This window comes from Kribbella sp. CWNU-51 (genome assembly GCF_054073265.1).
This window is the reverse complement of sequence record NZ_JBSXMZ010000004.1, coordinates 445,317-499,376: the sequence shown is the minus strand read 5'-3', so window position 1 is coordinate 499,376 and position 54,060 is coordinate 445,317. Positions and strand designations below refer to the sequence as shown.

Genomic DNA, 54,060 nt, shown 5'->3' with positions numbered 1-54,060 from the left:
CTGACCGGCGCCGGGCGCGTCCCGGTCCTCAGTTCGGTGGCAGCCGGATCCCGCGGGACACGTCCACGTCGTCGTACCGGCCTTCGAGTACATCGACGAACTTGACGGGGCGTTGCAGGGTCGACGCGATGTAGACCGCCCGGACCGTGGCCAGGGCGTCGATCGCGTCCTGGACGGTGATCGCCGGCTGCTGACCGTCGGCGATCGCTGACAGGATCTCGTCGTACTGCGCCTTGTGGCCGCCGGGCGGACCGACGTCGATCGGGGCGTCGTTCTTCGCACCGTCGACGTTCAGGCGGCTGAGCAGATCGTCCTCCACCTCGGCGCCGCCCTCGGTGCCGTGCACCGACACCCGCGTCCGGCCACCCGGGAAGGCCGCGGTCGTCGCGTGCAGGGTGCCGACGGCACCGGACTCGAAGGTGATCGTCGCGACCACGGTGTCCTCGACCTCGATCGCGTGATGCGCCGCCCGCAGTGCCTGGGCCTGGATGTTCACCGGTCGGCCCATGAACCACAGCATCAGGTCGACGGTGTGCACACCCTGGTTCATCAGCGCGCCGCCGCCGTCCAGTTCCCAGGTGCCGCGCCAGCCGGCGGAGGCGTAGTACTCGTCGCTGCGCCACCAGGCAACCGTCGCGACCGAGGACGTGAGCTTGCCGAACCGGCCGGCGTCGATCGCCTGCTTGATCGCCGCGCTGCCCGCGTCGAACCGGTGCTGGCTGATCACGGAGGAGAGAACACCCTGGTTCCCCGCCCGGGTGGCCGCCGCGCCGAGGCGACGGGCCCGGGTCAGATCGACGTCGATCGGCTTCTCGATGACGACGTGCTTCTTCTCGTTCAGCGCCTGCTCGGCCAGCTCGGCGTGCGTGCCGCTCGGGGTGCAGATCGCGACCAGCGTGACGTCCGATCCACTCAGCGCCGCGGTCAGGTCGTCGTACAGCTTCGGTTCCGGCCGGCCCGCCTCCTTCAGCCGGGCCGCCAGCGCCTCCCGGGCGCCGGCGTCGACGTCGACGAGCGCGGTCACGGTCACGTCCGGCCGGGCGGCCAGGGTGTCCGCGTGGGTGCGGCCGATGATGCCGCAGCCCACGATCGCGACCTGCTGCTGGTGTGTGTCAGCCATCTCGCTCCTACTTCGCCTGGAAGTTCGCGGTCAGAACCTGGTCGGTGCTGACGGTAAAGGTGTACGACGGCTGGGTCGAGACCACCGTCCCGTTGACGGTCCAGTTCTGGAAAACGCTATCCGATGGTGGCGTCGCCGTCACGGTGACCTGCGCGCCGACTTCGTAGGTTCCGGGTTCGGATTCGTTGCCGCTGATCTTCGCGGTGCCAGCTCCAGTGGTCTGGACCGTGATGCCGCGCTGGACGACATTGATCACCATCACGTTGTGGAGCGTGGCTGGGCCGCTGAGGGTGGCGCCGTTGTACCGGGCGAGGTTGGTCGCCTCGACGTCGCCGTTGACCACCTTCACCGTATGACCGTCGGTGCCGAGGTTGTCCGTGCCCAGGTTGAACGCGTCCACCTGACCGGAGTTCACCACGAGCCCGTCGTGGAAGCCGTACGCGAAGACGTTGAGCAAGGTGAGTCCGCGAGCGCCGTCGACGGTGACGATCTTGGCGGTCTTGCGCATGTACTTGTCGATGACGAGCTCGAAGATGCTGCCCTCGTTCATCCAGTACGGCTGCTGATAGCCGACCCGGGTGACCGCGTTGCCGTTCGACAGCACGCCCTCGATCCGGCCGTTCTTGCCCGGGCCGATCGCGATCGCGTGGTCGAAGAACGCGCCGGCGATCTTGCGGACCACGACGTCGTCACCGCTGAGGTCGATCCCGTTCCACGCGTTCGGGAAGCCGGCGTTGATGACGTAATTCCCGCCGGCGTGCCCGCGGACGGCGTACGGGTACGGTACGACGCCGTCCGCCGAGCCGGGGTTGTTCTCGGGGTAGAACACCCGCAGCCCACGGACGCCCGCACGGTTCTGCAGGGTGATCAGCGCTGTCTCGGTGTTCTTCTCGAAAGCCTGCAGAACGGTCCCACCACTTGCGCCGCCCTGATCCCGGTTCGGCACCGCGGACGCGCCGCGCAGCTCGACCTTCGCGGGGACGGTGAGATGCGTGCCGATCCGGTACCACCCGGCGGGCAGGTAGACGATGCCACCGCCGCTGCGCCCCGCCTTGTCCAGCACCTTCTGTACGGCGCTGGTCGCGTCGGCGGCCGGGAGATACCCGACCCCGTGCGCGGCGTCGACGACGTACAGCGACTGCTTCGGCTTCGGCAGCGGCTTCGTCTGGTACGTCGGTGCCGTGCCGGACATCCGGTGCACGATCCCGTCGACGGCGCCGGTCAGTGAGGTGCCGGTGACCTTGACGTAGCCGCGCGAGTTGTTCTGGATCGCGTGGTCGCTGCCCTCGATCCGGCCGGCTGCGAGCGTCATACCCCACCGGTCGTCCATCACGTCGACGAGTAGGCCGGTCCCGGTCCGCCGGATGTCGGGCTCCAGGAAGCTGCCGGTGAACTGCGCCCGCTGGCCGGCGACGACATGGATCCCGACCGCGTAGTCGGCCAGTGAGATGCGGTGGAACTGGTCCCACTCGAGGTCGCCGAGCACCAGGCCGGTGCCGTGCGCGCGGGTCCACGCGTCCAGCGCCGTACGGGCCGGTGGGTGGTAGGTGGCCGGGGCGGACGCCCAGTAGGAGTTGCTGAAGGCAACGTTCTCCCAGGTGCCGACGTCGGCGCCGTTGTAGGCACGGGCACCCTCGAACAGCGCCGTACCGCTGATGTTGCGGATCGTGGTCGACTCGTGCACCTGGCCGGAGCTGGGGGCGTTGCCTTGGTCGTTCGGCATCGTGCTGACGCCGATGCCGCGGTACGAGTTGAGCATGGTGACGTCGGAGACGGTCGCCATCATGTAGTTCTCGTTGCCGATCCAGGCGCCGCCGGGGATCTCGAACGTGTAGTTGTACGGGACCGGGTCGGTCGCGTTCTGGTTCGGGTAGTACGTCGTGACGCCGAGGACGCCGGCGCTGCCGCCGATCCGGAACAGGCTCGGTCCGTCGTCACCTGACGGCAGGTCGGCGATGACCACGGTGCCGTATTCGGGCGCCTGGCCGTGATCACCGCGGAGGGTGCAGAACGCGTGCACCTCGATCGTGTCGGTCACCTTGTACTTGCCGGCCGGCAGCCAGATCGTGCCGCCGCCCGCCTCCTGGCAGGCGTAGATCGCCTGCTGGATCGCCTTCGTGGAATCACGCCGGCCGGTGCGGTCGGCGCCGTACTGCGTGGCGTCGAAGTCGGCGACGACACCGTCCTCGGTCGGGTTGCTCGTGTCGACCAGGCGCGGCGTCGGTGTCACGACCGGGGACTGGCGGAGCTCGAGTTCCTTGACGACGAAGGAGTCGGCGCCGGTCATCGTGACCCGGACGTACCGTGCGGAGGTGGTCGCGAATCGCGTCTTGCTGACCTGATTGCCGCCCGGTGAGCCGATCCGGCCGACGCTGGTGAACTTGGTGCCGTCGTTCGAGACCTGGACGGTGTAGTCGGGGGAGTAGGCCTCGGCCCATTGGACGCGAACGTCGTTGACCGGTCGCGGCTTGCCGAGGTCGAGCTGTAGCCACGAGTCGCCCGGGCCGCTGGTCCAGGCGGTGTTGTGGTTGCCGTCGTTGACGTTGGTGACCCCGGTGCCGCTGCTGGCGGTCGCCGTACCGGATCCGGCGAAGTTGGTGTCGACCGCCGACGCGGTGAACGCGTCCAGCTTCGCCTGCAAGGTCTGCAGCGCCGCCTTGACCTGTACGTCGGTCACGCCTGGCGTGGCCGCGACAGCGCGGGCGTCGTCGATCGCGGCGCGGAAGGTGGCGCGGGAGCCGGCCGGGTACTGGCCGTCGCGGGTCCCTTCGCGGGCGGCCTTCTCGGTACGCGCGGCCTGGTCGATCAGGTCGAGCAGGCCCTCGGTGACGTTGAGCGTGGTCGCGACCTTGGCGACACGGACGGCGGCGACCTTGAGGTCGACCGAGCCGTCGCCGTTGTGGATGCGGAAGTCGCCGCCGTTGGAGCGGTTCGTCATCACCGCGTCGGGCAACGCGAAGGTGTACGTCTTCCACGTCTTGGTGTCGCCGTAGCGAACGACTTCGGAGTTCTTGAACTTCTCCGGGATCGTCTCGCCCGGGGAGTCGTAGTGCAGGCCGAACTGGCCGTTGCCCTCATCGAAGTAGTCGATGCTGATCAGCACCAGGCTGCGGTTGTCGTAGAGGTAGGTGTCGGCGACGTTCATGTAGAAGAAGTTCGTGCCCGGTGCCGGAGCGGTGTGATCGGTCTGCCAGTACGGGCGGCCGTCCTGCACTCCGGTGACGAGATGTGCCGCGTCGTCCCCGGCGCGCGGACTGATGCCGCTCTGGATCGGTGACGCACCGAGCTGCACCGAGGCGCCCGCCGTACTGATCCGGAGGCCGGCGATGGTGATGTCGGCGGTCCCGAAGAGCCTCAGATCGGCGTCGCCCAACCGGTTGGTGAACCCGATGTCGGTGAGCTCGAAGACGCCGGTCTTCCACTGGCCGCTGTTGGCCAGCTGGACGTCCGTCGTGTCCGCCTGCGGATTCGTCTTGGCGTCGTACTGCAGCTCGAGCGTGCCGGTGCCGACGTCGAGATAGGTCACCGTCACCAGGACGTCGTCGGTGCCGATCTCGTCGACGTAGTTACGGTCGACGTCGAACTCGAGGTAGCCGGTGTTCGCGGCCTGGTTGGTCTGCCAGTAGGTCCGGCCTTGTTCGGTGCCGGTCCGGAGCCCGGCGGGATCGTCGCCGGCCGCGGGCTTCACCCCGAGCGTGGTCGGCGTCGGTGCGAGGTCGGTGCCGACCCCGCTCGGGTACATCGTGGCGGCGTGGGCCGTTGGTACGGCGATCACGCTCGAAAGAAGGAGAGCGGGGAGAACCCGCGCGAGCAGGCGTCTGGACATGCTGAAAACCTCCAGGTGGCGGGCCGGAGTACATGCGACAGCAGGTGCGCGGATAAGTTAAACCAAGCGTGTTACTTATTCAAGAGCCCGGCCTCCCGGGTAGCAGAACGGCCGGAACGGCCGCGATCACGGTGAACGCGATCGCCCAGGCGAAGCTGTGCGCGTAGGCGGTCCGCGCGGTGTGGCCGGTCAGCTGGTTCTGCAGGACCACGGCAGGGTGGCTGCGCCGAACGCACCGCCGAGCTGCTGCATGATCCGGGTCGTGCTGCTGGCGTCCGGGATCTGCCGCGGCTCGAGCTCCCGGAAGGCGCCGACCATCACGGCCAGGTTGACCGCGCTCAGTCCCGCACCACGCACGACGAGAGCGATCGCGAGCAGGACGTACGTCGTACCCGCGAAGGCGAACGGGATGGTGCCGATCGTGGTGAGTGCGATGCCCACGAGGATCACTGGGCGCGCGCCGAGCCGATCGGTGATGCCGCCGGCGACGCGGGCGAGCAGGCTGCCGATGCCTTGCGGGACGAGGAGAAGACCGGCGGCGGTCACGGTCTCGCCACGGGCCTGCTGGTAGAAGAGCGGGAGCAGCAACATCGCGCCGTACAGACCGAAGCCGGTGAGGAAGAGCAGGACGGTCGATGCGGCGAACGATCTCGTGTGGAAGAGCGTGAGGTCGATCAAGGGTTCGGCGGTCCTTCTGAGAACGAAGGCGAGCAGGAGGATCAGGCCGACGCCGATCGGGAGCAGGACGGCGACGTGGCCGAAGGCGCCGTACGCGCCGACCTGGGTGAGCCGTAGATGATGCCGGCCAGAGCGGGTGAGATCAGGAGCAGGCCGGGGACGTCCAGGGCCGCGCGCGTCGGCTCCGGATCGGGCTTGAGCGTGCGGATGGCGAGGACGATCGCCAGGATGCAGATCGGGGCGTTGACGTAGAAGATCCACCGCCAGCTGAGGTGGCCCACCAGCAGGCCGCCGATCACCGGGCCGAGAATCGGGCCGATCAGCGCGGGCAGCGTGACGACGGCCATCAGCCGGCCGATGCGATCGCGACCGGCCGCGCGCAGCAGCAGGGTCTGCAGGATCGGCAGCATGAGTCCGCCCCCGAGACCCTGAATCACCCGGAAGGCGATCAGCGAGCCGATGTTCCAGGCGACTCCGCACAGCATCGATCCAAAAAGAAAACACAGTATCGCGATGATCCACATCCGCTTGGCGCCGAACCGGTTCGCCGACCAGCCGGTGATCGGGATCGCGATCGCCAGGGCGAGCAAGTACGCCGTACTCACAGTGGACCGTGGACACCGGCGCGGCCAGGTCGGCGCCGAGGGTGTGGATCGCGACGGTGACGATCGTGCTGTCGAGCAGCGGAGCCAGCGCGCCGAGGACCAGCACGGCGGCAAGCTTGAGAACGTCCCGATCCAGGCGGTCAGGGGTGGTTGTGGTCATCCGAGCGGCTCCTTAGAGACGTTGCGTCTCTTACGCACTGCAGCGTAGGCTCGGATCGTTAAGAGACGCAAGGTCTCTTCGTGGAGGAGTCGATCGATGGAGCAGACGCAGCGCCGGCGGGGTGCCGAGCTGGAGGCCGTGCTGCTCGACGCCGCCTGGGACGAGTTGCTGGAGTCCGGGTACGCACGGCTGACGATGGAGGCGGTCGCCGCACGGGCCCATACGGGCAAGCAGGTGCTGTATCGGCGGTGGAGAAACCGGGCGGAGCTGGTCGTCGCGGCGATGCGGCACCGGACCGGCTCGATCGTCGAGGACATCCCGGACACGGGGAGCCTGCGCGATGACGTCCTCGCCGTACTGCAGCGGATGGCCGACCGGTTCGCGTCGGTCGGGCCCGACATCGTCCACGGTCTGCTGGCCGAGGCGCCGGATCTGGATCCGGAGATCTACAGCCGGATGTCGGGCGTGATGGCGACCATCGTCCAGCGGGCGGCGGCCCGCGGTGAGATCCCGACGGGGGATGTTCCCGCCCGGGTCGTCACCGCACCCACCAACTTGTTGCGCCACGAGATGCTGTTCACCCGCGAGCCCGTCGCCGCCTCGACGCTCACCTCACTCGTCGACGACGTCTTCCTGCCGTTGGTCCGGACTACTTGAACGCGGGGAGATTGCGGGTGACCCAATCCGTGAAAGTCCGCGCGGGTCGGCCGAGCACCTTCTCCACGTCGGGGCTCACTCCTTGCTCGGCCGCGGTCGGCGTACCGAGTGCGCCGAGGGTGGCCTCGACGACCGGCTCGGGCATGTAGGCCAGCATGCGACTGCGTGCCTCGTCGCGGCTGAGCTCGACAAACTGCACCGGCTCACCGACGGCCTGGCCGATCGCCTCGGCCTGCTGTCGCGGCGAGATCGCCACCGGTCCAGTCAGTGTGTAGATGTTGCCGGCGTGACTCTGGTCGCGGAGCGCAGCGGCAGCGACCTCGGCGATGTCGTCAGGATCGACGGCCGGCAGGGCGACGTCGGCGAACGGGGCCGCCATCAGCCGCTGGGTGCGGATGGACTCGGCCCACTGGAAGGCGTTGCTGGCGAAGTTGCCAGGGCGCAGCATCGTCCAGCCGAGGCCGGACTGCGTGACCGCGTCCTCGAGGTCCGACGGGTGCCGCTTGGTGCCGACGCCTTGCGAAGACAGCAGGACGACGCGCTCGACGCCGGAGGCTTCGACGACCTTCATGACGTCGTTCATGTTGCCGTTGGCCAGGAACTCGGCGGCCGTCAGCAGGAAGACCGCCTTCGCTCCGTCGAGTGCCGGCACGAGAGTCTCCGGCTGCGAAAGGTCGGCCTGCAGGCGCCGTACGCCGTTCGGCATGGCGTTCGGTACGCCGTTCGGTATGTCGTTCGGTACGTCGGAGATCCGGCGGGACACTGCGGTGACCTGCTCGCCTGCGGCGGCCAGGGACTGGATGAGCGGGCGGCCGACGTTTCCGGTTGCTCCGGTGACCACGATCATGTTCTCTCCTCGTTCGGTTGATCTGACGAGGACGCTACTTGCCGTGGGATAGTAGGTACCTAGAGGAAAGTATTGGCCAGGAGGCGGGCTTGTGAGCGAGAGCACAGCGGTGGATCCGGTGCAGGCCTGTCCGATCGCGCCGGTGGTGGATCTGGTGTTCAGCCGGTGGACGACGCCGATCCTGTGGACATTGAACGAGTACGGCCGGCAGCGGTTCGTGGAGCTGCAGCGCCGGATCGGCGTGATCACGCCGAAGGTCCTGACGCAGCGGCTCCGGCAACTGGAGCGAGACGGACTGATCCTCCGCACGTACCACGCGGAGGTCCCGCCGCGCGTCGAGTACGAACTCAGCGACCTCGGCCGCAGCCTGGCCCCGCTGTTCCATTCACTCGCCGACTGGTCCCCCAACCTGACCAAGGTCGAGCAGGCCCGCAACCACTTCGACACCCACGAACCAGCCCACCGCCGCCCCTGACCGCCGCCCGGTCTCGGCCGCCCAGAAGATTCGAGGGGATATCCGGCGGTCGGTTCCGTGGGTGTTGCAGGTGCCCGTCGACCGGATCGCCAGGCCATCACAACGAGCGAGGACGAAGGTCTCCCACGGACAATCGCAGCGTCTCGGCGATTGCGATGGCCTGGAAGTCCGCCATACCCCGCCCCGCCGCGCCGCGGTGGCGGGCTTGGCGATTGCGATGGCTTGGGAGTCCGCCGCACCCGCCGCACCCGCCGCGCCGCGGTGGCGGGTTTGGCGATGTCGGGCCGTTGACCGGACCAGCCCCACTCACCAAGCAGCGCGATGCGGGAGACGCCCCGCTCGGCCGCGAGCACTCGGCACCTGACCGACCGGGTTAGTGAGTGCCCCACGTCCACGCAGGTCCAGACCCACGGGCCGGCCGGCTCAGGGTGGGGAGGATCTGCCCACCCGATCCGGGACGACATCCTCCCCACTCCCGGCGGCAGCCGACAGAACACGGCCGACTGCCCGGACGCGAAGGAGGCGAACGAACCACCCACGGAAACGACAGAAGAGCCGGATATCCAGCTCTCTCGTCGGCCCGACGTCCTGATGTCGTCCCCTGTCGTCCTGTCGTGTCGCCGGACCCGCCCGTCTTTGAGCACCGATCAACCACCGACCCACCGTTGGAATGGTCGACCGGTGCACAAAGTCGGGCGAAACGACAACCGGCTCTCCAGCCGGCGGCGGACGGCGCTGTGCGGATCTCGTGCACAAAGTGACTGACCAAGCCAGCCGGGTGGCGAGGAGGCGACGACCAGCTGACGGGGCTGGCGCAATGGTGTCGGCTGGGATGGGTTGCACCCCGGAGGGCCCACGGAAACGACAGGACAGCCGGCTACCCCTGGGACGCTCGCAGGATGGTCGGCGTGTCCGCGGGTCCGGGGTCCGTGGAGCGGCCGGGTCCGTGGAGTGGCCGGTCTGTGGAATGGCGCGGTCCGTGGAGTGGCCGAGTCCGTGGAGTGGTCGGGTCCGTGGACGTCTCGGTCGCCGGGGATGGGGCGGTTCAGGCTTCCGCATTCCGTTTGCGGTCACGCGACTCCGACCAGGTGGCGGGTGGGGGAGGGGAGTTGGTCGAGGAGGGTGAAGAAGTGGGTGGCGGCGTCGGGGAGGCGGAGCAGGCCGGCTTCGTGGTGCTGCCAGCCGAAGAGGAGTTCGCCGTCGATGGTGCGTTCGTCGAGGGGTACGGCGTACCGGCTCAAGGCGACGCGGGTGGGGCCGGTCTGGGGATGGTGGTCACCGCAGCCGCACTCGGCCGCGATGGTGATGGCGGTCAGCGCGTCGGGGGAGTAGCGGCGCAGGCGGAGCGTGGTGCCGCGGGCGGTGAACCGGGCAATTGTTGCGTCGGGCAACTGAATGAGCAGCTCGACCGGGACGGCATGCGAGCCGGAGAGCAGTCGGAGACCACGAGACGCGAGCAGATCGGCGAAGGCCGGGAGATTCATGCGAAGTTCCTGTGAGTGCTGTGTCGGCGGGCGGGCCACGGAAAGGGGCAGGGCCTCGTGCGCCGGAGACGGCGCGCGTCAGCGACAACAGCAACAACACAGCAGGATCTGCATGCCGAAGATCATGACAGACCTCCGCACGCGTGCCAAACACCGTCCGCCATCTGGGACAACTGTCCGTGATGTGTCAGCAAGCGGGTGGTGGGAGAGTCAGTCGGCTTTCTTGCCGAACATGATTTCGTCCCAGCTCGGGACGCTGGCGCGCTTGGAACCTCGGCGGGCCGGCTTCTTCTTGGGCTCGGTGGGAGCTTCTTCCTGGGTGCCCGGGTCGGCGGATGCGGCCGGCGCCTCGGCAGCGGACGGCTCTGCGGCTGGGTCCAGGGTCGGCTGCGCCGGCTCGGCCGGCGAGGTCGACCGACGGTCGGCGGGGGCAGAACGTCCGGCCGAAGCCGGGCGGTCGGTTGAAGCCACGCCCCGGTGGTCGATCGGAGCCGCATCCTCGAGGTCGGCCGGAGCCGATGGCTCGGTGGTGCGCGCGCGAGGGTCCGAGGTGCGGGACTCCGGTGCTTGGCGGTCGGCGGGGCCGCGGGACTCGGGGGCCTGCCGGACCGGCGCCGGGCCGCGGTCGGGGGTGGCTCGGCGTTCGGTGAAAGGGTTGTCGGGCGCGGCGCGCTCCTCCGGAGGTGCGAACGACGCGGTCTCGGCCGGGGGTTGCGTCGAACGCTCGACGGCGCGCACCGACGGCCGCAGCGCCGGCGGCTGATCGATCGGTACGTCGATCAGGGTCGGCTCGTCGTCCGGGTCCGGGACCGAGTGGACCCGGCGCGGACCACGCTCCTGCTCGCGCGTCTGCTCGCGGGGAACCGGGTGGTTCCGGCGGGGGAGGCTGACGGTGTCCTCGAAGCCGGCCTCGTAGCTGTCGGCACCGTGATCGGGAGCAACGGACAGGTCGATGTCGGCGACCGCGGTCAGCCGGCGCTCGCCCGGCTGATGGGTGGGCTGGACCGGCGGTGCCAGCACCTGGGCCTGCTCGCCGACCAGCCAGCGGGCCTCGTCGTCGTCGGGGACCGCGTACCGACCGGGAGCGTCGTACGCGAACATGGCGATCTTCTCGTCCTTCTGCTCCGCCTCGTCGTCGGCCTCGACGAAGTAGGAGACCCGGACCGCCCAGCGGCCGTCCTCGCGGCGCCACGCGTCCCACTCGGCCGACGCCGGGTCGACCTGGCGGGTGCGCAACCGCTCGGTCACCCAGGCGCCGAGGTTGCGGGTCGGGGTTTCGGCGCCGGCACGACGGCGGACGGAGGCACGCTGCGCGAGGCTGGCGATGTGGTCCCGCTCGGCCAGCACCGGGCCGGCGAACGCCATCACGCGTTCCATCGGCATCTGGGCGACGGCTGCAACCGCCTCGGGACTTTCGCCGGCGCGGATACGAGCCTGGATGTCTCGTGGGCGCAGCGCGCTCTCCATTTGAATCTCCAGCTGGCCGAGTCGGGCACGGTCGCCGCGGAGGGCCGCACGCAACCGGTCGTCGACCGGGATGGCGAACTCCTCACCCGTCTCTGCCATCGCCAGGATGACTTGCTTGCCATCCTGGCTCAGACCGACGAGCCTCGCCTCGCGCATTGCCTTTGTTCTCCTGTGCGGTTCTTGACAGTCTCTCCCGGGACGCACGGCCTGACCAAGACCGGCGCGCCGTGCCGCCCGGTCATTGTGGAGGTTACGTCACGAAATCACATCTTGCCTGGTCATCAGGGTCCTCCTGATCACACCAGTCACAGTAGTCACAACACGGTGTGACCGCGACTCACATGTCAGCTGCCGAACGCCGAACGCACCGCAAGAGCACGCTTCAGGTCGTCGACACTGTCGCCGATCGACCGCCGGATTCCGGCCGCGACCGATTCGTCGGCGACCAGGTCGGCGGCCCGGTCGACGACCCGCTGCTCGACGGCGTACCGGGGGAACGCGAGCTTCGCGCTCTGCGCCACCACCCAGCCGGACCGCAGCTTCTCGGTGCCCGCGATCTCGGCGAAGTACCGGTCCACGTACGGCGCGGTGAGCTCGACCTGCGTGGGATGCCAGAACCCTTCACACGCGGCGTAAAGCTCGTAGTTCGCGATGTCGGCGTCGGTCATGATCTGCGTCCACGCCCGCTCCTTGGCCTCCACCGTCGGCAGCGAGGCCCGGCAGCGGACCGCGTGGACGACGCCCTCCGACGAGGTGTCCCGCTCCAGCTCGGCGTCGATCTCCGCGTCCCCGATCGCACCGAGCCGCGCCAGCCGCCCGGTCACCAGCCAGCGCAGGTCCGCATCCATCGCGAGCCCTTCGGGTACGCCGTCATCCGCAAGCCAGCCCTTGAGCAGCTCGACGTCGTCGCTGAAGCGCGCCACCCCACGGGCCGCCGCGAGCTGCAGGCTCGAACCGGCCGGCGCGGTCTCGAGGCGGGCGGCGATCGCATCGGCCAGCCGGCCGCGATACGGCTCGTACGGCAGGTAGACACCGAGCAGGTGCGTGTTGGCCCAGTTGAGCATCGTGCCGACCGCGATGTCGCTGGTCTCGGTCGGCAGCAACCCGAGCACGACCTCGAACCCGAGCCTCGGATCGAGCTCGGCGTCGGCGACGGAGTCCCGCAGGCTGTTCAGGACGACGGCCCGCGTCACGCCGTCCTCGATCTTCGGCAGCACCGACGGCAGGTTCGCCAGGCTCTCGGCGTCGAGCCGGATCTTGGCCCAGGTGTCGTCACCGGCGTCCGGGATCACGACCGCGAGCGACGGATCGAGGGCGACCTCAACCTCGTCCGCGTCCAGCAGTACGTCGACCGTCGTGCCGCGACCGTCCGCGTCGTACCCGCCGACTGTCAGCTTGTGCGGCCGGGACGCCGGGTAGGCCGTGGGCACGGTGCGGTGCAGCTTGATGCCGGTCGCCGTCCGGGAGGCGCTGATGGTGTCCACGCCCGGGGTGCGCAGCCAGTTCTGTGCCCAGGTCTCGAGGTCGACGGCGCCGGCTTCGGTCCACTTGGTGACCAGGTCGGCGAAGGTCGCGTTGCCGAACTCGTTGGCGCGGATGTGGGCGTTGACGCCGGCCAGGAAGACGTCGTCACCGAGGTAGGCGGCGAGCTGCTTGAGGACAGCCGCGCCCTTGGCGTAAGAGATGCCGTCGAAGTCGTCGAGGGAGGACGCTGCGTCCTTGACCGCGTCGGCGGCGACCGGGTGAGTGGAGGACCGCTGGTCGGCCTGCAGGCCCCACCACTTGCGGATGAACGCGAAGTCGATCCAGTTGTCCTGGTAGTTCGTCGCGGCCGTCGAGACCCGGTGGGCCATGTACTCCGCGAAGGACTCGTTCAGCCAGAGGTCGTTCCACCACCTCATCGTCACCGTGTCGCCGAACCACTGGTGCGCCATCTCGTGGACGATCGTGCGGGCCCGGTTGCCGCGCTCGGCGTCGGTCGCCGCGGACCGGAACACCATCGAGTCGCGGAAGGTCACGCAGCCCGGGTTCTCCATCGCGCCGGCGTTGAACTCGGGCACGAACGCCTGGTGGTACTCACCGAACGGGTACCGGTAACCGAACATCCGGTGGTACTCGTCGAAGGACTGCTTGGTGACCGTGAACATGTCCTCGGCCTCACGGTCGAGCGCGTCCTTCAGCGACTGCCGTGACACCACGCTGAGCGGGATGCCGTCGTGGGAGTCGGTGAGCTGGTAGTACGGCCCGGCCACCACGGTGACGAAGTACGTCGACAGCGGCAGCGTCTCGGCGAGCTCCCAGCGGCCGGGGGAGACCTGGGTGGCGGCGCCGTTGCCGAGCACCAGCCACTCCGGCGGCGCGGTGACCTTCATCCGGTACGGCGCCTTGAGGTCGGGCTGGTCGAAGCACGCGAAGATCCGCGGCGCGGCGTCGAGGAACGCCATCGCGTAGGTGTAGACGAGACCGTCGGCGGCGTCGACCGCGCGGTGCAGTCCCTCGCCGTCGTGCGAGTAAAGCATCGACGCGACCACGACCAGCTCGTTCTCCGGCTGCAGGTCGGTCAGCTCGAGTCGTCCGTCGTTCAGGCCGGCCACGTCGACCGCCGTACCGTTCAGCGTGACCGAGGTCAGCTCGTCCGGTTTGACGTCGAGCCAGGTCGTCGGACTCGAGGCCTTGAACCTGATCGTGGTGGTGGATCCGAACGTTCGCTCGCCCCGGGTGAGGTCGAGGTCGACGTCGTACGACTGGACGGAAAGCGCGGCTGCCCGGGTACGGGCGCCGTCGACTGTGAGACTCGGCATGCTGGCAACTCTATGCGGTGATTAGGGTGAGTCATGAACGAGCGAAGCGAGTTCATCATTCAGCACAGCAGTGAAGGCGCTCAGCCGCGCCTGGAGCGAAGCGGAGGGCGTGGATGAGTGAGATGGAGTACCGGCAGCTGGGCGACTCGGGCCTCACCGTGAGTACGGTCGGGCTGGGGTGCAACAACTTCGGGCGGCGGCTGGACGCGGCCCAGACCGACGCGGTGGTGAACGCCGCGGTCGATGCGGGGATCACGCTGTTCGACACCGCGGACGTCTATCACGGCGAGCACGGGTTCAGCGAGGAACTGCTCGGCAAGGCGCTCGGCGACCGCCGCGACGAGGTCGTGATCGCGACCAAGTTCGGCGGCGACATGCACGGGGCGAACGGGCCGGACTGGGGTGTTCGCGGCTCCCGCCGGTACATCCGCAAGGCGGTCGAGTCGAGCCTGCAGCGGCTCGGCACCGACTGGATCGACCTCTACCAGCTGCACGTCCCGGACCCGGTCACGCCAATCGAGGAGACCCTCGCCGCGCTGACCGAGCTAGTTGCCGAGGGCAAGGTCCGGTACATCGGCAGCTCGCAATTCGCGGCCTGGCAGGTGGTCGACGCGGACTGGGCTGCGCGGACCGCGGGGCTGGAGCACTTCGTCAGCGCGCAGAACCGGTACTCCCTGCTCGACCGCGAGGCCGAGGACGAGCTGGCGCCCGCGTGTGAGCACCTCGGGCTCGGCATCCTGCCGTTCTTCCCGCTGTCCTCGGGCCTGCTCACCGGAAAGTACAAGCGCGGCGAGACGCCTCCGGACGGCACCCGCCTGGCGACCCAGCCGGACCGGCTGGCCAACGCCGACTTCGACAAGATCGAGGCTCTCGAGACGTTCGCGGCCGAGCGGGACCTGAGCATGATCGACGTCGCGATCGGCGGCCTGGCCGCGCAGCCGGCGGTCGCCTCGGTGATCGCCGGCGCCACCACGCCCGAGCAGATCGCACAGAACGTCGCAGCCGGCTTGTGGGACCCGACCGCATCCGACCTGGCGGCGCTGGACGACCTGACGTGACTGTGTTGAATTCCGCGCCTCCGGCGCGGGTGTCATGGGGCTTTGACTCCCGGTCTTCCCTCGTCGCTCCGGTCGCTGCGCTCCCTCCGCTCCTCAGTCCAGACCGGGAGGCCCCATGACACTGGTCCTCTTGCCGCCGTCGGAGGGCAAGACCGGGCGATCCCGCGGCCGCGCCGTCGACTTCTCGGTGTTGTCCTTCCCACAACTCAATCCCGTCCGCGAGCAGGTCCTCGAGACGCTGGCGAAGATCTCCGCTTCCTCCGACGCGTACGACGTCCTCGGCGTCGGCGCATCACTGCAGCACGAGGTGGACCGAAACACGCGCTGGCGCACCGAGCCGGCCGTACCAGTGTCCGAGCTGTACTCCGGCGTCCTGTACGACGCGCTCGGCTACGCGACCTTGTCAGCAGGAAGCAAACGGCGTGCAGGGAACCGCCTGCTCGTGGTGTCCGCCGCGTGGGGGGCGTTGCGGATGGCCGACCGCGTGCCGCCGTACCGGCTCTCCATGGGTACGACGCTGCCCGGCCACGGACCGCTCGCATCGGTGTGGCGCGACCCGCTCAACGCTGCCCTGGCCGAGGCCGACGGTGTGATCGTTGACTGCCGGTCGTCGACGTACGTCGCTGCCTGGCGACCCACTGGCGAGCAGGCAGCCAAGTGGGTCTCGGTGAATGTGGTGCGCGAGCGCGACGGCGTCCGCACGGTCGTGTCGCACAACGCGAAGCACACCCGCGGCCTGGTCGCCCGGCACCTGCTCGAGTCCGGCAAGGACCCCGGTACGCCGAAGGCCCTGCACAAGCTCGTGGCCGAGCGGTGGAACGCCGAGCTCGATCGCGCCGCCGGTGGCTGGACGCTGACCGTGGTCGAGCACGACTGACCGTTCACATGGCTTTCACCGGTCGGTGGTTTCTCACCGCGCGTGACTGGGGAAGGCTTGAGGGCAGCACGTCAGGGGGGATCCGCCCTACCCTCGGAGGCCTGACCGATGCGACGTTCGATCATTGCTGCCATCACCACAGTCGCCGCGACCGCGGCGTGGACCCTCAGCGCGAGTCCGGCGCTGGCCTACCCACCGACCCCGCCGTCGGCCACGACAGCGGCCACCGAACTGGCGAGCCTCACCGTGAAGACGGAGGGCTCGACGAGCGGCTACAGCCGGGATCTCTTCCCACACTGGATCACCCAGTCCGGCACCTGTGACACGCGCGAACAGGTGCTGAAGCGCGACGGCACCGGTGTCACCGTCAACAGCAGCTGCCAGCCGACCGCAGGGAGCTGGTACAGCGTGTACGACGCCACCTGGGTGGAATCCTCCTCGTCCGTCGACATCGACCACATCGTGCCGCTCGCCGAGGCCTGGAAGTCCGGTGCGAACGCCTGGACCACCGCGCGCCGTCAGCAGTTCGCCAACGACCTGAGCATCGCTCAGCTGATCGCCGTGTCGGCGTCGAGCAACCGGTCCAAGGGCGACTCCGACCCGGCCTCCTGGAAGCCGACGAACACGTCGGTGCACTGCATCTACGCCCGCGAGTGGATCTGGGTGAAGTACACGTACGGCCTGTCGCTGCAGTCGGCGGAGAAGGCCGCTCTGCAGCAGATGCTCGGCACCTGCTGAGTCAACCGGCCTGGTTCAGTCGTCGAGGAGCTGGCGGCGCTGGGCGTGGATACCGGCCTGGAACCGGGTCCGCGCACCCAGCGCCTCCATCAACTCGGCCACCCGCCGTCCGACCGTCCGGCTGCTCAGGCCGAGCTGCCGCGCGATCGCGTCGTCCTTGAAGCCGGCCGCGAGCAACGTCATCAGCCGCGCGTCCGTCGGGTCCGTCATCGGCGCCGGTACGACGGGCACGGCCTGGTCCCACAGCAGCCAGAACATCTCGATCAGCGCGTCCAGCAGCGCACAGGGATGAACGACGAGGGCACTGTCGACCAGCTGATCGACCGACAACGGCAGGAGGGCGATCTTCCGGTCGAACACGGCGAGTTTCATCGGGACCTGCGGATGGACCCGCGAGGTCTCGCCGGCATCGGCCGCGCTGTAGGCCTCGTCCACGCCGCCCGGAACGTTCAGGGAATCGGGAGAGTAGATGCCCTGGACAACCACACCCTCGTTGAGCAGACCGCGGACCCGAGGGTCGGTCTCGCCGGGCCGGGAGGCGTACGGCGGCCGATCCAGCACCAGCAACTGGTGACGCGTGCCGTTGAGCAACCGGGCGAAGCGGGCCGCGATCGCCTCCTGCCCGACGATCACCTCGACCAGATTCTCCGGGCGGTGCTGCTCCTGCGCCCGGACCTCGGAGAGCAGCACGCGAGCCTCGGCGCGAACCCGGTCGAGCTCGGCCCGCCGTACGGCGACCAGCGCGTCGACCGCGACATCCGGGCGGGTCGGCAGCAGCCGCACGGGGTGGTCCGCGGTGGTGGTCAGCAGGCCGAGCCGCTCTAGCCGCTCGACGGTCGTGGCGACCTCGCGCTCGTCGCGGTCGAGGTGTTTGGCGAGCTCGGCGATGGTGCAGCCGGGCTCCGACAACAGCACCCGGTATGCCTCTTCGTCGGGTGGCTCCACCCCCACCGATTCCAGCATCCGATCAGGTTATCTCGTCTCCTGGAACCAGGTGGACTCCTTTTCGGTTCGTGGCGACTTCGCGCCATGTCCGGGATACGTCAGGGTTCCGTCAGGTGCGATTGGCCCCTGATTGGGGTAATCCTGTCTCTGCCGGGCGCGCGCGGACCGGACAGGGGACGCCCGGTCAAGCCTCAACGCGCGCGCCCGCCCCTCGATGGGACGATGTCACTACGTGACGCACTGCTCCCAGGGAGGCACGATGAGTGAACGCACCGCCGCTCGGCGCTGATCAACATGCTGATGGCGAGCCGCCTGCTGTACGGCATGTCGCACGAGCAGGTCCTGCCCGGTCCGCTCGGCCGCGTGCTGCGGAAACGGCGGACGCCGTACATCGCGATCCTGTTCACCACGCTGCTCGCGTTCGTCCTGATCGGGTACGCCGATCTGGCGGCGCTCGGCGGGACGACGGCGTTCCTGCTGCTGTGCGTGTTCGCGGTCGTGAACGTCGCGGTCCTGGTGCTGCGCCGGGACAAGGTCGAGCACAAACACTTCCACGCGCCGACCGCGCTGCCGGTGCTCGGCGTCGTGCTGTGCGTCTACCTGGCCAGCCCGCTGTCCGGGCGCGACTCGGCCGACTACAAGATCGCCGGCTGGCTGATGCTCGTCGGGGTCGGGCTGTGGGCGATCACCTGGCTGCTGAACAAGTACGTGCTCAAGCGGCACGCCGACTTCGATCCGTCGCACCTCGACCAGCAGGGCCCGGTGAATTGACCGGCATGTCGTCAGACTTGGGCGGATGCGGCATCGTTGGGTTATGAGCTCCCAGGTCCCTGCGCGGCGGACTGGGCGGTCCGTGGAGACCGCCCGGATCGCGAGCGGGGTGAAGCTGCTCGTCGCGCTGGTCGGCCTGATGTGGCTCAGCGAGGTCGTCGACACCGCGCTGCACGGGCGGCTCGACCAGTACGGGATCATCGCCCGCGATCCGCAGGGCCTGGTCGGCATCATCACCGCACCGTTCCTGCACCTCGGCTTCGGTCACCTCATCTCGAACACGCTGCCCTTGGTCACCCTCGGCCTGATCATCGCGGTCAGCGGCGCGCGCCGGCTGTTCGCGGTCACCGCGATGGTCGTCGTGATCGGCGGGTTCGGGACCTGGCTGATCTCCCCGCCGAACACGATCACGATCGGCGCCAGTGGCCTGGTCTTCGGGTACGCCGCCTACCTGATCACGCGAGGCCTGTTCAACCGGCGACTCGGCCAGGTGCTGGTCGGCATCGTGGTCGTGGTGGTCTGGGGGAGCGCGCTGCTCGGCGGCCTGCTGCCGCAGGACGGGATCTCTTGGCAGGGCCACTTGTTCGGCGGCATCGCCGGCATCCTGGCCGCGTGGGTCCTGGCCGACGACAAGCCGAAGCGGTCTCCGGTCAGGTAAGCGTGGCGGGATCGGTGTTGGCCCCGCAGATCACGACGACCACCCGCTCGCCGGCCGCCGGTCGGTAGGCGCCCGACGTGAGTGCGGCGTACGCGGCCGCCGCACCGTGCTCGACGGCGAGGTGGTGGTCGTGCCACAGCTCATTGCGGGCGGCAACGATCGGCTCATCGTCGACGAGCAGCGACCGCACGTCGTGCTGCCGCACCGCCGCGAACGCAAGCTCTCCCAGCCGACGGGCACCGAGCGAATCCGCCGCCACGCCGCCGACCGAACCATCGACGGGCCGACCGGCCTCCAGAGCCCGATGGAGCGTCGGCGCCAGTACCGGCTCCACGCCGATGATCTGGGCGTTGTCACCGATCGCCGTCGAGATGCCCGCGATGAGCCCGCCGCCGCCAACCGCGATCAGGACCGTGTCGAAGCCACTCACCTGCTCGAGGAGCTCCAGCCCGACGGTGCCCTGACCGGCCACGACCTCCGGCTGGTCATAGGCGTGCACGAGCAACGCGCCCGAGTCGTCCCGCGCCTGGACGGCCGCCTGGTACGCCTCGGCGTACTCGCTGCCGACCTGGACGACGTCAGCCTCGAGCGTCCGGAGTTTGGAGAGCTTCGCGATCGGCGTCGTCTCCGGGACGAAGATCCGGGCCGGTACGCCGAGTTCCCGGGCCGCGTAGGCCGCGGCGAGACCCGCGTTGCCGCCGGACGCGGCGACGATGCCCTGGCCGCTCAGTTCACCGCTCTCCTTCGCGGTGAGCAGCCGGTTGAACGCGCCACGTGGCTTGAAGGAGCCGGTGTGCTGCATCAGCTCCAGCTTGAACGTGAGCCCCGGCGCCACCTCGATCACCGGAGTACGTCGTACCCGTCCGGCGATCCGCTCCGCCGCCGCCCGCACCTCGTCGAGACTTACTGTCATGCCCCAACCCTGCCACGATGGAATGGAGCCGACCGAAGGAGGCCCAGGAATGGGTGCGTACGACGAGAGCTACCGCCGGAGTCTCGCGGATCCGGAAGGGTTCTGGCTCGAGGCCGCGGACGCGATCTCCTGGATCCGGCCACCGACGCGTGCGCTCGACTCCGCGAACGCCCCGCTGTACCGCTGGTTCCCCGACGCCGCGCTGAACACGTCGTACAACGCGCTCGACCGGCACATCGAGGCCGGCCACGGCGAACGGACGGCGCTGATCTACGACTCGCCGGTCACCGGGACAGGACGCGAGTACACCTACTCGGAGCTCCGCGACGAGGTGGCGGTGTTCGCCGGCGCGCTCGCGTCGCTCGGCGTCGGCAAGGGCGATCGCGTGATCGTCTACATGCCGATGGTCCCCGAGGCTGTCATCGCGATGCTCGCGTGTGCCCGGCTCGGCGCGATCCACTCCGTGGTGTTCGGCGGATTCGCGCCGAAGGAACTCGCGGCACGGATCGACGACGCGACCCCGAAGGTGATCATCGCCGCGTCGGCCGGGATCGAGCCGGCCCGCGTGGTCGAGTACAAGCCGATCATCGACGCCGCCCTCGAGCTCTCCCAGCACCAACCGGACCACACGATCGTCCTGCAGCGCGAGGGCACCCTCGCCGAACTCGGTGAGCGCGATCTCGACTGGGCCGCACTGACCGCCTCGGCCGGACCCGTCGACCCGGTCGAGGTCGCGGCGACCGATCCGCTCTACATCCTCTACACCTCGGGTACGACGGGGAAGCCGAAGGGCGTGGTCCGCGACAACGGCGGGCATGCGGTCGCACTGGCCTGGTCGATGCGGGCCGTCTACGACATCGGGCCGGGCGACGTGTGGTGGACCGCCTCCGACGTCGGCTGGGTCGTCGGCCACTCCTACATCGTCTACGCGCCGCTCCTGGTCGGCGCGACGACAGTTCTGTACGAGGGCAAGCCGGTTGGCACTCCGGACGCCGGCGCCTTCTGGCGAGTCATCTCCGAGCACGGCGCGAAGGCGCTGTTCACCGCACCGACCGCGATCCGCGCGATCAAGAAGGTCGACCCCGAGGCCGCCGAGGCGGCGAAGTACCCGCGGGAGTCGTTCCGCACGCTGTTCCTCGCGGGCGAGCGGCTCGATCCGGAGACCTACCACTGGGCGCACGAGCATCTCGGCGTACCGGTCGTGGACCACTGGTGGCAGACCGAGACCGGCTGGCCGATCGCGGGCAATCCCCGCGGTCTCGAGCCGCTGCCGACCAAGCCCGGGTCGGCCACGGTCCCGATGCCGGGCTGGGACGTGCAGATCCTCGACCCCGTGGGCAAGCAACTCCTCGCGCACGAGGAGGGCGCGATCGCGATCAAGCTCCCGCTCCCGCCGGGTGCTTTGCCGACGCTGTGGGGTGACGATCAGCGCTATATCGACAACTACCTCAGCCAGTACGACGGCTACTACCTGACCGGCGACGGTGGTTACCGGGACGAGGACGGCTACCTGTTCGTGATGGGCCGCACCGACGACGTGATCAACGTGGCCGGCCACCGCTTGTCGACCGGAAGCATGGAGGCCGTACTCGCGGCGCACCCAGCGGTCGCCGAGTGCGCGGTCATCGGCGTCTACGACCCGCTGAAAGGCCAGTTGCCGCGCGGTCTCGTCGTACTCAAGGCCGGTGCCGACATCCCCGAAGAGGTGCTGCGCGAAGAACTGGTGGCCGCGGTACGGCGGGACATCGGGCCGGTGGCGTCGTTCCGGGACGTGTCCGTGGTGGACGGCCTGCCGAAGACCCGGTCCGGGAAGATCCTGCGCAAGACCATGCGTGGCATCGCCGACGGCCGGGACGAGGCGATCCCGTCGACGATCGAGGATCCCGCCGTACTGGACGCGCTACGACCGATCCTGCGCCATCAGGAAGTCGAGGACCAGCGGCCCGGCGACTAACCGGAACTCGTGGAAGTAGGCGTGCCGGGCCTGGTCGATGAGCTCGGCACGCGCTCGCGGGATGCGGTCGGCGAGGAGTTGCGCGTTGGCGACCGGGCTGAAGACGTCGTCGGTCCCGTGAACGACGAGCGTCGGCGCCGTGATGTGGGGCAGGCCGTCCCAGGCGTCGTGCCGGTTGCTCGCGACCAGGTGCCGGCTCTTCGCGTACGACGGCATGCTCGTGTCACCGAGGACCGGATACGGGCCGGGGTTCGCGGCGAGCCACGCCGGCGTGTACATCAGGTCGAGGAGCACGCTGTCGGTTCGCTCCGGGTCGGCGAGAGCGCGGCGGATCTCCTGGCTGCGCTCGTACCCGTGCGCCGCGCCCGGTGACGTGCAGCCGAGGACGAGGGCGTCGACGCGGCCCGGATGGTTGATCCCGATCCACTGCGCGACCCGGCCACCCATCGACGTGCCGTAGACATGCGCCTGCGCCAGCCCCAGCTCGTCGAGCACTGCCACGACGTCGTCGGCGAACCCAGGCGTGCCGTAGACCTCGTCGGGTTTGTCGCTGTCCCCGGTCCCACGCCAGTCCAGCGTGATCGTCCGGTACGTCGTCTCGAAGTCGGCGCGGACGGGGTCCCACCAGTGGTGGTTGTTGGACTGACCGGCGAGGAGGACGAGGGGCTTCCCCGCGCCGCGAACCTGGTAGGCGATCCGGGTTCCGTCGGCGGTCGTTGCGTGCGGCACGGGTGCAGTCTGCCTGATTCTCCCGAGGGTTAGGCTCGGGGTATGCGAGTCGTGATTGCGGGTGGACATGGACAGATCGCGCTGCGGCTGACGAAGCTGCTGGCCGGTGACGGCCACGAGGTCGTCGGGTTGGTGCGCAACCCCGATCACGAGGCCGATCTGGCCGCGGCCGGCGGGCAGGCCGCCGTACTGGATCTGGAGCAGGCCGATGTCGCGGCGGTGGCCGGCGTACTGGCCGGTGCGGATGTCGCGATCTTCGCGGCCGGCGCGGGGCCGGGTAGCGGGAAGGACCGCAAGGACACGGTCGACCGGGGAGCCGCCGCGCTGTTCGCCGACGCGGCGGAGCAGGCCGGCGTACGACGCCACCTCCAGGTCGGGTCGATGGGCGCGGACCGAGCGGACTCGCTGCACGACGACGAGGTGTTCACCGTCTACCTGAAGGCGAAGTGGGCCGCCGAGGAAGACCTGCGGTCCAGGGACCTCGACTGGACGATCCTGCGGCCGGGCGGGCTGACCAACGACGCCGGCACCGGTCGGGTGAAGCTGGCGGACAAGACGGGCAGCGGCAGCATCAGCCGCGACGACGTGGCGCTGGTGCTGGCCGGCCTCTGCGACACCCCGGCCGCGATCGGCCGGACCCTCGAGCTGATCGCCGGGGACACCCCGGTGGCCGAGGCACTGACGAATCTCTGACGTTGCCGCTGGCAACAGATTGTGACGGCTATGGGCGACACACTGCGGCAGGTGCACTTCGAGCGCCTGGCCAACAGCAGCTACCGGGTCGAGAACGCGCGCGGCGGCAGCATCACCGTCGGCTCCGGTGGCGCCGACACCGACTTCACGCCGGTCGAACTGCTGCTGGCTGCGATCGGCACCTGCTCGGCGATCGACGTCGACATCGTGGTCAGCCGCCGGGCCGAGCCGACCGAGTTCCGCGCGGTGGTCCGCGGCGACAAGGTCCGCGACGCCGAGGAGGGCAACCGGATGGAGAACCTCGCGGTCGAGTTCACCGTCCACTTCCCCGAGGGCGAGGACGGCGACAAGGCCCGCGAGGCGCTGCCGCGGTCGGTCAAGATGTCCCACGACCGGCTCTGCACGGTCAGCCGCACGGTGGAACTCGGCACCCCGGTCACCACGACGGTCAACGACGATGTATCCGGCTAGATGTATCTAGTCTGATGTAGATTGGCGGGCGTGAACGGAGTCGACCTGTTCCTGCTCGGGCGCGCGTTGATGAAGATCGGCGAGGATGCGCTGCCCGAGCCGCCCGGCGGAGCGGGCAAGTACGCCGGGAGCGCTCGGATGGTCCTGATCGTGGCGAACGATATCGCCGAGCACCCGGAGAGCGCGGTGGGGGAGATCGCCACCCGTACCGGACTCCCGCAGAGCCAGGTCTCCACGGCGATCGCCCGCCTGAAGGAATCCGGCGCAGTGCAGACCGTGCCGGATCCCGCGGACCGGCGGCGTGCGTTGGTCAGCCAGACGCCTGGTGTGTCGGACCGGCTGGCCCAGGTCCGAGCGACTGGCATCGAAGACGCTCTCGCCACCGCTCTCGGCACGGACGACCCGGCTCGAGTGGCCGAGCTGACTCGAGCCCTCGAACAACTAGCGCGCACCCTCCTGCCCGACCGCAAGGTGTAGACCTCGGTCGGCGAGGAACTCGGCGGGTGAGCGGAGGCGGGTCTTCAACAGTTTCCCGGTACGGCGGCTGTCGAGGCGGACGTCTGAGGGCAGACCGGGAGTGAACGGCAACGTGTCCGGGTCGAGTCCGTCCCGGATGGCAATGAGACGGCCGAGCTCCAGACGGTTGAGTGCTTGGGGTCCGGCCACGTGGGCGACCCCGGTGACGTCGGACGTGAGGAGTTCGAGGAGCGCCGACGCCAGGTCGGTGACGTGGACCGGGCAGCGAATGTTGCCGGTGAAGAAGGCGCCGGGCTGACCGTCGGCCACCGCGTGCACCAGACGCTCGGTCGCCGACTGTCCGTCGTGCCCGACGATGATCGACGTACGCGCGACGACGGCCGACGGAGCAATCGCCCGGATGGCTGTCTCGGCAGCCGCCTTGGCCGCGCCGTACGGCGTGACCGGGCAGGGTGGCTCGTCCTCGTCGTACGGCGCAGCTCGGCCGGCGAACACCACATCGGTCGAGACGAACACCAGCCGCGCATCGGCCGCGGCGACCGCGATGTTGGCCGCACCATCGGCCGTCGTCACCCAGTCGGCCTGGTCGAACGCGGTGTGAATGATCCCGTCCGGCCGGACGGTGCGGAGGACGTCCAGCACTTCGTCCTGCCGCCGTACGTCGAGCCGAACTCCACCCGGTATTGGCTGGGAGTGATAGGCCGGTATCACTTCGTGCTGGGCCAACCGCAGCAGCTCGCGCCCCAGGAGTCCAGTGGCCCCAGTGACGAGCAGCCTCACATCACCACACTACGGCGTTGCAGCCGCCATCCGGCAGTCCGTGTGCTCCGCTTGACCTCGCCGACGGTCCGCACCTTCCGCGGGCTCATCCACGACTGCGACGGCTTGTGCAGCATCCACCCGTCCCCGAGTGTGATCGCCGCGTGCTGGACCGCCTGGCCGGCGTCCCGCCACACGAAGACCGTGCCCGGTGCGTCATCACGCCCACCTGTCGTCGTGTGCTCCGCCAGCCACTGCTCGAACGGCTCCCGCTGCATCCACACCCCATCGGCACCATCGACTCCGCACGCCGCCATCACGGTCCCGAAGCAGTTGGGCCCGCTGCCGTCGGGGAACGTGCCGGCAAGTTCACGGGCCCGCGGCAACTCGGCGGGCCAGGTGCGGACCTCGGCGTGCCGGCTCGGTCCGAGGTCCTCGCTCACGATCCGCGGCAGCACGACAGCGGCCTCGCTCAGGAGCGATTTCCACCAGACAAAGCGATGCCCGTCGGCTTGCCTCCGAACGTCCAGCACGCCCGACCATCGGCGTACGGTCGGGACGGCGGCCCGGCCGTGAGTCACCTGGGCGCGGACCAACGCCGCTCTGGTCGCCTTCGGCAAGTCCGAGTACGCCGCCTCAGTCAGCCAGCTGATCCGCGCAGCCTTCCGGTCGACGTCGTACGTGCGATAGGTGTCGCGCTGCTCCGGGGTCGGCTCCTGGTCGTCGTCCGCGGGCAGCCCCCACTCGGCGGCTTGCTTCTTGGTGAGGAAGAACGGTTCCTCATCGGGTGCGAGCCAGTCGACCCATCGCTCCAGCAGGCCGGGGGAGACGTCGATGCCCAGGACGGTCAGCATCCGGCAACGCTTTCATCCTCAGCGGCGATCAGTCACCGGCTTTTGTGGACCGCGGTAGGGCTGGGTCTGGGAGTAGACCAGGTTGGTGGTCGTGCTGCCGAACTCGGTGAGTTCGTTGACGAGTTCCTCCAGGTGCGGCATCGAGGCCGCGGCGACCTTCAGCGTGTAGCAGTCGTCGCCCGTCGTCCGGAGGCACTCGAGGATCTCCCGCCGGTCCGCCAGCAGCCGGTGCAGCGGCTCGTGCTTGTTGCCCGGGTACTTGAGCCGGACGACGGCCAGCACCGGGTAGCCGACCTTCGTCAGGTCGATGTCCGCGCGATACGCGGTGATCACGCCGATCGACTCCAACCGCCGAACCCGCTCGGTGGTCGCGGAGGCGCTCAGGTTGACCCGGCGGCCGAGCTCGGTCAGCGACATCCGGGCCTCGTTCTGCAGCTCGGCCAGGATGGCCCAGTCGGTCGGATCGAGAGTCTCGGTCATGCCGACAATCTACCGGTGAATCCCCGGCGACGGGCGCCGAATGCCGGGAGGAATCCCTTCAAGACCGGCGGCCTACCTGGATAGCCTGACTCCCGTGGAAATCGGAGTGAACGTCCCGAACTTCGGCCCCGGCACGAATCCGGCGCGACTACGCGAGTGGGCGCAGGTCGTCGAGGGCCTGGGCTATGACCTGTTGATGGTGTCGGACCATGTCGCGATCACGCGCGATGTCGCGGAGCACTATCCAGCTCCGTTCTTCGAGCCGTTCACCACGTTGAGCTGGCTCGCCGGCGTCACCGAGCGGGTCCGGCTCGGGACCACGGTGCTGATCGCGCCGTACCGGCACCCGTTGCTGGTGGCAAGGATGGCGGCGAACCTCGACCAGCTCAGCGGCGGCCGGCTCGTGCTCGGCGTCGGGGTCGGCTGGGCCCGCCAGGAGTTCGAAGCCCTCGGCGCCGACTTCACGAAGCGTGGAAGCCAGACGGACCACCTGCTCGCCGAGCTCCGGCGCGCCTGGGCGGACCAGAAGGACTACGGCGCCGGCAACATCCCGATCTGGATCGGCGGTCACAGTACGGCGGGAATGCGCCGGGCGGTGCGATTCGGCGACGCGTGGCACCCGCTCCGGGAGCGGCTCGACTGGATGCGCACGGCAACGGATCAGCTGCGTGCGATCGCCGCCGCGGAGGACCGGCCGGCGCCGGACTTCGCACCGCGGATCCTGCTCCGGCTCACCCCCGAGCCGCTGCCCGACGACGAGCGGGCCGCCGGTGAAGGCTCGCTCGAGCAGGTGCTGGCAGACCTCGACGGACTGCGTGAGCTCGGCGCGCGGAGCGTCGTACTGGATCCCTTCCAAGGCGATCCGGCCGAGACCGAACGGCCCGAAGCGGCCTGGCAAGCGCTGGCGACGATCGCCGCGCACCGACGACAGGAGACGATGTGACCCCCGAAGCAGAAGGCTTCCTCCGCCGCGCGATCGAGCTGGCCGCGGCCGCGCGGCAGGCGGGCAACCCGCCGTTCGGCTCGCTGCTGGTCGGGCCGGACGGGACCGTTCTCGCCGAGGAGCAGAACTCGACCATCACCGACGGCGACATCAGCTTCCACCCCGAGCTCAAGCTCGCGGTCTGGGCAGCGCGGGAGCTCTCACCCGAGCAAGCCGCCGGTACGACGATGTACACCAGCTGCGAGCCGTGCGGGATGTGCGCCGGCGCTCTCGCCCGCTCGGGTCTCGGACTGGTGGTCTATGCGCTGTCGGGCGAGCAACTCGGCGGACTCAAGCCCACCGGTGGCTTCCCCGCCGTACCTCTGGAAGGCCCGGCGCTGTACGACGAGGCACGCGTACCGGTCGACGGGTATTACGCCTAGACCGGCACCCGCGCGTCGCCCTCACACCGGGGCGAGGCAGAGCGTGTACTTCGTGGAGCCGCCGTCGTAGACGTACGACGCCTCGGAGCCGGCGAACTGCTCGCACTGGGTGTCGTCGGTGGAGTCGTCCAGCTTGCCGACGATCTTGTACTCGGCGTCGGAGGAGGCGCAGTCGACGACCTTCACGTTCGGGTCGCTGGACGTGCCCTTGTTCTGCACGCACTGGCCAACGTCGGCGTTCGAGGTGGAGTTGATGTTCGCGAAGATGATCAGCGCGAGCACGGCCACCGGGATCAGCAGACCGAGGATCGCCGGGCGCTGGAACAGCGGCTTACCCGGGTCCATCGGCCGGCCCGGACCCGGGGAGGGCTCGGGCAGGCTCTTGAACTTCTGCATCGGGCCGATGTTCATCAGCATCGTGATCGGGTTGATGATCGACGACCCGATACCCCACCAGCCCAGCCACAGGCTCTTCGAGGTCATGTCCCGCACCGACGCGATACCGCAGGTGCGGCAGAACGGTCCCTGCAGCTTCAGGAACTTCATCAGAATGATCAGGCCCTGGTGGCCGCGCACGGTCGCGTCGACCGCCGGGAACCCACCACAGAACCGGCACTGCGGCTGGCCTTGCGCCGCGAACGCCTGCTGGCCGTGCGGGAACGCCTGCCCCTGCTGCGGGTAGGCCTGGCCGTACGGCGCCTGCTGCTGGAACGACTGCTGCCCGTACGGCTGGCCGTACTGCTGACCAGGCTGGCCGTACACCTGGCCCTGCTGCGGTCGGCCGGGCTGCTCGCCGTACCCCTGGCCCGGCTGCTGAGCCGGCCCGGGCTGCGAGGGCTGGCCTGGCTGCTGAGGCTGGGCGTACTGCGGGAACTGCTCCGGGGGCGGACCGTAACCTCCCGGCTGACCTGGGTAGGGGTTCTGCGGCGGCTGGGGAGGGGATGTGGTCACGGACGTTCCCTGTAACTCGATGTCGGATCAAGCTGAACCACCGCACCCTACTCACCCCAACGGGCCACCGCGGCCTCCGATATGGCACCGTGCCGTGCATGCTCACCATCGGCCGCCTGGAACCTACCGACCGTGACGCCTGGCAGACCTTGTTTGCCGGCTACAACGAGTTCTACGGCCGCACGATGCCGGACGACTTCTTCGATCACGCGTGGTCCAGATTCCAGGACGACGTGGAGATCCACGCACTGGGTGCACGCTTGGACGGGCAGTTGGTGGGCATCGCACACTTCCTGATCCACGCGAGTACGACCGCACCCGACTCCTGCTATCTGCAGGACCTCTTCACCGCGCCCGAGGCTCGGGGCCAGGGTGCTGCGCGCGCATTGATCGGCGCGGTCACGGACTGGGCTCGCGAGCGTGGGTGCGGCCGGGTGTACTGGTCGACGCACGAGACCAACGCGACCGCCCGGCGGCTCTACGACCAGGTCGCCGAGAACCGGGGCTTCATCCTCTACCTGATCCCGCTGTAGCGGTCGGCGAGTTCGCGGCCGAGGCGGGCGAGCTCTGCCTGGACCGAGGGCGGGTCGACCACGTCGATCGAGCCGCCCCAGCCGGCCAGGTGCTGGGCGATCATCAGCGGAGTGGGCGCGGTGATCCTGAGCCGGACCCGATCGCCCTCCGTCCCGTCGACCTCGCAGTTGCGGCCGAGCCGGTCCTGCATCACCCACACGAACCGCTCGTCCATCAGCACGGTCGCCGTCAGTCCCGAGCGCCGTTCCTCCATCCGGTCGACGATCTCGCTCCACGCGGCGGACAGGTCGAAGTCGGCCGGCCGTTCGAACGAGTCCTCGGTCAGCTCGGCCGACACCACCCGCTCGACCCGGAACGTCCGCCGCCCCTTCTCGGTCTGCGCGATCAGGTACCAGATGTCGTCCTTGTCCACGAGCCCGAGCGGATCGACCAACCGCTCCGACTCCTCCCGGCCTCGTCCTTGATAAAGCAGTCGCACTCTCACCCGACGTACGACGGCATCTTGCAGCCGGCGGACCAGCTCTGGACGCTCCTTCACGTGCTCGCCCCAACGGGCCGGATCGATCACGACCGCCTCGGCCGCCGCCTGCGCGTGTTCACGGAAGGTGTCGGGCAACGCGCGGACGAGCTTGCGGAGCGCGGCCTTGGCGTCAGGGGCGATGGACGCCGCCGGACCGACCAGGAGGAAGAGGGCCTGGGCCTCGGTGGCGGTGAGGCCGCTGAGGTCGGTCCGGGCACCGCCGACGAGTTGCCAGCCGCCGTTGCGTCCGGCCTGCGGGTAGACGGGGATGCCGGCAGTCGACAGCGCCTCGAGATCGCGGCGCGCGGTGGCGACGGAGATCTCCAGCTCCTCCGCGACCTGCGCCGCGGTCACCCGGCCGCGGGCCTGCATAAGCAGCAGCACCGCCACCAATCGATCTGCCCGCACCTCGTCATCGTCGCAGACAAACCGCTCATCCAGTGCGCACTTAACTCGCCGGCACCTCGCGTGGTGCGTCCTCGCCGACCAGGCCGTCGATGGACTCGCGGATCAGGTCGGCGTGGCCGGTGTGCCGCGCGTACTCCTCGATCATGTCCGCCAGCATCCGGCGCAGGTTCGGCGACTGACCGTCGGGCCAGACCAGGTACCCGACGGTGCCCAGGCCGCCGTTGTCCAGGGCCTCCGCGATCGAGGCTCGCGAGCGCTGCACGGCGCCCTCCCACAGCTGCATCAGTTCCTCGGGGGAGTCGTCGGCTGCGGTGCGCCACTCCCAGTCGGGATCCGAGTCCCAGTCGATCCGGTTCCACGGCTCGCCCGGGTCGCGCCCGTACAACCGGTGCGAGAACATGTCGTCCTCGACCAGGGCGAGGTGCTTGACGAGACCGCCCAGCGTCATCGTCGACGGGCTGAGCCGGGCGTTCATCCCGGCAGCGTCCAGGCCGCCGCACTTCCATGCGAACGTCCGGCGATTGCGCTCCAGCACGCCGAGCAGCGTCTCGACCTCGCCGCCCGCGGCCGGCAACTCCACCACAGTGTTCTTGTCCATGCCCGGGACGCTACGCTCGGTTCCGGACGGTTCACTTCCGGATTGATGGAGGGGCTGTGGCGTACGACGTGAGTCCGACCGCGCGGACGTTGATGGTGCTGGAGCTGATCCAGAACAGCCCGGGCATCACGGCCGACCAGTTGGGGGACAAGCTGGGGGTCTCGGACCGGGCGGCCCGGCGATACGTCGCGATCCTGCGGGAGGCCGACATACCGATCGAGTCCGTCCGCGGTCCGTACGGCGGCTATCGGGTCGGCCGCGGACTGCGGCTCGCACCGCTGATGTTCAGTGCCACCGAGGCGCTCGGCCTGGTGATGGCGGTGCTCGAAGGACCACGCGGCGCCGACGACCCGGTCGAGAACGCACTCGGCAAGATCATCCGGGTCCTGCCCGAACCGATCGCCCGCTCCACCGACGCCATCCGCCGGGTCAGTGCGCGCGGCCCCGACCCCGGCGCCCGCACGCCGGACCCCGAAATCACCGCTGCGCTCGTCTCACACAGCACCGCGTGCCGCCGCATCGTCATCCATTACCGCCGCCACTACGGCGAGGAATGGCCGATGGACGTCGACCCGTGGGCGGTCGTCGTACGCCGGGGCCGCTGGTATCTGCTCTGCTGGTCTCACACGAAGAATTCGCAACGCGTCCTCCGCGTCGACAAGGTCACCAAAGTCGAACCACAGTCCACTGAATTCATCCCACCCGCAGACCTTGACCCGCTGGCCGCCGTCGAAGAACACCTGGCGATGGGCTGGAAATACCCCATCGAGGTCATCTTCGACGCCCCTCGTGACGAGGTCGCGCGCTGCATCTCCCGCAGCATGGGCCGCCTCGAATCGATCGACGAAACCCACACCCGCCTGCTGGCCAGCACCGACGAACCGTACTGGTACGCGGGCCAGTTGGCCTCACTGCCATGGCCGTATCGCATCCTCCAATCCCCGGAGCTGAAGACCGCGGCCCGGAACATCGCCCAACGCTTGCTGGAGGCAAGTAACAGTGAATGAGATCGAGTTCGACGGGGAGATCTGGTTCTGGCGCGGGCCGGCGCCGTGGTATTTCATCACAGTGCCGGAGGAGGACTGCGCGTATCTGGAGGCGGAGTCGGGCTTCGTGAGTTACGGGTGGGGGATGATCCCGGTCACCGCGGAGATCGGGGCCAGCGTCTGGGAGACGTCGTTGTTCCCGAAGGACGGGCGGTACATCGTGCCGGTGAAGGCGGCGGTGCGGCGGGCGGAGGAACTCGACGACGGGGACGTGCCGACAGTGCGGCTGCGGATCCGGACCTGAAACTGTCGGCGGGCGGGTTTAGCGTTCGTCGTACATCCGGCACTGGGAGGAAACGGCATGTCCACGCTGGGAGATCGGCCGAACACGGCACTGATGGTGATCGACGTCCAGAACGGCGTCGTCGGCGGCGCGCACGAGCGGGATCAGGTGGTGGCCAACATCAGCACCCTGGTCGGCAAGGCCCGGGCCGGCGGGGTGCCGGTCGTCTGGGTCCAGCACTCGAGCGACGACCTGGTGAAGGACAGCGACGAGTGGCAATTCGTTCCTGAGCTCAAGCGGGACGACTCGGAGCCGCTCGTGCACAAGACGTTCGCGGACTCCTTCGAGGACACCGATCTCGAGGACGTCCTCGCCGCCGCCGGGATCGGCCGGGTGTTCGTCAGCGGCGCCCAGACCGACGAGTGCATCCGGTCCACGATCCACGGCGCCATGGTCCGCGGGTACGACGTGACCCTGGTCGGTGACGCTCACACCACGGAGGACCTGTCCGAGTACGGCGCGCCCACTCCGGACAAGGTGATCGCCCACACCAACCTCTACTGGCAATACCACCGCGCCCCGGGCCGGACCGCCGCGGTCCAGGAGACCGCCGAGGTCACCTTCGCCGACTGATGGCGCATCGGATTCTGCACCTGTCCGACACCCATGTGAGTCGTACCGGTCCGGATGAGGACGGCGTCGACGGGCTCGCCGCGTTGCGGGGCCTGCTGCACGACGTACGCCGGGTGCCGGAGCTGGACCTGGTGGTTGTCAGCGGGGACGTCGCCGATGACGGGTCCGAGGAGGGCTGCCGTGCGGTCCGCTCGGTCGTCGGGGAGTTCGCTGCTGAGCGGGGCATTCCGCACGTGTACTGCACGGGGAACCACGACCGCCGTGACGGCTTCGCGGCTGCGCTCGGCTCCGGGCATCTCGCAGCGGATGGCTCACCCCTCGGCCGCGCCGCCGACGTCGACGGGGTGATCGCCGCGGTCAGTGATGTCGCCGGCCTGCGGGTGATCACGCTCGACAGCCTCGTCCCCGGCGAGACGTACGGCGTGCTGGGTCAGGCCCAAATGGACTGGCTGGCCGCGGAGCTCGCGTCGCCGGCGCCGGCCGGGTCGATCGTCGTACTCCATCATCCGCCGGTGTCGATGGACGCGATCCCGTATCTGAAGTCCGTCGTACTCCAGGATCCTGAGGAGTTAGGGCGCGTGCTGGCCGGGACCGACGTACAAGCCGTGCTGTGCGGTCACCTCCACCACCAGTTGACCGGGCAGCTGAGCACGAAGCCCGTGTGGGTGACGCCTGGCGTCATCACGCGGATCGACCTCACCGCGCCAAGCACCTTGGTCCGCGGCGTCCTCGGAGCCGGCGCGACCGTGGTCGACCTCGGCGGCCCGTTCGGCCCGATCTTCCACACCGTCCACGCCCGCGACCCCCAAGCCGGCACCGAGGTCTACGTCTACGACCCCGTGACCGGAGAGGACCGCACCGAAGACTGACCAGCCACGCTTCGAAGCTGGGCAGTGCGCAGCGCGAAATCACGCTTGACGAACTCGTCGCACCCGTTCAGGAGCCACCGGTGTAAATGCCATCGCCCACCTGGACCTCGCCGGTCCCGACCCAGCCGCGCGCGTCGAGCTCCTCGACGGACCGCGCATCGATCAGACCCGCGCCCCACGCCGTGACCCTCACGGCAGGAGCCGACGGCGGCGGCGCTCGGGCTGCGGCGAGGCCGAGTCCCTGCGGTTCATGTCTTCTCCTCCCCTTCAGGTGATCGCGGCATATGGATTTAGGCCGGGTGCGGCGAAGAGCGGTCGCGGCGCCGCTGCACGCCGAGGGTGATGCCCAGCCCGGCTCCGCCGAGGGCGATGCCGCCGAGCACAACCGAGGTCGCGCGGGCGAGGGCTGGTATCGCCGCAGTATCGCGGCCATTGACGGCGGTTGCGGACGGGTCGAGAGTCGGGGTGTGGGTATCGCCGTTCTCGGCCCGCTCACGATCGAGGGGGAACACAAGGTTCTCGGACGACGTGATCGCGTCGTGCTCGCGGCTCTGGTCGTCCACCCGGGGGAGGTGGTCAGCGCAGAGGTGCTGGCGGACGTGTTGTGGGGTGAGCAACTGCCGCCGTCGTGGGCCAAGATCGTGCAGGGGTGCGTGGTCCGGCTGCGCAAGCTGCTGGGCGTTCATGCAATCGAGACCACCGCGCTGGGCTATCGGCTGGTCGTGCCGATGGACGAGATCGACGCGCAGCGCTTCGAGCGTGCCGTCTCTCGGGCGCACGAGCTGCTGGCCGCCGATGACGCGGAGCGGTCGGCGCTTGTGCTGGCGGACGCGTTGGCGTTGTGGCGGGGCCAGCCGCTGACCGAGATCGACGGATGGGACGCCGCCCGGGTCGAGGCGGCCAGGCTGACCGAGCTCCTGTACACAGCCGAGGAGTTGTACGTCGAGTCCGCTCTGCGGGCAGGCCAGCACGACAAGGTCCTGGCGAAGGCGCAGGCGTTGGTAGCTGAGGCCCCGTTGCGCGAACGTCGATGGGCGCTGCTGGCCACGGCGCAGTACCAGTCCGGCCGTCAAGGTGAGTCGCTGCGCACGCTCCGCCAGCTCCGCTCGGTGCTGGATCGTGAACTCGGCCTGGATCCGGGACCGGAGATCGCCGCCTTGGAGCAGGCGATCCTGCGGCAGGATCCGGCGCTGGTCGTGGACAGCGCGCTGCCCGAGCCGAGCGCGATGTGCCCGTACCGGGGACTCAAGTCGTACGACGTCGACGACGCGGAGGTGTTCTTCGGTCGGGATGCCGACATCGCCGCGTGTCTGCGACGGCTGGCCGACAGCTCGGTCCTCGCTGTCGTCGGGCCGTCGGGGTGCGGCAAGTCCTCGCTGGTCCGCGCAGGCGTCACCGCAGCCCTGCGCCGCGACGGGGTGCGGGTCGTCGTGATCACCCCCGGCGTACACCCAGTCGCTGCGCTGTCCGACGCGATGCCGCGGTCAGGCCCGACGCCGGCGCTGCTGGTCGACCAGTGCGAGGAGGTCTTCTCGCTCTGCCAGGACACCGCGGAGCGCGACGCGTTTCTCAGCGCCCTGACCAAGCACCCGACTGCGGCGCCGCTGATCCTGTCGTTCCGGGCCGATCGGCTGGCCGACATCTCGTCCCATTCGGGGTTCGCGCGGGCCGTGGAGCAGGGCCTGTACCTGCTCGCCGCAATGGCTGAGGCCGACCTCCACGCCGCGATCGAGGAACCGGCCCGGCTTGCGTCGCTCGTGGTCGAGCCAGGTCTGGTGGACCTGCTGGTGAACGAAGTGGCCGACCAGCCCGGTGCGCTGCCGCTGATGTCGCACGCGCTGGCCGAGACCTGGCGACGTCGCGAGGGTCGGACCCTGACCGTCGCGGGCTACAACGCCTCGGGTGGGATCCGCGGCGCGGTCGCCCAGTCCGCCGAGGCGGTCTACGAACGGATCCCGCCTCAGCGTCGCACGGTGCTGCGCGACCTGCTGCTGCGGCTGATCACCCCCGGCCCGGACGGCGAGCCGGTCCGCAGCCGGCTGCCGCGGCGCCTGGTCGTCACCGGACCGGACAACGAGGCGATGATCGACCTTCTGGTCGCCGCGCGGCTGGTCACCAGCGACGACGGCATTGTCGAGCTCGCGCACGAGTCACTCGCCCGCGCCTGGCCCCGGCTGCGCGCCTGGCTGGATGACGACCTGGAGGGCCAGCGGATCCTGCACCACCTGACCGTCGCCGCGGACTCGTGGGACGGTCTCGGTCGTCCCGACAGTGAGCTCTACCGCGGCGTCCGCCTCGCCAAGGCCCTGGACTGGCAGCAAGACACCAACCCGACGCTGACCGACACCGAACGCGACTTCCTCGCGGCCGCACGCCGCTTGTCCGAGGCCGAGCTCCGCGCGGCCGAAGACATCGCCCGACACCAGATCCGGGTCAACCGCCGCCTCCGCACCGCCCTCACCACCGCCGCGTTCCTGCTCGTCGGCGCACTCATCGCCGGCTTCGTCGCTGTCCGCCAAGCCGAGCGCGCCGACCAGGAAGCGGCCGCCGCCGAGCAAGCGGCGGTGGCCGCGGATGCCGGCAAGGCCGGCGCGAAGGCCGTGGTACAGGACGACATTGGCAAGTCCATGCTGCTCGCCGTGGCCGGCCTTCGGCTCGACGACACCCCCGAGTCCAGGGACAACCTGCTCGCAGTACTTGCCAAGAACTCCCAACTGATCCGGTCGTTCGAGACCGAAAGCCTGGACGTCGGCGGCCTGGACGTCAGTCCGGACGGCAGCTCTGTCGTTGTGCACGACTGGACCGGCACGGCCGTGCTGTACGACCTGACGTCCGGCAAGCGGACGGCTGAGCACCGGCCCGAAAGCCAACCGGGCCAGGAACCCGAGCACGGGTGGGGAGCAGTCTTCAGTCCGGACGGCCGTCATCTGGCCATCGGGATGCCCTCGCCGACGACTCAACCGGTGCTGCTGCTCGATCCGAAGACGCTGGAACCGGTCGCGGAGTCGCAGCAACTACCACGCTCCGGGCTACCGGCACGCGCCACGCATGTCAGCTACAGCAGGGACGGGAACTCGCTCACGGCCATGCTGCACTCTTACCGCAACGGGACACCGACCGATGGGACCACAGTGCTCGTCTGGGACGTACGACCGGGCGAGAAACCGAAGGTACGGATGACCCTGCAACTGTCGGACCTCGCGGGGAACGGCGGGCTGGTGATGAGCCCGGACGGGAGCCGGCTGTACACGAGCAGACCGCTGAGCGCCTACGATGTCCCGGCCGGGACGCTGCGCTACTCGCGACCCGAGCTGAAGTACGGCGGCGTCGACGTCGCCCCGGACGGCTCGACGCTTGCCATCGGCGGCTTCCTGGCCGGCTCGAATCTGGACCCCGGCCAGGTGCTGCTGGTCGACGCAGCGACCGGGCTTCACGAACGCCCACTGCGGCGACACGACGAGGCAATTGCCAGAGTGCGCTTCTCCCACCGCGGGACCCTCCTGGTGACCACTACAGCCGAGCTGCAGGCGACCGTGTGGGACGTGAGAGCCGGCCGCGCGGTGGAGGACATTAATGTCGGCCAGGCGGGCGTCAACGGCGTCGGCTTCAGTCCGGACGACGCGACCCTCTACGTGGCCAACGAAGGAGCCCTGCGCAGCTACGACCTCGCGGGCCGGCGCAGATACATCGAGCACCTCATCCCTCCAACCGGCGGCGACTACGGCTGCATCAGCCCGGCCCCCGGCGGCAAGACCACCTACCGCCAAGGCCCCTCCGGGATCTCGTTCAAGGACGTCGAAACGCGCAATGCCACCAGGCCAGTCCCGCTCCCCGGGAACTGGTGGGAGTCTGACACCGGCAACTGCGCCGCCTGGCACCCCACCGGGGAACGAGCGGCGACAATGAAGTCGGGCGTGCTCAGAGTGTGGAACGCGCGAACAGGTGAGCTCATCACCGGCCGCCCGGTGGCAGGCAGTCGAGTCTCGGACTTCCACTACGCCGGGCGAGACGGCAGCCGGCTCGCCATCGGCCAGGTGTCCGGCGTGGCCACGCTGCTGGACTCCGACACCCTCGAAGAGGTGGGCACACCGGTCCAGCTGAACGGCTCGATCAACTGGTTGTCAGCCGGCCCCGACGGCCACACCGCCGCGGTGCTCACCGGCGACACCATCGCGGACGGAGTCAGGTCCACGGGTTGGGCACTGCTGGATCTCGCGGCCGGCAAGGTGATCCGCTCGGGCCGGCTGCCGCTAGCCGACCCCGAGGTCGTGGCACTCTCCCCGGACGGACGACATATCGCGGTCACGAGCGCGCAGGGCGAGGTACTCGTGCTCGACACCGCGCCCGGCGCAGCGCCAGGACGGCCCGTGAAGGTCAAACGTGGCGCGAACAGTCTCGCGTTCTCAGCCGACGGCTCCCTCCTGGTGGCGCCCGGTGAGGGCACGGTGAACTTGTACGACGGCTCCACAGGCGCTCCACTTGGCTCCGTCGTTGTCCCGAACCGGACAATCGTCACGGCGGACTTCCGGCCCGACGGCCACACCGTAGTTATCGCGTCCTACGACGACGCGATCTACACCTGGGACACCCGCCTCGAGCACACCATCGAGTACGCCTGCCGAACAGCCGGCCGCGACCTGACCGTCGAGGAATGGCACGAGAACTTCGCCGGCCGGCCCTACCGCAAGACGTGTCCCTGACAACACCACAACGAGGCAGAGCCGCTCTGCAACTGGTCGGCTCATGGGTTGCCGGCACAACTTGCTCGAGGCGGATCGGCTCGCCCAGATGTCCCCACGCGCCAGGAAAGTCAGGGCTGCCCTCAACCGCTCTGCGACAAGGTCTGACGCGCAACTACAGTCCAAAAGATTCAAGCCATCCCGCCGCACGTGTCGCACAACAAGCCCTCAACGGCACGCACTGCGACAGCGCACCCCGACCTGACGACCCCAAGGGAAGCCACCGCGCGCATCAGACCGCCCCAGTCGTCATCCGGACCGTGATCGTATCCAGGTCAGAGTTTCGCTGCCTCGGCGAGTGCGGTCAGTAGTGCCGTGATCGCGGGTGGGTCGGGTGGTTCGCCGTACGTCGCGGCGTACACGTGGCGCTGCGAGCCAGGCAGCTCGGTGGCGACGATGCCCTCGGCGCGGTGAGTGCGCAAGGCGAGACCCGGCATCGTCGTCACGCCGAGTCCCGCCGCGACCAGCGCCTGCATCACCACCATGTCGTCGGACGTGTAGCCGATCCGCGGTTCGTAGCCCTCCGCGGCGCACAGCGAAACCAGGTGACTGCGGCAACGATCGCAGCCGGCGATCCAGGTCGCGTCGCGGAGCCCGGCCAGCTCGGCCCTCCGATCCCGGGACAGGACGTACAGCGGATCGTCCAGCAGGTGATGCAGTCGCACGCCGGACGGCTCCGGCTCGGTCTCGTCGTACCGGAAGACGATCGCGACATCGATCTTCCCGGTCCGCAGCAGCTCCAGCGCCTCGGGCGGATGCGTGTCGAGGAGGCTGATCCCGAGACCCGGGTGCTTGCCGGCGAGGACCGCGAGAGCGCCCGGGACGAGCGACCCGATCGCCGACGAGAAGCCGGCCAGACGGACCCGGCCCGCGTTCAGGCCGACGTGGGCGGCGAGTTCAGCATCGACGGCGTCGATACGGCCGATGATCTCGGCGGCGCGGTCGGCCAGCAGCCGGCCCGCCTCGGTCAGCCGGATGCCGCGGCCGGCACGTTGCAGCAACTGCGCCCCGGTCTCGGCCTCGAGGCGCGCGAGGTGGTGGGTGACGGACGGCTGTGAGTAGTGCAGCTCCCGCGCGGCGGCGGTGACCGATCCGTTCCGCGCAACCGCGTCGATCACGCGCAACCTCGTGACATCGAGCATGTATCAAACCCATCTATGGGTGAGCACGAAACTTGGCATTAGACGTTATGGGTTGCCGGGCGCAGGCTCAAGACATGACCACGACACAGCTCGCCACCAGCACATTGACCGCCCTCGTCGACGGTGTCCGCGCCGCGATCGGCAAGCACGCCGACTGGCACGACACCGCCGGCCTGGTCGCCGACGAACTCCGCCGCCACCTGCCCAGCCCGGACGAGATCATGACCGCCGAGGAGCGTCTCGGCTCCGCGGACGGCTACCGCAGCCGCACCCTGTACGTCGAACCGGACGGCTCGTTCTCGATCATCGCGCTCGTGTGGCGCCCCGGCCAGGTGACGCGAATCCACGATCACGTGACGTGGTGCGTGTTCGGCGTCAGCCAGGGCGTCGAACACGAGGACTTGTACGACAGCGACCTCCGGCTGATCGGCCGCAGCGACAACCACGTCGGCGAGGTGAGCGGATTCGCGCCACCCGGGGACATTCACCGGGTCCACAACACGTCCGACAGCACGGCGATCTCCATCCACATCTACGGGACGGATGTCACCCGCATCGGCTCAAGCGTCCGGCGCTACTACGACTGAGCCTCCTCCATGCTGTCGAGTACGGCGAGCTGCCCGGGGGAGAGGCGGATCGCACCGGCCGCCAGGTTCTCCTCCAGATGCCGAGGGCTCGACGTACCAGGAATAGCCAGGACGTGGTTGCCCCGGCTCAAAGTCCAGGCGAGGCGGATCTGCGCCGGCGTCGCGTTGTGCTGGTCGGCGACTTCCTGTACCGCGTCATCGCTGGAGACACCGCCGACTTCCCGCGACGCCGCGGTGAGTGCGAAGAAGGGCACGAAGGCGATTCCCTGCTCGCCGCAGACGCGCAGGATGTCGTCATTCACCCGGCCGAAGCCGACGCCGTACCTGTTCTGCACAGCGACGATCGGCGCGATCTCCTGCGCTTGCGCGAGGTGTTCCACTCGGACGTTCGACAGGCCGAGGTGTTTGATCATGCCCTTGGCCCGCAACTCGGCCAAAACGCCGAAATGCTCGGAGACGTCGTCGAGGCCCGCCTGCCGGAGATAGACGAGGTCGAGTGTCTCGATCCCGAGCGCGCGCAGGTTGCCTTCGACCAACGCCGGCAATCCATCCGGCCGGGCGAGCCCGCTCTCGGTCGGCCCGACCTTGGTGGCGACGACGAGATCTTCCGGGTACGGCGCCAGCGCGCGGCGGATGACGTCGTTCGCCCATCGGAGCTCTTCGAACGAACGCGTCTGCCCGCCCTCGGCGTACGTCGGATAGAAGTCGGCGGTGTCGAGGTGGTTGACACCGAGCTCGACCGCCCCGCGCAGCAGCGCGGCCGCCCGCTCCTGCACGTCCGGCCCGCCGCCGGTGCTGCCCGCGAGCCGCTTCGCCCCGAACCCGATCCGCCGGATGGTCGCGTCCCCGAGGTGCCAGAATTCCGTCGACTTGCTTTCCGGAATTGCTGATGATAAGTTTGATTGTAGGGGCGTATTCTTTTGCATATTCTGCATTCGGCCAGGATAAATCCTCGGATCGTTTTCGTCCACCTTTTCCGCGCGATTTCTTCAGGCTTCGCTACGCTCGTCGGGTGGATCTCACTCAGCGCCAGCGGGACCTCTTGCACGAGTGGCTGCCGAACGCCGAGGTCGTGACCGACCACAGCTGGGGCCAGGTGGGGACCATCGTCCTCGAGCTCCGGCTCGGCGGCGAGCGCTACATCGCCAAGGCCGGCGACGCGGCCGACCACCATCTCGCGCGAGAAATCCGCGCCCATCGCACCTGGCTGACGCCATGGACCTCGCGGGGGAGCGCGCCGCAACTCGTCCGCGCGGATGACGAGGCCAAGCTGATCCTCACGCGCTATCTGCCGGGGGAGTTGGTGGAAGGCACCGCGGCGGAATGGGTGCCGGAGACCTATCGCCAGGCCGGTGAACTGCTCGCGGCATTTCACGGCCAATTCGCCGTACCGAACGAAGCCTACGAGGCCCGGGAGAATCGGCGGACGCTCGATAATCTCCGCAAGCGGCATACGATCTCGCCGGAGCTCACGGATCGTTTGCGTTCAGAGATTGAATCATGGCCGACTCCGGCGGCCACGCTGGTGCCGACGCACGGCGACTGGCAACCACGCAATTGGCTGATCGACAACGGCGTCGTCGGCGTCATCGACTTCGGCCGCGCGGACCTCCGGCCGGCTGCTACGGATTTCGCCCGGCTGGCCGCGCAGCAGTTCCGCTCCGACCCGGCCCTCGAGCCCGCCTTCTTCGACGGCTACGGCCCGGATCCACGGGACCCGGCCACCTGGCACCGCGCCCAACTCCGCGAAGCCGTCAACACGGCCGTCTGGGCACATCAGGTCGGCGACAGTCCCTTCGAACAGCAGGGTCACCGCATGATCGCGGCCGCCGTGGGTGAGAGCTGAAACCTGCGCCCGCGTCGGTCGCGGCTACGAACCGGACGAGAACATGCTTCGCGCCGACAACGACACCCACCTCGGCCTCACCAGACTCGTAGCCAGGCTCAGCTGACGGTGCCCGAAAGAATTTCATGGTGGGATGTCGAGAACCCGTGGGCGGCTTCGTCCCCGGAGTGATCGCGGCCAGAATGGGCCGTACCGCACCAAGGAGAACACGATGGCCAAGTACCTGCTGCTCAAGCACTACCGAGGCGCACCGGCAGCGGTGAACGACGTGCCGATGGACCGGTGGACGCCGGAGGAGGTGTCGGACCACGTCCAATACATGCAGGACTTCGCCACCCGGCTCGAAGGCACCGGCGAGTTCGTCGACGGTCAGGCGCTCTCCCCGGAGGGCACGTTCGTCCGGTACGACGGCGAGGGCCGGCCGCCGGTCACCGACGGCCCGTTCGCGGAGACGAAGGACCTGATCGCCGGCTGGATGGTGATCGACGTCGACACCTACGAGCGCGCGCTCGAGCTGGCCGGCGAGTTGTCGGCGGCTCCGGGCGCCGGTGGGAAGCCGATCCACGAATGGCTCGAGGTCCGCCCGTTCCTGACCGAGCCCCCGACCATCACGGAATGACCTCCGTGGACGAGGCCCTCCTGCGGTCCCTCACCCCCACTGTGCTCAGCATCCTCGTCCGTCGCGGAGCAGACTTCGCGGCGGCCGAGGATGCCGTGCAGGACGCCCTGGTCGAGGCCGTGCGGGTGTGGCCCGACGACCCGCCGCGGGATCCCAAAGGCTGGCTCGTCACCGTGGCCTGGCGCAAGTTCCTCGACGCCACCCGCGCCGACACCTCGCGGCGGAATCGCGAGGTACGCAGCGAGGGTGAGCCCCAGCCGGGCCCGACCGAAGTCGCGGACGACACCCTCCAGCTGTACTTCCTGTGCGCGCACCCGTCCCTGACACCGGCCTCGGGCGTCGCGCTCACACTGCGCGCGGTCGGCGGCCTGACCACGCGACAGATCGCGCAGGCCTACCTCGTGCCGGAGACGACCATGGCTCAGCGGATCAGCAGAGCCAAGCGGACCGTCTCCGGCGTCCAGTTCAACCAGCCCGGCGACGTCGCCACCGTGCTGCGCGTGCTCTACCTGGTCTTCAACGAGGGCTATTCGGGCGACGTCGACCTCGCCGGCGAGGCGATCCGGCTGACTCGCCAACTGGCGACGAGGATCAACCATGAGGAGGTCGCGGGTCTGCTCGCGCTCATGCTGCTCCACCACGCCCGGCGCCCCGCACGGACCGCTCCCGACGGCAGGCTCGTCCCGCTCGCCGAGCAGGACCGCAGCCTGTGGAACACCCGCATGATCGCCGAGGGCGTCGACATACTCCAGGCAGCCCTGGCCCGTGACCGCCTGGGCGAATTCCAGGCCCAGGCCGCCATCGCCGCACTCCACGCTGACGCCCAGACGGCCGAGGAGACTGACTGGGTGCAGATCCTCGAGTGGTACGACGAACTCGTGCGCCTCACCGACAGTCCGGTAGCCCGCCTCAACCGGGTCGTCGCACTCTCCGAGGCCGACGGCCCCCGCGCAGGTCTGACCGCCCTGGCCACACTTGACCCGGCCTTACCCCGCTACACCGCCGTCGCGGCCTACCTCCATGAGCGCGACGGCGACCCCTCCACTGCGGCACGCCTCTACGCCGAAGCCGCCCGAGCAGCCACCAGCCTCCCCGAACGCGACCACCTGACCCGCCAAGCCGCCCGCCTCAACAACCTCTGATGCCAACGGTGTTATCTGGTGGCCAGTACGCAGAACTCGTTGCCATCGGGGTCGGCCATGACGACCCAGCTGGCGTCGCCCTGGCCGATGTCGATGCGAGTCGCCCCGAGCGCGACGAGGCGGTCGACCTCCGCTTGCTGATCGCCGTCGGCCGGGGGAGCGAGGTCGAAGTGCAGCCGGTTCTTGCCGGTCTTCGCGCGTACGGGCGGACCGCCCCACGAGATCTTCGAACCGCCGCGCGGCGACTGGATGGCGGTCTCCTGGTCCTGGTCCCAGACCAACGGCCAGTCCAGCGCCTTGCTCCAGAAGTACCCGACCTCCTGCGAACCGTCGGACGACAGCGCCCCGATGAAGCCGGTGTCAGCCAGGAAGTTGTTGCCCGGCTCAATCACACAGAACTCATTGCCTTCGGGATCGGCCAGCACCACATGCAGTTCCTCCGGAAGCTGACCGATGTCGATATGCCGGCCACCGAGCTCGAGCGCCCTCGCCACCGTCTCCTGCTGCTCCTCCAGCGACGCACTTGTCAGGTCGAAGTGCATCTGATTCGGCGCAGTCTTCTGCTCCTGCGTCGGCGCGAACCGGATCCGGAACCCGGTGTCGTCACTCGGCAGCAACACGAGGCCGTCGTCAGCAACTTCCCACCCCAGCACCCCAGCCCAGAAACGCGCCAGACGGATCGGGTCATTCGCATCAAAGCAGAGTGCCTCGAGTTCAGAAGTCATGCCGATCCTCGTCCCCACAGTGCCGTCCCGAGCCAGCAACGCTAAGTGCCCGCGACACACCCACGCAACGCGATTAGGATCGCTGCCATACTCGAACCTATGTACGACGTGATCGAAGAGTCGTCCTTCGAGGGGTGCTTGATGCCGACGGCGCCGGGCTGGTTCACTGCCGCGATCATCGCGACCTTCTGCTCCAGGTGCTCCGGGTCGTGGCCAGGTTCGCCGAAGATCGTCATCGCCCGAATCCAGTCCTCGAACAGCTGCCGGGGTCCGGAGCGGTCAGTCACCACCGCCGGCGTTCTCGGTGTTGGCCAGTAGCTCGCCGGTCAGATCCCGCAGCGCAGCGACCGCGCCGTAGCGGGAGTCGTTGGTTGGGTCGTGGCCGCCGGCTTTGGCCTGAGCCCACATTGCGTCGACGTACTCGAACAACGCCAGCCGCGCCTCGTACTGCGCCACGAGCGCGTCACGATCCAGCGCAGCTAGCGCGGCCTGATCGAGCGGTGTGAACCCGTCGCACAACTCGATACCCATGTCCCGGTGCTCCAGCTCAGACTCACCGGCGTACAGCTACAAGCCACAGACCTCAACTGGACGTACGGCACCGGCGAACTGCTCACCGGCACCGCCCAGGACCTCCTGCTGCTCCTGAGCGGCCGCACTCTTCCACCGAACCACCTGTCCGGCCCTGATTCACCGCTGGAGTGACTCGATGGCTGCCACCTCCGGATGGTCGAAGACCGCCTGACGAACGCCGGCGTAGCGCGTGCAGCCATCGAACGGGCCAGGACGTCCGACCGGCTCGCGCCGCGCGGACGAGACGATGCCGCTCCGCCTGAGCAAGCAGTTCGTCCTGCCGGGCTTCGGCCATCGCCTTGCCGATGTAGGGATGCATGAGTTCCTCCGTTCCGAGCGGAGCGACAGCCGCTCCTTGGACGAGCGTCAGGCAGCGGTACGGCGGCGCGAATCGGCGTCCGGCGCCCATCTCGGCGAGCGGTACGCCGAGCTTTCGGGCCGCGCCACCCATTCCGGTGCCGGCTGTTTACGGTGGTCCGAGCCGGTCCCACACTGGAAGGAGCAGCAGGTTCGTGTCCGGGAACGGGCGCTCCCTCCACAGCAGCCACGGCGGCAGCCGGTCGTCGCGGTCAGATGCCATCGCTGCCTCCTCGTCGGTCAATGCGTCTCAGCCGTCGTCGCCCTCCCGGCTCGCGGGCCGGTGCGGGCGCGTCGGCCAGCAGCCGCCGCAGCTCCTCCCAGGCCCGTATCCCCTCGCGCAGCCCGCGGACGCGGAAGAACTCGTTCGGCGCGTGCAGCCTCTCCATGGCTCGGTGCTGGCTATCGGCTGGGGAGCGATCGCGGTAGCCCGAACCATGGCAGCACGCTGGCCTCGAAGCGGGTCATGCCGCAGATCCGGCCGCCGGCAAGGGTGAGCACGTAGAAGGCGGTCGCGTGGCGGATTCCGGCAGGGCCGCGCAGGTATGCCCCGAACGCGGGCTGGCCGTTGGCTCGGGCCGGCACGAGGTCGAACCTGCGGCCCGCGGCGAACTGGCGGGCGCAGTAGCGGGCCACGAGTTCTCGGCCCTCGTATCCGAAGGGCTCCGGAGGCATCGCGATGAAGACGTCGTCGGTCAGCAGGGCAACCAGCGCGTCGAGGTCGGCCGACTCCCACGCGCGGGCGAACATGGCCACGACCGCGTCCTCGGCGGGCGAGCCAGCGGCGGGCGGCGGCTGGTGGCCGGCGGCCGGCTGCTGGCGGCGCTGCAGGCTAGCGCGGGCTCGTTTGAGGGCGCTGTTGACCGATTGGACGGTCACCTCCAGCATGCCGGCTACCTCGCTGGCGTGGAATCCGAGGACGTCGCGCAAGATGAGGACGGCCACCTGGCGCGGTGGCAGCAATTGCAGGGCGGTTACGAAGGCCAGCGAGATGGCTTCGGTCTGCTCGTAGCGGGCCTCCGGCCCGGAGGGCACGTCGGCGGCACCCTCGAGGAGGGCGTCAGGGAACGGCTGCAGCCAGACGGCCTCGTCGCGCGGCGTCGGCCCGGGCGGTTCGAACTGCGACACGTCCCACTCCCTGGCCGGGCGCCGGCTCGCTGCGCGGCGCGCGTTGAGGCACCGGTTGGTGGCGATCTTGTACAGCCAGGTGCGCAGCGACGCGCGTTCCTCGGTGAACCCGCCGATGCCTTGCCAGGCGGCCAGCATCGTCTCCTGGACGGCGTCCTCGGCGTCGGCGAAGGATCCGAGCATCCGGTAGCAATGCACCTGCAGCTCCCGCCGGTGCGGCCCGGCCAGCTCCCGGAACGCCTCGCCATCCCCGGCCCGCGCCCGTGACAGAAGATCGGCTGTCACCATCCTGCGCTCCTTCCTTCCCGCACACCTCGTACCTCCGCCCGGTATATACACCGCCCGCGGCCCGAACTGGGCGGCTCGCGGGCGCCCAGTTTCCCGGTGCCGCGGTGTATGCACTACCGACCGCCCGGACGATCCGCCCACCGGATCGTGCCGCGGCAGCTGGAAACGACCCTGGAGGTTGACGATGGAATCGTCCGCATCGGCCGGGCGCGTGGCGTTCGCCGTTCTCGATCGCCGCCGCCGCGGGCGCTGCTGAACGTGCAAGTCCCAGGCACGCACGGGAAAGCAGCCAACCGCAGGAACCACGTAAGCAGGACGCTCGCTCGTGTGTTCGCCGGCTGGCGGACGGGCCTGCCGGGGCCCGTCATCGTTCTTCAGGCTGGGACCGCGGTCAACTACTTCGGCACTGGACTGATCCTTCCCTTCGAGATCATCTACCTGCACCAGGCCCGCGGCTTCCCGACGGCGACGGCGGGGCTGGTGCTGGCGGCGGTCATGGGAACGGCGGCGGTCGTAACGCCCTTTTCGGGTGCGCTGCTCGATCGTTTCCGCGCGAAGCCGATCCTGATCATCGGCAATCTCGCGAGCGCACTGGGCTACGCGGGCTTCGCATTCGTCGACCGTACCTGGCAAGCCTTCGTCTGCTCGGCCGTCGGCGGCGCCGGGTTCGGAGTCGCGATCACCGCGAACCAGGTTCTGAGCCTGACCCTGGTCTCAGCGGGGCAGCGCTCCTCCTCGATCGCGCTCCGCCGAGTCGCAGGCAACTTCGGTCTTGGCAGCGGCGCGACGGTTGCGGGCTTTATCGTCGCTTCCGCCAATGACCTCCGCGCGTTCCAGGCGCTCTACCTCTGCGACGGCGCCACGTTCGCTGTCTTCGCGCTGGTTGTGCTCGTGGGGATCCCGAATGCTCGCCTTGCGAATGCTGCGTCCGCGAGTGACAGGGGAACAGGCTTCCGATCAGTTGCTCACGATCGGCTCTTCCTCATCCTGATCGCCGCCAACATCGTGTTCGTGATGACCGGCGGCGCGCTCTTTTCCAACATCCTCGCGCCGTTTGCGAAGGCGCACACGCCTGTCGGGCCGGACGAGATCGGCGTTGTCTTCTTCATCAACACCTTCTTCATCGTCGTCGCGCAGATTCCAGCCACACGGGTCGTCAAGCGGATGCGCCGCACACACGCTCTCGCCGCGACCAGCGCGCTATTTGCCATCGGCCTGCTCGCGGTCCTGCTCGCAACGCTAACGAACTCGACGCTCACCGCTACCACCGTCTTGGCTGGGGTCGCGATCGTGATCGCGACCGGTGAGTGCGCGCAGTTTATCGTGCTCGGCACAATCGTCGCCGACCTCGCACCGCCGCATCTGCTCGGCCGCTACATGTCGCTCTACGGCCTCAGCTTCACGGCAGGCGTGGCCCTGGGCCCCGCGGTCGGCGGCGCGCTGCTCGCAACGTCACCCAACGCCGTCTGGTGGGGCGGCGCCTTGGCGGCAGCACTGATCGGAGCCGGCTTGCTGCGATTCGGCGACCGGATACCCGACCCGCTCTTGCAGGCGCAACGCCCTCCCCGCCTGCCACAGCTAGATGAATAGTACGGAGATGGAATGTCACTGGCGTACGTGATCGTCGATGTATTTCGCTGACACGCCGGGTCAATCCATCGTCAGGCCGCGGCCACCTCAGGGAGGAAACATCGTCATGGACCACCAAATGTTGCAACACCGGTTCGCAGCCCTCACCACAGCCCACGTGGCCGACGCCTGTACGCGCCCGAGTCCCAGTGCGTTGCGCTTCTGCGCTCTTGCGTGCTGTGGTGCCTGGCAGCCGCCTGGCCGGGCGTGTCTGTGCTGCCAGGCATGCTGGCACCGTCGATGCCTTCCTGGAGGCATTCGAAATGGCAGCACCGGGCGACGTGCTGGTAGTCGACAACGGCGGGCGGCTGGATGAAGCGTGCGTCGGTGACCTGGTGGCTCTGGAGGCTGAGGCAGCCGGTGTGGAAGGGATGGTGATCTGGGGGCTGCATCGGGACACCGCTGACATACGGGGGATCGGGTCGCGGAGCCGCTGAGCCCCGCGGCGTACCAGCAACTCATTGTCGACAGGGGAGACGAGCGTGTTCTGGACGATCTGACCGAGGACTGGCTGGCGCTGATCGCCGCCGTCAGCCGGCACGCGCAGGTCCGCACGGCAGGCTGGGCTACCTGGGCACGAGCAGGCGCTAGCTATCCCAGTTGGTCGCGGCGGCGGGTCAGGTAGGCGGTCTCGGCGGTGTTGCCGGCCAGTTCGATCGCTTTGTCGTACGCCGTACGCGACTGCTGACTGCGGCCCAGCCGGCGCAGCAGGTCGGCGCGGGTTGCGTGGTAGGCGTGATAGCCGGCCAACTTGTCCTCGAGACTGTCGACTGCCGCCAGCGCCACGTCCGGGCCGTCGAGCTCGGCGACCGCGATGGCTCGGTTGAGGGCGACGATCGGAGTGGGGTCGAGGCGGACGAGCTGGTTGTAGAGGGCGACGATCTGCGACCAGTCGGTGTCGCGGATGTCGCGGGCGGAGGTGTGTACGGCGTTGATCGCGGCGAGGATCTGATACCGACCCGGAGCCTTCCCGGTGGCCAGGCGCTCGCGCACCAGACGGTGGCCCTCGGCAACCATCGTCGCGTCCCAGGCGCCACGGTTCTGCTGATCGAGGGTGACCAGTTCACCGCTCGCCGACACCCGCGCGGTGCGGCGGGCCTCGGTGAGGAGCATCAGCGCCAGCAGCCCTGCCACCTCACCGTCCTCCGGCAGCAGCGCCCGGATCAGGCGCGTGAGCCGGATCGCCTCGGCGGTCAGCTCGTGGCGGACGGAATCGGTGTCAGGCCCGGTCGCCAGATACCCCTCGTTGAAGACGAGGAAGAGGACGGCGAGTACGCCGGACAGCCGGGCCGGGAGATCCTCCGCGGATGGCACCCGATAGGGGATACGGGCCGCCTTGATCTTGGCCTTCGCGCGGGTGATCCGCTGTCCCATGGTGGTCTCCTGCACCAGGAAGGCACGGGCGATCTCGGGTACGGTCAGACCGCCGACCATGCGCAGCGTCAGCGCGATCCGGGTGTCCATGGCGAGTGCCGGGTGGCAGCAGGTGAAGATCAGCCGGAGCCGCTCGTCGTCGACGGCACCGAGAGGCTCGGGCGGTTCGTCGTACACCATCTGAGCCTCCTTGTGTTTGTCGTCCCGCTTGCTCTCGCGCCGGATCCGGTCGATGGCCTTGCGGTTGGCGGTGACGGTCAGCCAGGCACCCGGATTGGGGGGTACGCCGTCGGCCGGCCACCGCTCCACGGCGATTGCGAACGCCTCGGCCGCCGCTTCCTCGGCGATATCGAGGTCACCGAAACGCCTGGCCAAGCCGGCGACCACCCGCGCCCACTCCTCGTGGTGCGCCTGGGTGATCGCCTCCGGGACGTCGGCCACACTCACAGGAACGGCCGCACCTCGATCTTCCGATCGCAGATCTTCGACGCCTCGGTGGCGAGCTTGAGCGCCACATCCAGATCGGGGGCCTCCCACACCCAGACGCCGGCGAGGTATTCCTTCGACTCCACGAACGGCCCGTCGGTCAACACTGCCTGCCCACCCCGGTTGTCGATGACCGTTGCCGCGTCGGTGTTCGCGAGTCCGCCTGAGAAAACCCAGTAGCCCTCGGCCATCAGTCGTTCGTTGAACTCGCTGATGGCAGGCTGCCTGTCCGTGCTGCCGGGATTGCTCTTGTCGTCGATCACGGATACCAGATATCGCATCTCGAAATCATCTCCTGTGCTGTCAGGCGCGCCTCGCAGGCGCCCACTCACCCCTTCAACGAACACCCACACCCCGATCCGACACCACTTCCCGAAGATCTTCCAACCTGCCAGGGGAGTGCCCCAAAAACTACCGGACACGCTGCGTATCAAGACTGGGCGGATTCGCCGGCCTGAGCGGCACAGGGGCGCGAGAGCCACGATCGCCCTGGGGAGGGCCAAAGGGACGACTATGGTCTGTCTCGTGGCGATGTCAGACGACTCACAGGCGGCGACGAGTTCTCACACGGACACTCCTGGGGATTCTAGCCAGGCGTGGCTAGAACTCGCTCCGGACTACGAGCGGGCCCGAACCAGGGAGGACTCGCTCGATCGACTTGTCGAGTGGCCGGCGCAGCGAGACCTTCTGGGCGATGTCACCGGACGGTCGGTGCTCGATGTCGGTTGTGGCAACGGCGGCAAGCTCGCTGAGCTGGTTCGAGACGGTGCGACAGCCTCCGTAGGCGTCGATGTCAGCGGCAACTTCCTCACCGCCCCGCCGTTTGGCTTGGAGTTGATCCGAGGCGATCTCTCTGAGCTGGATTCTGTGCCTGGGCTCGCCGGTCGCAGGTTCGACCGGATCTTGTTCCTGCAGTCTTTCGGCTACGCGAAAGATCCAGTCCGCACCCTGCAGGCAGCGCGCGCGATGCTGGCCGACGACGGATTCATCGTGCTGACGAAGACGCAACCGATCCGATACGCCGTCGAACGGGCCGAACAGAATGGGACGTCCCTGGGCGAAGAGTATTTCTCCACCGCCCCGTTCTCTTACCTCAGCGGCTGGAACGACCAGATCACCCTCACCAAGCGGCCCTACACCATCTCTGACCTGATCAACGTGTTCAGTGCGGCAGGGCTGTGGATCGAGACCGCGATCGAGCCGCAGCTATCCGAGGACGCCCGACGCCGCTACCCGCACAAGCAGGCGTGGATGAACAAGTACCTCGGCATCCTGATCTTCAAGCTCCGACCCCATCCCGGCCAGTAGGACGAGGTCGCCGATGGCAATACGCAGACTAGTAGTTGACATAATGTCGCTTATCGGCGCTCCGGTTCTCTCTGGAGAAGCTGGCGGGAGGATGCGAAACCGAGTCTCTCGTAGACCGGCACGGCCTTGCGGCCGGAGTGAACCGTGACCCTACTCGCCCCGAGGCGAAAGGCGTGTTCTGATGCGGCCTGGACGAGCGCCGAGCCGATGCCGTTCCCGCGCTGCTCCGACATGACGAAGACGCTTTGGATGTCGGCCGAGCGGCGACTGGTGGTGCCCGGCCTCGGCGCCCGTGGAACGAGCGCCAGCCACGCCATCCCGACGACCTCGGACTCGGAAAGTCGAGCGACAAACGCGACATGCGAGTCGTCGTGCTCGGTCCACCACGCGGCAAGGTCACCCGCGAATACCTCGACCGACTGCTTGGCCTGCTCGGCAGGTGCGGCATTCAACCAGAGCAGACGAGCCAGGTGCTCCAGATCCGCCTGACCCGCAATGCAGATGTCCATGCGCCCAGTATTTCGCAGCACCTCAGGTGACCTCGGCGTTCTTCCAGGCGGCCACGGCGATGTCGATGATGTCGGCGCGTGGGGTCAGGGACGGGATCTCGGTGAGTGGGATCCAACGGGCGAAGGCTGTGCTGCCGTTGATTTCGGTGGTGCCGAGCGAGCCGCCGGTGATGGTGGCCGCAAAGATGACTCGGACGGATTTGTACGGGCGTCTGTCACGTCCGGGGTCCAAGAGCGTGAAGTGATTCGTCGCGATGGGATTGCCGACCGAGACTGTGTAGCCGGTCTCCTCGACCACCTCGCGGACGACGGCGTCCGGCAGGGACTCGTCGTACTCGACGCCGCCGCCTGGCATCGTCCAGCCGGCCGGTGAGTTCTCATTGCCGACGAACCAACTCAGCAACAGCTGGTCGTGCTCGTCGACGATCACCGCGTACGCCGCCAACCGAGTGTCGTATTCGCTGAAGTGCACCGACCGACGATAGCGAGAACCAGGGTCGGACGCAGATCGGCCCGCTGCGGGGAACGGGTCCGCGGTCAGGGGAGACACGTAGGTCTCCCCCGGGCCCGCTCTCCCCCGCCGCGGCCGACTACTCAGCGTGTTCGATTCGTCAGCGGTCCTGGATCAGGCCGAGGACGTTGCCGTCGGGGTCGGTGAAGGTGGCCACCAGGCGGCCGCCGCCGACGTCCTTCGGGGCCTCCTTGAGCGTGCCACCGGCAGCGGTCACCTCGGCGAGCTTGCCCTCGATGTCGTCCACGTGCCAGTACGCGATCGGCGAGGTCATGTCGCTGTTCGGCACCAGGCCGATCTGCTGACCCTCGGCCTCGAACCCGACGTAGTACGGCGAGTCCGCCGTCGGCTCCATACCGAGCAGCGCGATGTACGTCGCCTTGGCCTTCTCCAGGTCCGCCACCGGGTGCAGAACCGTCTTGATGCCTTGCGTGGAAGTCATTGTCACTCCTGAACTCTTGGGCCTCGCAGCCCTTGATGTGTACTGACTGTCACGCTATTCCCCTCACCACACCAGTGCTTCTCGATTCCTGATCGGTTCGCGCGACAACCGGTTCAAGCCTGTCTGAAGGGCGCCGAAGACGGTTGAACCGGCTAGCGCCTCGCCAAGAAACGTCGAGGTCGTTACCGCACTTGCCTTCCGCCCGGGGCAATTTCAGGGGCGAACCTCGCACCTGGACCCTTCTACCCATCGCATTCCCGGGGTGAAGGGACCAGATCAGGGGTGAACCCCGCACCTGGCCGCCGGGGCCGGCTTCGGGATGGTGGTCACTCCGGATTACCGCCCCAACCTTGCTGACGCGGTACTAGGTACGGCGACGACGGCAAAGGCAGTCACCGGCTCGCGGTGACTGCCTTTTACAGCCGTCCTGTCGTTTCCCTGGGGTCCTCCCGGGACCGACCCCCAACCCAGCCGACACCACTACGCCAGCCCCGGCCGCTGGTCGCCGCCCACCCGGCCGCCCGCCCACCCGGCCGGCCGCCCCGCCTCGCTACCCCACCCGGCCGGCTCGATCAGTCACCTTGTGCACCAGATCCGTGCGGCGTGGGCCTCTGCGCACGGATCTGGTGCACCAAGTCGATCTCTGCTGTGGCCGAACCCAGTTCGGCCAGGGTCCGGGCTCGAGTCCGCGGTGCTGGCACACTCACAGCAGACGCGGACGAGGCCGGTCACGCTCCGATCCGGGCCGGCGGTGAGCTGACGATGAAGTTGGTGAGTGCCTCAGGTCCGCACCCGCACCGATCCCCGCAACATCGGCGTCGACTCCGCCAGGATCGGGCAGCCACCGAAACGACACAACAAACCTGGACAACGCCTCGGCTCGCCGGGTTTCTCCCCTCGGACACCCGCAGACAACCCGGCACGCGGTCAGATGTCGGCTCCACCGTCCGAGGCGCCGTTAGGCGAGTGGGGGCGCGGACACCATGTCGGGACCTGGGACACCTCACGACC

The 54,060-nt window shown here is 68.8% G+C and carries 57 protein-coding genes; 27 read left to right on the top strand and 30 right to left on the bottom strand.

Going from position 1 to position 54,060, the window contains the following annotated elements:
- Positions 1-28: 28 nt before the first annotated feature.
- The 4 genes from ACXC9Q_RS04400 to ACXC9Q_RS04385 all read right to left on the bottom strand — a co-directional run bounded on the left by ACXC9Q_RS04400 (position 29) and on the right by ACXC9Q_RS04385 (position 6,343).
- Entirely contained in the window at positions 29-1,120 is a 1,092-nt protein-coding gene (locus tag ACXC9Q_RS04400; RefSeq protein WP_457055163.1) for a Gfo/Idh/MocA family protein, read from the bottom strand.
- A gap of 7 nt (positions 1,121-1,127) precedes the next feature.
- The gene (locus tag ACXC9Q_RS04395) at positions 1,128-4,946 is read right to left on the bottom strand and encodes a discoidin domain-containing protein (RefSeq protein ID WP_457055162.1); all 3,819 of its coding nucleotides are present in this window, start codon (positions 4,944-4,946) and stop codon (positions 1,128-1,130) included.
- A gap of 189 nt (positions 4,947-5,135) precedes the next feature.
- The gene (locus tag ACXC9Q_RS04390) at positions 5,136-5,660 is read right to left on the bottom strand and encodes an MFS transporter (RefSeq protein WP_457055763.1); all 525 of its coding nucleotides are present in this window, start codon (positions 5,658-5,660) and stop codon (positions 5,136-5,138) included.
- A 5-nt stretch (positions 5,661-5,665) separates the two neighbouring features.
- Entirely contained in the window at positions 5,666-6,343 is a 678-nt protein-coding gene (locus tag ACXC9Q_RS04385; RefSeq protein WP_457055161.1) for an MFS transporter, read from the bottom strand.
- 142 nt (positions 6,344-6,485) lie between these two features.
- On the opposite strand from ACXC9Q_RS04385, the gene ACXC9Q_RS04380 reads away from it, so the two are divergent.
- Positions 6,486-7,046: a TetR/AcrR family transcriptional regulator gene (locus ACXC9Q_RS04380; protein ID WP_457055160.1), complete on the top strand. Its 561-nt coding sequence runs from the start codon at positions 6,486-6,488 to the stop codon at positions 7,044-7,046.
- On the opposite strand, the gene ACXC9Q_RS04375 is transcribed toward ACXC9Q_RS04380, so the two are convergent.
- A complete protein-coding gene (locus ACXC9Q_RS04375) occupies positions 7,039-7,893 on the bottom strand; it encodes an NAD(P)H-binding protein (protein WP_457055159.1) in 855 nt (284 codons plus the stop codon). The genes ACXC9Q_RS04380 and ACXC9Q_RS04375 overlap by 8 nt on opposite strands.
- Before the next feature lie 91 nt (positions 7,894-7,984).
- Between ACXC9Q_RS04375 and ACXC9Q_RS04370 the strand changes: the two genes are divergently transcribed.
- Positions 7,985-8,368 (top strand): winged helix-turn-helix transcriptional regulator, encoded by a 384-nt coding sequence (locus ACXC9Q_RS04370; RefSeq protein ID WP_329477238.1) that lies wholly within the window; start codon positions 7,985-7,987, stop codon positions 8,366-8,368.
- Positions 8,369-9,438: 1,070 nt separating this feature from the next.
- Here ACXC9Q_RS04370 and ACXC9Q_RS04365 read toward each other — a convergent pair.
- The 3 genes from ACXC9Q_RS04365 to pepN all read right to left on the bottom strand — a co-directional run bounded on the left by ACXC9Q_RS04365 (position 9,439) and on the right by pepN (position 14,120).
- Entirely contained in the window at positions 9,439-9,852 is a 414-nt protein-coding gene (locus ACXC9Q_RS04365) for a hypothetical protein (RefSeq protein WP_457055158.1), read from the bottom strand.
- Positions 9,853-10,062: 210 nt separating this feature from the next.
- Positions 10,063-11,475 carry a septation protein SepH gene (gene sepH / locus ACXC9Q_RS04360; RefSeq protein WP_457055157.1) on the bottom strand — a complete coding sequence of 471 codons (1,413 nt, stop codon included), beginning with the start codon at positions 11,473-11,475 and terminating at the stop codon, positions 10,063-10,065.
- 188 nt (positions 11,476-11,663) lie between these two features.
- Complete coding sequence (gene pepN, locus ACXC9Q_RS04355; RefSeq protein WP_457055156.1) at positions 11,664-14,120, bottom strand: aminopeptidase N; 2,457 nt, start codon at positions 14,118-14,120, stop codon at positions 11,664-11,666.
- Between the two features lie 113 nt (positions 14,121-14,233).
- On the opposite strand from pepN, the gene ACXC9Q_RS04350 reads away from it, so the two are divergent.
- The 3 genes from ACXC9Q_RS04350 (at position 14,234) to ACXC9Q_RS04340 (ending at position 16,793) form a co-directional block, all read left to right on the top strand.
- On the top strand, positions 14,234-15,178 hold the full coding sequence (locus ACXC9Q_RS04350; protein ID WP_457055155.1) for an aldo/keto reductase: 945 nt from the start codon (positions 14,234-14,236) through the stop codon (positions 15,176-15,178).
- A 115-nt stretch (positions 15,179-15,293) separates the two neighbouring features.
- A complete protein-coding gene (locus ACXC9Q_RS04345) occupies positions 15,294-16,055 on the top strand; it encodes a YaaA family protein (protein ID WP_457055154.1) in 762 nt (253 codons plus the stop codon).
- A 108-nt stretch (positions 16,056-16,163) separates the two neighbouring features.
- Entirely contained in the window at positions 16,164-16,793 is a 630-nt protein-coding gene (locus ACXC9Q_RS04340) for an HNH endonuclease family protein (RefSeq protein ID WP_457055153.1), read from the top strand.
- Between the two features lie 15 nt (positions 16,794-16,808).
- Here the strand turns inward: ACXC9Q_RS04340 and ACXC9Q_RS04335 are convergent, their stop codons facing one another.
- A complete protein-coding gene (locus ACXC9Q_RS04335) occupies positions 16,809-17,756 on the bottom strand; it encodes an HVO_A0114 family putative DNA-binding protein (protein WP_457055152.1) in 948 nt (315 codons plus the stop codon).
- 282 nt (positions 17,757-18,038) lie between these two features.
- Between ACXC9Q_RS04335 and ACXC9Q_RS04330 the strand changes: the two genes are divergently transcribed.
- On the top strand, positions 18,039-18,509 hold the full coding sequence (locus ACXC9Q_RS04330) for an amino acid permease (RefSeq protein WP_457055151.1): 471 nt from the start codon (positions 18,039-18,041) through the stop codon (positions 18,507-18,509).
- 43 nt (positions 18,510-18,552) lie between these two features.
- Positions 18,553-19,167, top strand: a complete 615-nt coding sequence (locus tag ACXC9Q_RS04325) for a rhomboid family intramembrane serine protease (protein ID WP_457055150.1) — start codon at positions 18,553-18,555, stop codon at positions 19,165-19,167.
- On the opposite strand, the gene ACXC9Q_RS04320 is transcribed toward ACXC9Q_RS04325, so the two are convergent.
- Positions 19,160-20,080 carry a threonine/serine dehydratase gene (locus ACXC9Q_RS04320; protein ID WP_457055149.1) on the bottom strand — a complete coding sequence of 307 codons (921 nt, stop codon included), beginning with the start codon at positions 20,078-20,080 and terminating at the stop codon, positions 19,160-19,162. The two genes, ACXC9Q_RS04325 and ACXC9Q_RS04320, sit on opposite strands and share 8 nt — an antisense overlap.
- 49 nt (positions 20,081-20,129) lie before the next feature.
- Between ACXC9Q_RS04320 and ACXC9Q_RS04315 the strand changes: the two genes are divergently transcribed.
- Positions 20,130-22,034, top strand: coding sequence for a propionyl-CoA synthetase (locus ACXC9Q_RS04315; protein ID WP_457055148.1), 1,905 nt, complete (start codon positions 20,130-20,132; stop codon positions 22,032-22,034).
- Here the strand turns inward: ACXC9Q_RS04315 and ACXC9Q_RS04310 are convergent.
- Positions 21,981-22,763, bottom strand: a complete 783-nt coding sequence (locus ACXC9Q_RS04310) for an alpha/beta fold hydrolase (protein WP_457055147.1) — start codon at positions 22,761-22,763, stop codon at positions 21,981-21,983. The genes ACXC9Q_RS04315 and ACXC9Q_RS04310 overlap by 54 nt on opposite strands.
- 42 nt (positions 22,764-22,805) lie before the next feature.
- On the opposite strand from ACXC9Q_RS04310, the gene ACXC9Q_RS04305 reads away from it, so the two are divergent.
- The 3 genes from ACXC9Q_RS04305 to ACXC9Q_RS04295 are packed head-to-tail and all read left to right on the top strand — an operon-like array spanning position 22,806 to position 24,404.
- Positions 22,806-23,456 carry an SDR family oxidoreductase gene (locus ACXC9Q_RS04305; protein ID WP_457055146.1) on the top strand — a complete coding sequence of 217 codons (651 nt, stop codon included), beginning with the start codon at positions 22,806-22,808 and terminating at the stop codon, positions 23,454-23,456.
- A gap of 30 nt (positions 23,457-23,486) precedes the next feature.
- Complete coding sequence (locus ACXC9Q_RS04300) at positions 23,487-23,927, top strand: OsmC family protein (protein ID WP_457055145.1); 441 nt, start codon at positions 23,487-23,489, stop codon at positions 23,925-23,927.
- A gap of 30 nt (positions 23,928-23,957) precedes the next feature.
- Entirely contained in the window at positions 23,958-24,404 is a 447-nt protein-coding gene (locus ACXC9Q_RS04295; RefSeq protein WP_457055144.1) for a MarR family winged helix-turn-helix transcriptional regulator, read from the top strand.
- On the opposite strand, the gene ACXC9Q_RS04290 is transcribed toward ACXC9Q_RS04295, so the two are convergent.
- From ACXC9Q_RS04290 to ACXC9Q_RS04280, 3 genes are read right to left on the bottom strand one after another with little or no spacing between them, the layout of a single operon-like run.
- Positions 24,369-25,184 carry a sugar nucleotide-binding protein gene (locus ACXC9Q_RS04290; protein ID WP_457055143.1) on the bottom strand — a complete coding sequence of 272 codons (816 nt, stop codon included), beginning with the start codon at positions 25,182-25,184 and terminating at the stop codon, positions 24,369-24,371. The genes ACXC9Q_RS04295 and ACXC9Q_RS04290 overlap by 36 nt on opposite strands.
- A complete protein-coding gene (locus ACXC9Q_RS04285) occupies positions 25,181-26,017 on the bottom strand; it encodes a hypothetical protein (protein WP_457055142.1) in 837 nt (278 codons plus the stop codon). The genes ACXC9Q_RS04290 and ACXC9Q_RS04285 overlap by 4 nt, the downstream gene beginning before the upstream one ends.
- Positions 26,018-26,035: 18 nt before the next feature.
- Complete coding sequence (locus ACXC9Q_RS04280; RefSeq protein ID WP_457055141.1) at positions 26,036-26,497, bottom strand: Lrp/AsnC family transcriptional regulator; 462 nt, start codon at positions 26,495-26,497, stop codon at positions 26,036-26,038.
- 94 nt (positions 26,498-26,591) lie between these two features.
- On the opposite strand from ACXC9Q_RS04280, the gene ACXC9Q_RS04275 reads away from it, so the two are divergent.
- Positions 26,592-27,440 (top strand): LLM class flavin-dependent oxidoreductase, encoded by an 849-nt coding sequence (locus ACXC9Q_RS04275; protein ID WP_457055140.1) that lies wholly within the window; start codon positions 26,592-26,594, stop codon positions 27,438-27,440.
- The gene (locus tag ACXC9Q_RS04270) at positions 27,437-27,862 is read left to right on the top strand and encodes a nucleoside deaminase (RefSeq protein ID WP_457055139.1); all 426 of its coding nucleotides are present in this window, start codon (positions 27,437-27,439) and stop codon (positions 27,860-27,862) included. The genes ACXC9Q_RS04275 and ACXC9Q_RS04270 overlap by 4 nt, the downstream gene beginning before the upstream one ends.
- 21 nt (positions 27,863-27,883) lie before the next feature.
- Here ACXC9Q_RS04270 and ACXC9Q_RS04265 read toward each other — a convergent pair whose 3' ends face one another.
- The gene (locus ACXC9Q_RS04265; RefSeq protein WP_457055138.1) at positions 27,884-28,813 is read right to left on the bottom strand and encodes an LppU/SCO3897 family protein; all 930 of its coding nucleotides are present in this window, start codon (positions 28,811-28,813) and stop codon (positions 27,884-27,886) included.
- Between the two features lie 98 nt (positions 28,814-28,911).
- On the opposite strand from ACXC9Q_RS04265, the gene ACXC9Q_RS04260 reads away from it, so the two are divergent.
- Positions 28,912-29,346 carry a GNAT family N-acetyltransferase gene (locus ACXC9Q_RS04260; RefSeq protein ID WP_457055137.1) on the top strand — a complete coding sequence of 145 codons (435 nt, stop codon included), beginning with the start codon at positions 28,912-28,914 and terminating at the stop codon, positions 29,344-29,346.
- Here the strand turns inward: ACXC9Q_RS04260 and ACXC9Q_RS04255 are convergent.
- Together ACXC9Q_RS04255 and ACXC9Q_RS04250 are read right to left on the bottom strand one after the other, a co-directional pair.
- Positions 29,328-30,275, bottom strand: a complete 948-nt coding sequence (locus ACXC9Q_RS04255; protein ID WP_457055136.1) for a helix-turn-helix transcriptional regulator — start codon at positions 30,273-30,275, stop codon at positions 29,328-29,330. The genes ACXC9Q_RS04260 and ACXC9Q_RS04255 overlap by 19 nt on opposite strands.
- Before the next feature lie 40 nt (positions 30,276-30,315).
- Positions 30,316-30,873: a DinB family protein gene (locus ACXC9Q_RS04250; RefSeq protein ID WP_457055135.1), complete on the bottom strand. Its 558-nt coding sequence runs from the start codon at positions 30,871-30,873 to the stop codon at positions 30,316-30,318.
- A 56-nt stretch (positions 30,874-30,929) separates the two neighbouring features.
- On the opposite strand from ACXC9Q_RS04250, the gene ACXC9Q_RS04245 reads away from it, so the two are divergent.
- The 4 genes from ACXC9Q_RS04245 to ACXC9Q_RS04230 are packed head-to-tail and all read left to right on the top strand — an operon-like array spanning position 30,930 to position 33,644.
- Positions 30,930-31,880 (top strand): helix-turn-helix transcriptional regulator, encoded by a 951-nt coding sequence (locus ACXC9Q_RS04245; protein WP_457055134.1) that lies wholly within the window; start codon positions 30,930-30,932, stop codon positions 31,878-31,880.
- On the top strand, positions 31,873-32,163 hold the full coding sequence (locus ACXC9Q_RS04240) for a DUF1905 domain-containing protein (protein WP_457055133.1): 291 nt from the start codon (positions 31,873-31,875) through the stop codon (positions 32,161-32,163). The genes ACXC9Q_RS04245 and ACXC9Q_RS04240 overlap by 8 nt, the downstream gene beginning before the upstream one ends.
- A 57-nt stretch (positions 32,164-32,220) precedes the next feature.
- Positions 32,221-32,775: an isochorismatase family protein gene (locus tag ACXC9Q_RS04235; RefSeq protein ID WP_457055132.1), complete on the top strand. Its 555-nt coding sequence runs from the start codon at positions 32,221-32,223 to the stop codon at positions 32,773-32,775.
- A complete protein-coding gene (locus tag ACXC9Q_RS04230) occupies positions 32,775-33,644 on the top strand; it encodes a metallophosphoesterase (protein ID WP_457055131.1) in 870 nt (289 codons plus the stop codon). The genes ACXC9Q_RS04235 and ACXC9Q_RS04230 overlap by 1 nt, the downstream gene beginning before the upstream one ends.
- A gap of 67 nt (positions 33,645-33,711) precedes the next feature.
- On the opposite strand, the gene ACXC9Q_RS04225 is transcribed toward ACXC9Q_RS04230, so the two are convergent.
- Together ACXC9Q_RS04225 and ACXC9Q_RS04220 are read right to left on the bottom strand one after the other, a co-directional pair.
- Positions 33,712-33,837, bottom strand: a complete 126-nt coding sequence (locus ACXC9Q_RS04225; protein ID WP_457055130.1) for a hypothetical protein — start codon at positions 33,835-33,837, stop codon at positions 33,712-33,714.
- A 97-nt stretch (positions 33,838-33,934) separates the two neighbouring features.
- On the bottom strand, positions 33,935-34,207 hold the full coding sequence (locus ACXC9Q_RS04220) for a hypothetical protein (protein WP_457055129.1): 273 nt from the start codon (positions 34,205-34,207) through the stop codon (positions 33,935-33,937).
- On the opposite strand from ACXC9Q_RS04220, the gene ACXC9Q_RS04215 reads away from it, so the two are divergent.
- Positions 34,184-38,344, top strand: coding sequence for an nSTAND1 domain-containing NTPase (locus tag ACXC9Q_RS04215; protein ID WP_457055128.1), 4,161 nt, complete (start codon positions 34,184-34,186; stop codon positions 38,342-38,344). The genes ACXC9Q_RS04220 and ACXC9Q_RS04215 overlap by 24 nt on opposite strands.
- Positions 38,345-38,658: 314 nt before the next feature.
- Here ACXC9Q_RS04215 and ACXC9Q_RS04210 read toward each other — a convergent pair whose 3' ends face one another.
- Entirely contained in the window at positions 38,659-39,525 is an 867-nt protein-coding gene (locus tag ACXC9Q_RS04210; RefSeq protein WP_457055127.1) for a LysR family transcriptional regulator, read from the bottom strand.
- Positions 39,526-39,599: 74 nt separating this feature from the next.
- On the opposite strand from ACXC9Q_RS04210, the gene ACXC9Q_RS04205 reads away from it, so the two are divergent.
- Positions 39,600-40,112: a hypothetical protein gene (locus tag ACXC9Q_RS04205; RefSeq protein ID WP_457055126.1), complete on the top strand. Its 513-nt coding sequence runs from the start codon at positions 39,600-39,602 to the stop codon at positions 40,110-40,112.
- Here ACXC9Q_RS04205 and ACXC9Q_RS04200 read toward each other — a convergent pair.
- Positions 40,103-41,047 (bottom strand): aldo/keto reductase, encoded by a 945-nt coding sequence (locus tag ACXC9Q_RS04200; protein ID WP_457055125.1) that lies wholly within the window; start codon positions 41,045-41,047, stop codon positions 40,103-40,105. The two genes, ACXC9Q_RS04205 and ACXC9Q_RS04200, sit on opposite strands and share 10 nt — an antisense overlap.
- Positions 41,048-41,184: 137 nt before the next feature.
- Between ACXC9Q_RS04200 and ACXC9Q_RS04195 the strand changes: the two genes are divergently transcribed.
- The 3 genes from ACXC9Q_RS04195 to ACXC9Q_RS04185 all read left to right on the top strand — a co-directional run bounded on the left by ACXC9Q_RS04195 (position 41,185) and on the right by ACXC9Q_RS04185 (position 43,719).
- Positions 41,185-41,958, top strand: a complete 774-nt coding sequence (locus tag ACXC9Q_RS04195) for a phosphotransferase family protein (protein WP_457055124.1) — start codon at positions 41,185-41,187, stop codon at positions 41,956-41,958.
- A gap of 211 nt (positions 41,959-42,169) precedes the next feature.
- Entirely contained in the window at positions 42,170-42,577 is a 408-nt protein-coding gene (locus ACXC9Q_RS04190) for a YciI family protein (RefSeq protein WP_457055123.1), read from the top strand.
- A complete protein-coding gene (locus ACXC9Q_RS04185; protein WP_457055122.1) occupies positions 42,574-43,719 on the top strand; it encodes an RNA polymerase sigma factor in 1,146 nt (381 codons plus the stop codon). The genes ACXC9Q_RS04190 and ACXC9Q_RS04185 overlap by 4 nt, the downstream gene beginning before the upstream one ends.
- A gap of 11 nt (positions 43,720-43,730) precedes the next feature.
- On the opposite strand, the gene ACXC9Q_RS04180 is transcribed toward ACXC9Q_RS04185, so the two are convergent.
- The 3 genes from ACXC9Q_RS04180 to ACXC9Q_RS04170 are packed head-to-tail and all read right to left on the bottom strand — an operon-like array spanning position 43,731 to position 44,975.
- Positions 43,731-44,444 (bottom strand): VOC family protein, encoded by a 714-nt coding sequence (locus tag ACXC9Q_RS04180; protein WP_457055121.1) that lies wholly within the window; start codon positions 44,442-44,444, stop codon positions 43,731-43,733.
- A gap of 41 nt (positions 44,445-44,485) precedes the next feature.
- Complete coding sequence (locus tag ACXC9Q_RS04175; RefSeq protein ID WP_457055120.1) at positions 44,486-44,731, bottom strand: hypothetical protein; 246 nt, start codon at positions 44,729-44,731, stop codon at positions 44,486-44,488.
- Positions 44,724-44,975, bottom strand: coding sequence for a hypothetical protein (locus tag ACXC9Q_RS04170; protein ID WP_457055119.1), 252 nt, complete (start codon positions 44,973-44,975; stop codon positions 44,724-44,726). Before ACXC9Q_RS04170 ends, ACXC9Q_RS04175 begins: the two co-directional genes overlap by 8 nt.
- A gap of 6 nt (positions 44,976-44,981) precedes the next feature.
- On the opposite strand from ACXC9Q_RS04170, the gene ACXC9Q_RS04165 reads away from it, so the two are divergent.
- Positions 44,982-45,149 (top strand): hypothetical protein, encoded by a 168-nt coding sequence (locus ACXC9Q_RS04165; protein WP_457055118.1) that lies wholly within the window; start codon positions 44,982-44,984, stop codon positions 45,147-45,149.
- A 627-nt stretch (positions 45,150-45,776) separates the two neighbouring features.
- Here the strand turns inward: ACXC9Q_RS04165 and ACXC9Q_RS04160 are convergent.
- Positions 45,777-46,790, bottom strand: coding sequence for an RNA polymerase subunit sigma-70 (locus ACXC9Q_RS04160; protein ID WP_457055117.1), 1,014 nt, complete (start codon positions 46,788-46,790; stop codon positions 45,777-45,779).
- 327 nt (positions 46,791-47,117) lie between these two features.
- Here ACXC9Q_RS04160 and ACXC9Q_RS04155 point away from each other — a divergent pair, with 327 nt between their 5' ends.
- Complete coding sequence (locus tag ACXC9Q_RS04155; protein WP_457055116.1) at positions 47,118-48,380, top strand: MFS transporter; 1,263 nt, start codon at positions 47,118-47,120, stop codon at positions 48,378-48,380.
- Between the two features lie 188 nt (positions 48,381-48,568).
- Positions 48,569-48,856 (top strand): RraA family protein, encoded by a 288-nt coding sequence (locus ACXC9Q_RS04150; RefSeq protein ID WP_457055115.1) that lies wholly within the window; start codon positions 48,569-48,571, stop codon positions 48,854-48,856.
- 154 nt (positions 48,857-49,010) lie between these two features.
- Here the strand turns inward: ACXC9Q_RS04150 and ACXC9Q_RS04145 are convergent, their stop codons facing one another.
- Both ACXC9Q_RS04145 and ACXC9Q_RS04140 read right to left on the bottom strand, forming a co-directional pair.
- Positions 49,011-50,234, bottom strand: coding sequence for an RNA polymerase sigma factor (locus ACXC9Q_RS04145; RefSeq protein WP_457055762.1), 1,224 nt, complete (start codon positions 50,232-50,234; stop codon positions 49,011-49,013).
- A 2-nt stretch (positions 50,235-50,236) separates the two neighbouring features.
- The gene (locus ACXC9Q_RS04140) at positions 50,237-50,560 is read right to left on the bottom strand and encodes a YciI family protein (RefSeq protein WP_457055114.1); all 324 of its coding nucleotides are present in this window, start codon (positions 50,558-50,560) and stop codon (positions 50,237-50,239) included.
- Between ACXC9Q_RS04140 and ACXC9Q_RS04135 the strand changes: the two genes are divergently transcribed.
- On the top strand, positions 50,493-51,587 hold the full coding sequence (locus ACXC9Q_RS04135; protein WP_457055113.1) for a class I SAM-dependent methyltransferase: 1,095 nt from the start codon (positions 50,493-50,495) through the stop codon (positions 51,585-51,587). The genes ACXC9Q_RS04140 and ACXC9Q_RS04135 overlap by 68 nt on opposite strands.
- A 50-nt stretch (positions 51,588-51,637) precedes the next feature.
- Here the strand turns inward: ACXC9Q_RS04135 and ACXC9Q_RS04130 are convergent, their stop codons facing one another.
- The 3 genes from ACXC9Q_RS04130 to ACXC9Q_RS04120 all read right to left on the bottom strand — a co-directional run bounded on the left by ACXC9Q_RS04130 (position 51,638) and on the right by ACXC9Q_RS04120 (position 53,049).
- A complete protein-coding gene (locus ACXC9Q_RS04130; RefSeq protein WP_457055112.1) occupies positions 51,638-52,096 on the bottom strand; it encodes a GNAT family N-acetyltransferase in 459 nt (152 codons plus the stop codon).
- A 22-nt stretch (positions 52,097-52,118) separates the two neighbouring features.
- Entirely contained in the window at positions 52,119-52,568 is a 450-nt protein-coding gene (locus tag ACXC9Q_RS04125; protein ID WP_457055111.1) for an NUDIX domain-containing protein, read from the bottom strand.
- 139 nt (positions 52,569-52,707) lie between these two features.
- A complete protein-coding gene (locus ACXC9Q_RS04120; RefSeq protein ID WP_457055110.1) occupies positions 52,708-53,049 on the bottom strand; it encodes a VOC family protein in 342 nt (113 codons plus the stop codon).
- Positions 53,050-54,060 lie beyond the last annotated feature (1,011 nt).

Coding starts and splice junctions, on each gene's coding strand:
- ACXC9Q_RS04210 (WP_457055127.1), bottom strand. CDS start 39,525: ATGCTCGATGTCACGAGGTTGCGCGTGATCGACGCGGTTGCGCGGAAC.
- ACXC9Q_RS04395 (WP_457055162.1), bottom strand. CDS start 4,946: ATGTCCAGACGCCTGCTCGCGCGGGTTCTCCCCGCTCTCCTTCTTTCG.
- ACXC9Q_RS04280 (WP_457055141.1), bottom strand. CDS start 26,497: ATGACCGAGACTCTCGATCCGACCGACTGGGCCATCCTGGCCGAGCTG.
- ACXC9Q_RS04380 (WP_457055160.1), top strand. CDS start 6,486: ATGGAGCAGACGCAGCGCCGGCGGGGTGCCGAGCTGGAGGCCGTGCTG.
- ACXC9Q_RS04180 (WP_457055121.1), bottom strand. CDS start 44,444: ATGACTTCTGAACTCGAGGCACTCTGCTTTGATGCGAATGACCCGATC.
- ACXC9Q_RS04400 (WP_457055163.1), bottom strand. CDS start 1,120: ATGGCTGACACACACCAGCAGCAGGTCGCGATCGTGGGCTGCGGCATC.
- pepN (WP_457055156.1), bottom strand. CDS start 14,120: ATGCCGAGTCTCACAGTCGACGGCGCCCGTACCCGGGCAGCCGCGCTT.
- ACXC9Q_RS04120 (WP_457055110.1), bottom strand. CDS start 53,049: ATGACTTCCACGCAAGGCATCAAGACGGTTCTGCACCCGGTGGCGGAC.
- ACXC9Q_RS04375 (WP_457055159.1), bottom strand. CDS start 7,893: ATGATCGTGGTCACCGGAGCAACCGGAAACGTCGGCCGCCCGCTCATC.
- ACXC9Q_RS04230 (WP_457055131.1), top strand. CDS start 32,775: ATGGCGCATCGGATTCTGCACCTGTCCGACACCCATGTGAGTCGTACC.
- ACXC9Q_RS04325 (WP_457055150.1), top strand. CDS start 18,553: ATGAGCTCCCAGGTCCCTGCGCGGCGGACTGGGCGGTCCGTGGAGACC.
- ACXC9Q_RS04315 (WP_457055148.1), top strand. CDS start 20,130: ATGGGTGCGTACGACGAGAGCTACCGCCGGAGTCTCGCGGATCCGGAA.
- ACXC9Q_RS04135 (WP_457055113.1), top strand. CDS start 50,493: ATGGCAGGCTGCCTGTCCGTGCTGCCGGGATTGCTCTTGTCGTCGATC.
- ACXC9Q_RS04365 (WP_457055158.1), bottom strand. CDS start 9,852: ATGAATCTCCCGGCCTTCGCCGATCTGCTCGCGTCTCGTGGTCTCCGA.
- ACXC9Q_RS04340 (WP_457055153.1), top strand. CDS start 16,164: ATGCGACGTTCGATCATTGCTGCCATCACCACAGTCGCCGCGACCGCG.
- ACXC9Q_RS04285 (WP_457055142.1), bottom strand. CDS start 26,017: ATGCTGACCGTCCTGGGCATCGACGTCTCCCCCGGCCTGCTGGAGCGA.
- ACXC9Q_RS04190 (WP_457055123.1), top strand. CDS start 42,170: ATGGCCAAGTACCTGCTGCTCAAGCACTACCGAGGCGCACCGGCAGCG.
- ACXC9Q_RS04330 (WP_457055151.1), top strand. CDS start 18,039: ATGGCGAGCCGCCTGCTGTACGGCATGTCGCACGAGCAGGTCCTGCCC.
- ACXC9Q_RS04320 (WP_457055149.1), bottom strand. CDS start 20,080: ATGACAGTAAGTCTCGACGAGGTGCGGGCGGCGGCGGAGCGGATCGCC.
- ACXC9Q_RS04205 (WP_457055126.1), top strand. CDS start 39,600: ATGACCACGACACAGCTCGCCACCAGCACATTGACCGCCCTCGTCGAC.
- ACXC9Q_RS04335 (WP_457055152.1), bottom strand. CDS start 17,756: ATGCTGGAATCGGTGGGGGTGGAGCCACCCGACGAAGAGGCATACCGG.
- ACXC9Q_RS04200 (WP_457055125.1), bottom strand. CDS start 41,047: ATGCAGAATATGCAAAAGAATACGCCCCTACAATCAAACTTATCATCA.
- ACXC9Q_RS04160 (WP_457055117.1), bottom strand. CDS start 46,790: ATGGTGACAGCCGATCTTCTGTCACGGGCGCGGGCCGGGGATGGCGAG.
- ACXC9Q_RS04140 (WP_457055114.1), bottom strand. CDS start 50,560: ATGCGATATCTGGTATCCGTGATCGACGACAAGAGCAATCCCGGCAGC.
- ACXC9Q_RS04185 (WP_457055122.1), top strand. CDS start 42,574: ATGACCTCCGTGGACGAGGCCCTCCTGCGGTCCCTCACCCCCACTGTG.
- sepH (WP_457055157.1), bottom strand. CDS start 11,475: ATGCGCGAGGCGAGGCTCGTCGGTCTGAGCCAGGATGGCAAGCAAGTC.
- ACXC9Q_RS04260 (WP_457055137.1), top strand. CDS start 28,912: ATGCTCACCATCGGCCGCCTGGAACCTACCGACCGTGACGCCTGGCAG.
- ACXC9Q_RS04300 (WP_457055145.1), top strand. CDS start 23,487: ATGGGCGACACACTGCGGCAGGTGCACTTCGAGCGCCTGGCCAACAGC.
- ACXC9Q_RS04130 (WP_457055112.1), bottom strand. CDS start 52,096: ATGGACATCTGCATTGCGGGTCAGGCGGATCTGGAGCACCTGGCTCGT.
- ACXC9Q_RS04250 (WP_457055135.1), bottom strand. CDS start 30,873: ATGGACAAGAACACTGTGGTGGAGTTGCCGGCCGCGGGCGGCGAGGTC.
- ACXC9Q_RS04235 (WP_457055132.1), top strand. CDS start 32,221: ATGTCCACGCTGGGAGATCGGCCGAACACGGCACTGATGGTGATCGAC.
- ACXC9Q_RS04305 (WP_457055146.1), top strand. CDS start 22,806: ATGCGAGTCGTGATTGCGGGTGGACATGGACAGATCGCGCTGCGGCTG.
- ACXC9Q_RS04170 (WP_457055119.1), bottom strand. CDS start 44,975: ATGGGTATCGAGTTGTGCGACGGGTTCACACCGCTCGATCAGGCCGCG.
- ACXC9Q_RS04350 (WP_457055155.1), top strand. CDS start 14,234: ATGAGTGAGATGGAGTACCGGCAGCTGGGCGACTCGGGCCTCACCGTG.
- ACXC9Q_RS04345 (WP_457055154.1), top strand. CDS start 15,294: ATGACACTGGTCCTCTTGCCGCCGTCGGAGGGCAAGACCGGGCGATCC.